The organism is Pseudomonas petrae, assembly GCF_021728295.1.
Lineage (GTDB): Bacteria > Pseudomonadota > Gammaproteobacteria > Pseudomonadales > Pseudomonadaceae > Aquipseudomonas > Aquipseudomonas petrae.
In genome coordinates this window covers 172,381-227,452 of sequence record NZ_JAKJXE010000007.1, presented here as the reverse complement: position 1 = coordinate 227,452, position 55,072 = coordinate 172,381, and the positions used below count along the sequence as shown (strand labels likewise).

Here is a 55,072-nt window from a genome sequence, read left to right as displayed (position 1 = left end):
ACAGGTCCCTTCGCTAGAAGACCTTCCGCGTCCGCTCTATGCCCGCGCCGAAAGCCTTGGCGCGGGTTCCTGGACACCGACTCACCGCCACGACTGGGTGCAGTTTTCATACGCCATCAGTGGCGTGCTCGGCGTGCACACACCCCATGGCAGCTTCTTCGCACCGCCGCAGTGGGGCGTGTGGATTCCGGCCGGGCTGGAGCATGAAGTCGTCACCTCAACCCGCGCCGAGATGCGCAGCTTGTACGTGCGCAAAGAAGACTGCACATGGGCAGAGAACCGCTGCCGTGTATTGGAGGTCACGCCGTTGGCCAGAGAGCTGATCAAGGCGTTCTGTCAGCTGCCCGCGGAGTATCACGAGGGTGAGAGCGCGGAGTCTCGGCTCGTTCAGGTACTGCTTGACCAACTGGCGACCCTGCCGGAAGTCGGGTTCTCTTTGCCGCTGCCTCGTCATGCGCGCCTGCTGTTGCTGTGCGCGGAGCTCGTCGAAACGCCGGATCAAGCGGTCACCCTGAATGATTGGGCAGCGCGTTTGAATATGTCGGAAAAGACCCTGACGCGATTGTTTCAGCGCGAAACCGGCTTGAGCTTTCGGGGCTGGCGGCAGAGGGCACGCCTGCTGTCGTCACTCAATGCGTTGGAGGAAGGCGTGAGCGTTACGAGCACGGCGCTCAACTGCGGTTACGATTCGACGTCGGCTTTTATTGCTGCTTTCAAAGGGCTGTTCGGGAAGACACCCGGCGAACTGTTTCGCGGATGATGAGTGAAGATTGTCCAGTCGCGTTGTCGCCGCCTGTCGATAAGCGCTGCAGTACAGGCGATCGAGCGCTGCAATTATGCGTCGGCACGAATGCTGCTTGGCCAAGTGTCAGGGATATCGTGAGACAGCTGGCATACAGTCAATCGACCTGACCCCCTACTCGCTGGCAGAAGATTGCCGTATAACGAGCAACAATCGCGTGTTTGGCAACGAAGGACCCCCAATAAAAGCTGATGAAGACTCCTAAACGCATTGAACCCCTGATCGAAGACGGTCTGGTGGACGAGGTGCTGCGCCCGCTTATGAGCGGTAAAGAGGCAGCTGTTTATGTGGTGCGCTGTGGCAATGAGCTGCGGTGTGCCAAGGTTTACAAGGAGGCCAACAAACGTAGTTTCCGTCAGGCAGCGGAATATCAGGAAGGCCGCAAGGTCCGCAACAGCCGCCAGGCCCGCGCCATGGCCAAGGGGTCGAAGTTCGGCCGCAAGGAAACCGAAGACGCGTGGCAGAACGCCGAAGTCGCGGCTCTGTTCCGTCTGGCAGGCGCCGGCGTGCGAGTGCCCAAGCCTTTCGACTTCCTTGAGGGCGTACTGCTCATGGAACTGATCGCTGATGAGTACGGTGATGCCGCGCCGCGTCTGAATGACGTGACGCTTGAGCCAGATCAGGCGCGCGAGTACCACGCGTTCCTGATTCAGCAGATCGTGCTGATGTTGTGTACCGGTCTGGTGCATGGTGACCTGTCCGAGTTCAATGTGCTTCTCACGCCCACTGGCCCGGTCATTATTGACTTGCCGCAAGCGGTGGATGCTGCGGGCAACAACCATGCGTTCACGATGCTGGAGCGCGACGTCGGCAACATGGCGTCTTACTTCGGCCGCTTCGCGCCTGAGCTTAAAGAAACGCGCTACGCCCGTGAGATGTGGTCCCACTTCGAAGCGGGCACGCTGTCCCCAGCGACCGTGCTGACGGGCGAATTCGCTGATCCAGACGAGATTGCCGACGTCGGCAGTGTGTTGCGCGAGATTGAAGCGGCGCGACTGGATGATGCAAGGCGCCAGGCCGCGCGGACCGCGGACGATGCACCGCCGAACAAGTCCGAAGAACCGCCTCCGCCCTGGATGCAGTAATCGCTTGATGAGAACCCGGCCTCGGCCGGGTTTTTGCGTTCATACCGAAGCTACTCTCAGCAGTTGCGAGAACAAGTAATGAGGATCTGCCGGATTTACCCTTACGCTGCAATTGAAAATCGCCGGCTTCCCCTTGTTTCGCATTAGCCACGAAGGATCGATGGTGAAGTTGAGATACGGATTACTGCCAAACACGGGCATATCGTCCGCCGACCACTCGTCACCTTCGGCGCCAACGGCCCGAACGCCCACGGTGCTGCTGTTATTGAACTGAGTTTGTTTTTGCACCCTGAGATTATCGTGCCCAGCGTTGAGGGTAGGGGCATTTACTTGAAATGAATGCCCATCTACCGTGAGAAGGAGTGTTAACGAGGTAAAAGTTTCTGTGCTGGGAGGGCGTTTCACTGTGTAGTAGATGGATGCGTTATGGCCTATGACATCAATGACTTCGTATTTGGATATCGGAAACGGTTGCAGCGACAGTGAGCTTCCCACCGTTTGTAGGGTAGAGCCAATAGTAATGGTCCGGCCCACCCAATACATTTTCACGGTATCGCCGATTTTCATGTTGTAGTCAGGAACAATACAGTGGATATCATCGTTCACCTGATAATAATCCAGGCGCTCCCTGTTATCCGCAACCGAGGTTGCCTCCCTTACATGAGGTACCACCAGATTCATCGCTTCTTCGGTCACCGTAATACGCCACTCGTTGGAGCGCCCCGTAGTGGAGCGTGCGGTAAACGTGTGCAGGCCAAGCGGAAGATTTTGTGCGGTGAATGACCAAGTATTGCCAGTACTTGTAGCCGTGCCCAGCAGGGCTTCGCCGTCGTAAATATTAATCATGTCCATGTCTCGTGACGATTGGGCATTAGAAGGCGTGGGCAGTTTCATGAATAGCTCCTCGGCGGGTTTAAAACGATAAGATGAGAAGTTAATGCTAGGAAGGGGGTTTTAAATCGTCAAGTTTTCGCATCGTTTTTATTCTTTATGAATATTCGAAATTAGAGTCTCATGATTTATTGCCATTCGGTTTAATGTACTGTCAATTCTGACAGTTGCTGGCTGCGTGTCTTGAGCGAAATATGATGGCGCAGCGTCGACTGTTGAATTTTAAGTCTCCTTTTTTGTGGGGGATTCTTGCGGCTCGGTGGTTTGCATACGTCAGGAGACAATCGACCGGGAGGTCTGAGCCATGTTGAGACTAAGAGCACTGTTTTTTTCTTTTTTTGTTGTGGCGATCACGTCATGCACAACCGTTGACAGAGGCACGACTTCTGTCGCAATACAGCAAGCATCGGTTATTCGGGAAGACATTGGGCAGCAAGTTGCCCGGCACTTGACGGCACGCTACGCCGATGTTCGAACAAATTGCGGTACGGACTCGCAGCCCGCTTTTTTATGCAGTGGCGTCACGATCAGGGGCACGTCTAGCAATCCAAGTTACCATGTATGGAATAATAGTCCGGCCTCTATTGCCAAAGGTGGGGTCTCATTTTCTTATCTACGGGCCGATTCGACGTATAGCCGACTGGCCTATGGGTATACCAACGGGTTTATTTTTAATGCCTATTTTTACGCTGATAATCAACTTCATCCGGAAGTCTTGTGCTTTTTTCCAATTGACGCAGGGACGGCCAACAGACCCAATAAAGGGTGCGGGGCTTATCCCGGTTTTGCCGGAAGCGGGCCTTGTCATTTGGAGGGGGTTGCGACTGCGGCGCAATTTTGGACCCACTACAACGCCCATGCATCTAGCCGACACTCTTACCAGTGTGGCTTTGACGTCACTGATGGTCGCAATGCATTAGCAGGACCAGCCTTCGCCGCGGGACTCGGCGCGATGCACTTGATGGGCGTGGAATCCTTTAATGAACAAAACGAATTCATTATTGCCGCCTGGGTGGACGGCCTGGGGAAGACGCTGCCGCTGGAGGCGTTTTTTTACCTCTCTGGCACAAACGGCCTGGCGGATGCGCAGCGTAACCAGCGGGACTTGAAGGCTACGGATGGTAGATTGATTCCGATTATCAGCGTCAGGTTGTCACGCACTACAACTGACCCAGCGACCTTCTCTTACCTGCCTGCGGATCAAACCGAACTTATGCCACCACCAACGTAGTCACTATCGTCACCGTGTTCTGTGACTGGATCATGAGCGCATGGCCCGGCTGACGACGTCGTTCTGGATTGTTATCAGTAATTCAAATCCGCTTTCTTCAGGTACATACCGTTTGGGCCGGACGCAATGCGGTATTTCAGAACGTCGCCCGCATTGATGTGCAGACGCGTGCTGTTCTGCGCCTCAATGCCGGGCGAGCAACCCGGCGTCTGGCCCGGCAGTACACGCAAGCGTACCGACACATCGCCGGCGGGCAAGTTGAAGGAGCGAGATTCTTCCTGATACAGGCGGCCGACCAGTTGGTCCTGCATGAAAATCCCGATTTCGCAGGAAGTAGAGACCTCCAGGCGCTCTCGGGAAATGATCAGCACGCCATAGTCCTGATCGGCGTGCGCCCAGGATGCGCAAGCCAACAGGCCGGCGAAACCTGCAATACGAAAGGCTGACCAGCGCATGGCCGATTCTCCTGATATGACGGTTGTAGGCGCACTCTGGCTGAGAGTGCGGATATATGCCAGCCCGGCAGATCTATCGGAAACTTGACCTTGCCCCGACGGGAAGGTCTTAGATGGCGTCATCAGGTTTTTCAATGAGACGAGGAGTCAGCACATGCAGGTATTCAACGTTCAAGGCATGACCTGCGCACACTGCGTGCGGGCCGTCACTAACGCCATCCAGGAGCAAGACCCGACGGCGCAGGTGCAGGTTGATCTGGCGAAGGGAGAGGTGAAAGTGCAAAGCCAGCTTGAGGCTGAGCAGGTCATGGGACTTATCCAGGAAGAGGGCTACACCGCAACGCGCGCTCAGTAGGACCGGCTTCAGCCGGGAAAGCGTCAGAGGTTACTCCGCAAAAGTTGATGCTGACCCGACCGGCCTCTTCCCGGCTAAAGCCGGTCCTACTAAAACACCGCGTACACCTGTGGGATCGGTTGGGCAGGTCCCACTCCAACGCCGCGAACATCTGTAGGACCGGCTTCAGCCGGGAAGGCGTCAGGCATCACACTGAAAAAATCAGGAACGCATCACTCAGTAGTGATACCACTTCAGCTCCAGCATCACTTCATTCACCGGAGAGGTCAGCTGGCTGAAATCCCGCTGTGCGCTGAGCCGCAGCCCGAGGTTGCGCGACAGCTCCCATTGTTGATTGAGGCTGATGTTGCGCCGCACTTCGCCATTGGTGAAGTAATCGCCCTTGGTTTCCAGGCTGAAATTACCCAGCGGATTGCGCCATAGCACACCGGTATTGAAACCCGCCGCTGGCGAAATCAGCGCCGAGAAATCGTTGTTGTGCTCGACTCGCACCGTTCCCATCGCAAAGCCCAGCACGTCATCCCCCAGCGTCCAGGTGCCACCTGCGCCACCGTTGACGTGACTCACCAGATTCTCGTCGCCATGCTTGCCCAGTACACGCTCAAGGCCGCCCGCCACTTGCCAGGACCAAGGCTGCAACAGCTCGTTGCGCGGTGTTAGCGAACGGATGGTCGCCAGATCGAGCCGCTGTACCTGCCAATGGCTGTCTTCGTATTGGCGCAGCTTGAGCTGCAGAATCTCGATCTGGGCGCCCAGCGGGAAGCCATACGCGTTGTCATTCAAATCGTGATATGCCATGCGCAGGCCGTATTCGGCGAACGCCTTGTCATCCCGCGTGCCCGCACCCAGTTGCCATGTGCGCGACTCATGCCCGTCTTCCGGCAGCCCCGGGCGCTCAATCTCAAGCGCCGGCGGCGGATTGGTGCTGATCGCGCGCAGCAGGTCATAGCTGCGTTGGGCGCTGGTGGGATCACGCTCCTGGCCGTTGGCGCGATACCGCTCCAGCCTGTAGGCCGCATCCTGAATCAGCGCGCGACGCTCCTTCGGCAGCGCGGTGTAATCGGCACTCTGCATTTGCTTCTGGTCCGCGCTGACCTTCAGAACCCATTGCTGCTCGTCGTGATTCAACGGCTCGGCACGGCTCAGCAGCTCGCGCTCTCTGGACGGGCGATAGTCGATCTTCTCCACCAGCCCCGCGTCCTTCACCGCGCGCACGGTGTCAGTGGGAATGGCCGTCAGGCGAAACTGTGGTGTCAGGTCCAGGCTAGGGCGCGCCACTTGAAGCAGCTCAAGCAAACGGTAGGAGCAGTTTTCGTCGAAGAAGAAATATCCGAAGCGGATCTGTTTGAGTTCCCACACGTGCTCGACCATGCGGCGGGTTTCTTCCGGCGTCAGATTGAGGCGGTATTCCCACAGATCGCGGTTCTCAAGGCTACGGTACTCGGAGAGTTTTTCCTGGTATGGCACCAGCGCGAACAAGCCCGGGTAGCCTCCCATCAGGCCTTTCCACGCATACAAAATGCTGTTGTCGGCGCCTTCGATGTATGCACCGAAATTGATTGCGTAGCTGAGCAAAGCGGTCTTGTTCGCCTGCACGTCAGCCTGATCAATGCGCAGCAGCGTGTGGCCGAACATGGACGAAGGACTGTTGAGGTACGCCGCCGGGAAAATCAGCACTGTGCTGTCCGGGGCCACATCGGAAAACCATTTGTTGAATTCTTTGCAGTCAACCGCAGGCAGATCGGTCAGCTTCAATTCGTCACGCAAAAATCGCGTGCGGGAGGGGTAAACGCATTGCGGATGGGCGTTTTCCTGGCCTTGGGTGACGGGGCGATAGATCGCCTCAAGCGTCGCCGCCAGCTCGGCTTCGGGGTCATGGGCGCCGTTCTGGGCGAGGAAGAACTTCGGGTCATCGACATAGCTGCGCCAGCCACCCAGCTTGCCGGCTTCGTAGTGACCGATGGAGATCCAGAACCTGGAATTGGCCAGTTGCTGCAAACGATCATTGTCGACGTGAGGCGCGGCGTACAGCGGGGCACAGACACAGAGCACCAGCCAGGCAAGGCGTTTGAGCATAGATTGGCAACTAGTCAGAAGTGGGCAGGGCGGAGAACCTGCCTTCCGGGGAGGAAGGCAGGCGGCACGACTTTAAGCTTGGGTCGCGTATTTAGCCAGAGTCGGATCGTTCTTCAGGACGTCGATGGTGTTGGTGTGAACATCTTCAGCAGTGGCGTCGGCCTTGGTGAAGATCTGCTGATAGTGCTCGTGGGTGACTGCGGCGAAATGCGCACGGTCTTCCGGTGCAACGCCCAACACGACCGCGTACGTGGTCAGTGCTTCGCCTTGGCCCATGGCCATGTCTTTGGAGAGCTCATCCATCATGCCGTTCATGGCAATCCAGGATTTGCCGCCGTAGGTCAGCGCGCTGTTGGTGGAGCAACCGTTGGTGCCCGAGGTCATGCCGAAGGTGGCGTTGCCCGAAGTACCGTTGGTGGTGGAAGCGAGGAAGTGAGCTGGAGTGCCGCGTTGACCTTCAAACAGCATGTTGCCCCAGCCGCAGTCCGGACCGCCAGGAGCTTGAGCCATGGCGTTGATGGACACAGCGGCGAAGAGAGTACCAAGAAGAATCCGTTTCATAGCTTTAGTCTCTGTTGTTTCAACCAAGGGTCGGATTCCTGGCCGGTAGGGCGCCAGGGCGGACCGGTTATTTAAATTGTTACCGGTCGCGCAAGTTGGAGTTTAGGCACGATATGAACGTTCCGTGAGTAATTACAGATTGTTGGGTGTAATCCACCTCCGCCGGGTGTGTAGGCCGGTTCGTCACGAGGAAAAAAGCTCACGTGGTTCTTGCCTTGCCAGTGCGGTGCGACGAGCGCCAGAATGCGCCCATCTGCCCTGCCTGATGTAAGGATGTCCGATGCCCGATTCTGTTGCTGCCAGCTTGCGACTTGCGCCCGAAGCGCTGACCCGTCCCTTTTCCGCTGAACAGTTCAGCTTCACGACAACCAACGATCTGGAACCCTTTCGCGGCGTGCTCGGCCAGGAACGAGCGGTCGAAGCCTTGCAATTCGGGGTCGCGATGCCGCGCCCTGGCTATAACGTATTCGTCATGGGCGAGCCCGGCACCGGCCGCTTCTCCTTCGTCAAGCGCTACCTCAAGGCCGAAGCCAAGCGCATGCAGACGCCGTCGGACTGGGTGTACGTCAACAATTTTGATGACGCCCGTGAGCCCCGCGCGCTGGAACTGCCGCCGGGTAGCGCCAGCGCGTTCATCGCCGACATCAACGGACTGATCGACAACCTGCTGTCGACGTTTCCTGCGGTGTTCGAGCATCCGTCCTACCAGCAGAAGAAGAGCTCGATCGACCGCGCCTTCAATCAGCGCTACGACCGCGCCCTCGATGTCATCGAGCGTCTTGCGCTGGAAAAGGACATCGCGCTGTACCGCGACAACACCAACATTGCATTCACGCCAATGCTCGAAGGCAAGGCTCTGGACGAGGCCGAGTTTTCGCAGTTGCCAGAAGCTGAGCGCGAGCGTTTTCACACCGATATTTCGACGCTGGAAGAGCGGTTGAATGAAGAACTCGCCAGCCTGCCGCAGTGGAAACGCGAGTCCAACAACCAGATGCGTGAGCTCAATGAAGAGACCATCATCCTTGCGCTTCAGCCGCTGCTGGCACCGTTGTCCGAGCAGTACGCCGAGAACGCCGCAGTGTGCGCCTACCTTCAGGCGGTGCAGGTCAATCTGCTTAAAACCGTGGTCGAGCAACTGGTTGACGACAGCAAAACCGATGCCCAGGCGCGCAAGCTGCTCGAAGAGCAATACTGCCCAAGCCTGATGGTCGGCCACTCCGCCAGCGGTGGCGCGCCGGTGGTGTTCGAGCCGCACCCGACCTACGACAATCTCTTCGGCCGCATCGAATACAGCACCGATCAGGGCGCGCTTTACACCACCTATCGTCAGCTGCGGCCCGGGGCGTTTCACCGCGCCAACGGCGGTTTTCTGGTGCTCGAAGCCGAGAAAATGCTCAGCGAGCCGTTCGTGTGGGACGCCCTCAAGCGCTCCCTGCAATCGCGCAAGCTGAAAATGGAAGCGCCACTGGGTGAGCTGGGTCGTCTTGCCACCGTGACTTTGACCCCGCAAACCATTCCGCTGCAGGTCAAAGTCATCATCATTGGCGCGCGGTCGCTGTATTACACGCTGCAGGACCTCGATCCGGACTTCCAGGAGATGTTCCGGGTGCTGGTGGATTTCGACGAAGACATTCCCATGGTCGACGAGAGCCTGGAGCAGTTCGCCCAGTTGCTCAAAACCCGGACCTCGGAAGAGGGCATGGCGCCCCTGACGGCGGATGCGGTTGCGCGTCTTGCCACGTACAGTGCACGTCTCGCCGAGCACCAGGGGCGCTTGTCGGCGCGCATTGGCGACTTGTTTCAACTGGTCAGCGAAGCAGACTTCATCCGCAGCGTGGCCGGTGACGAACGTACTGACGCCGGGCACATCGAGCGCGCGCTGAAGGCCAAGGCCACCCGCACCGGTCGGGTGTCGGCCCGAATTCTCGATGACATGCTCGCGGGCATCATCCTGATCGACACCGATGGTGCGGCGGTTGGCAAGTGCAACGGGCTGACGGTGCTGGAAGTGGGCGATTCGGCGTTCGGTGTGCCGGCGCGCATCTCGGCGACGGTCTACCCGGGCGGCAGCGGCATCGTCGACATCGAGCGGGAAGTCAACCTGGGCCAGCCGATTCACTCCAAAGGCGTGATGATCCTCACCGGTTATCTGGGCAGCCGTTATGCCCAGGAATTCCCGCTGGCCATTTCCGCGAGCATCGCGCTGGAACAGTCCTACGGTTATGTCGATGGCGACAGCGCTTCCCTCGGCGAGGTCTGCACGCTGATTTCCGCACTGTCGAAAACCCCGCTCAAGCAGTGCTTCGCCATCACCGGCTCGATCAACCAGTTCGGCGAAGTCCAGGCGGTCGGCGGCGTCAACGAGAAGATTGAAGGCTTCTTCCGACTCTGCGAAGCCCGAGGTCTTACGGGCGATCAAGGCGCGATCATTCCTCATGCCAACGTCGCCACGCTGATGCTCGACGAGCGCGTGCTGCAAGCCGTGCGCGCCGGGCAGTTCCACGTATACGCCGTGCGTCAGGTGGATGAGGCGCTGAGCCTGCTGGTGGGCATGCCGGTCGGTGAAGCGGACGAAGACGGTCAATTCCCCGACGATTCGGTCAACGGCAGGGTGGTGGACCGCCTGCGCGACATCGCTGAAATGCTCAGCGACGACGACCTCAAAGAGCTCGAAAAGGAGGCGCCACAATTACAGCCTGAGCTGAAAAGCTAGGCCTTTGACGTCAATGAAACAGGGCGCTTGATGGCAAAATGACCATTCGGCGCCCTTTTCGTTTTCGCGCTTTTCCAACGGGGTATTTGTTCGATATTGTCGGGTTGCAGCAGTTGTCAAAGGGACTGACGCGTTCCCTCGTTATGCGAGGAGATGAATACTGCAATCAATGAGGAGCTCGCCATGCCGCGCAGCCTCTGTCTTACTCGCCAATGCCTGGGTCTGGTGACCCGAATCGAATGTGTCGTTCGCCCGCTGTCAGGCGATAAAGGAATGTGGACCTTATTGTTCGCTGCCGGAATGTCTGGCGAACAGCCCTCCGCACTCAAGGCTCAAGGGCCTTTTCATGGACCGATTGCTGCCGAATCGGTGCTTGATGCCATTGCCGAAAGCCTTGTGTTGCATGGCTATCAAACGGCAGAGGAAATCCCGATCTGGGGTCTTCACCTTCAGGGGGAGCTGCGAAGAATCAACAGCGACGCTGCCCAGGGGCAGCGGACGTCTCCCGCCAACTGACCCCAGCGCTTCGACGAGTCCTGCGTTTGCCTTCTGCGGTCTGCAGATGCGGATTTGTCGAGCGTCCCCTACGCCTGATCTGGCGTTATTGTTTCAACTCTTTTCGCGGTGGGTTGTGCTCCGGCCTTCGCCCTATACTCGCGAGCTTTTAAATTATCTGTGAGCTTCAATGGAACGTTTTATCGAAAATGCCATGTACGCATCGCGCTGGTTGCTGGCGCCGATCTACTTTGGTTTGTCTCTGGGGCTGTTGGCGCTGGCGCTGAAGTTCTTTCAGGAAATTTTCCACATCATCCCCAACGTGTTTGCGCTGGCTGAATCGGACCTGATTCTGGTGCTGCTGTCGTTGATCGACATGGCGCTGGTCGGTGGTTTGCTGGTCATGGTGATGATCTCCGGCTACGAGAACTTCGTGTCCCAGCTGGATATCGACGAAGGCAAGGAGAAGCTCAACTGGCTGGGCAAGATGGATTCTTCGTCGCTGAAGATGAAAGTCGCCGCGTCCATCGTCGCGATCTCGTCCATTCACCTGTTGCGGGTGTTCATGGATGCCAAGAATATCGAGCCGCAATACCTGATGTGGTACGTGATCATTCACATGACCTTCGTGGTCTCGGCCTTCGCGATGGGCTACCTGGACAAGCTGACCAAGCACTGATTGCCTGCGCTTGTGGCCGTGCGGTGATAGCAGCTTTCGAAGCAAATATGACCAGCGGCACTGCTGGTCCCTTGCGCTCAGGCCAGCGTCAGCGAGACTTGGGGTTCGCTCATTCAGCCAGTGACCACGAGGCTTTGCCATGAACTTGCAGGAACTCAACTCACACGCCGGCGCCGGCCGCATCGACGAACTCAACCTCATTTCCATCGAAGGCGGCATCTACCTGCTGGAAGCACGGATGCAGGGCGTCGCACATCGTCTGGTCGACGCGCAGAACAGAGCATTGCACCTGCGTTCAGTCGAGCACGCACGCCAACTCCTGCAGTCGGTCCCACCGCTGTCATTCAGCCTGGTCCACGCCGTGGTTCACGATGAGATGTGCGGTGTGGAAGACGGCCTGGATCAGAACGTCAAGATTCCCCTGTCCATCCGGTCGGCTTGGTAGGCTGTTACTCGATATTGTGCTTTGTGCTAGTCTGCCCGGCCTTTAAATGTGAGCGCCCACGGGTGCTCTTCAGCGGAGCAGTGTCATGTCCGAAGTCAATCTGTCCACCGACGAAACCCGCGTCAGCTACGGTATTGGTCGTCAGCTGGGCGACCAACTGCGTGACAACCCGCCACCGGGTGTCGACCTCGACGCTATTCTGGTCGGCCTGACCGACGCCTTCGACGGCAAGCCGAGCCGCGTTGGCCAGGAAGAAATGGGCGCGAGCTTTAAAGTCATCCGCGAAATCATGCAAGCCGAAGCAGCTTCCAAAGCTGAAGCAGCGGCTGGCGCCGGCAAGGAATACCTGACCGAGAACGCCAAGCGTGATGGCGTGACCACTCTGGCCTCCGGTCTGCAATATGAAGTGATCACTGCGGGCGAAGGCGCTCAGCCGACCCGCGAAAGCAACGTGCGCACCCATTACCACGGCATGCTGATCGACGGTACTGTGTTTGACAGCTCCTACGATCGTGGTGAGCCGGCTGAATTCCCGGTTGGCGGCGTGATTCCAGGCTGGACCGAAGCCCTTCAACTGATGAAGGCCGGCAGCAAATGGCGTCTGTACGTTCCTAGCGAATTGGCCTACGGCGCTCAAGGCGTTGGCAGCATTCCGCCGCACAGCGTTCTGGTCTTCGACGTCGAGCTGCTCGACGTTCTGTAAGGTTCTGTAGCGACCGCTTCACGCTCGACAGATGCCGAGTCAGCCCCGCGCTGGCTCGGCATTGTCGTTTTATCTGTTCTCATCAATGCAGTTCACTGGTCGGACGCAATGCCCGTGCATAACAGAACAGAAACAGACTTCGTACCATCTCTTTCTGAACGCAGGGTTCGCTCGAACTCAGGCTGCTGACATCCAGATCCCCCTGATCGCGCAATTCGTCGAGCGCCTCTTCCTCCAGCACCGCACACACTTTGCCCGTCTCGCGATCGAGGATGCGCAGGTAGGGCTGTGGCCGATCAAGCCAGGCATCAATCAGATACGTCATGTGATTCTCCTTGAGTGTTTCAATGAGAATAATTCTTATCTGAAGAATGGCAAGGATCTATTTGAGATTAATTCGCATTGGCTGCTTTGGGGGGGCTTTCAAGGGTGGCGTTGAATCGCGCACAACAAAAAGCCCGTCACGTGGACGGGCTTTCGGCGGGGCAGGGCAGCGGTCAGTGTGTGCGAGCGACCGCAAATTCACTCAACTCGACGAGGGCGTCGCGGTAGACGCTCGGCGGCAGCACATCCAGACAGGCAATGGCGCGAGCAATGTAGTCGCGTGCCAGTTGGGCGGTGTATTCAAGGGCGCCTGACTTTTCCACGGCATCGCGGATGCTTTCGAGATCTTCCAGACCGCCCTTCTGAATGGCCTGACGAACCAGCGCGGCTTGTTCAGGCGTGCCTTCGCGCATGGTGTAGATCAGCGGCAGGGTAGGCTTGCCTTCGGCGAGGTCGTCACCGACGTTCTTGCCAAGGGTTTCCGCATCGCCGCGATAGTCCAGCAGGTCGTCGACCAGTTGGAAAGCGACACCCAGATGATCACCGAAGGTGCGCAGCGCTTCGCTTTGCTCCGGGCCGGCGTTGGCCAGGGCTGCGGCGCTGTGGGTCGACGCTTCGAAGAGCATCGCGGTTTTGCCGCGGATGACTTCCATGTAGGTTTCTTCGGTGGTGCTGGCGTCGCGCACCTTGGACAGCTGCAGTACTTCACCTTCCGCGATGATCCGCGTGGCCTTCGACAGGATCTGCATGACCGGCATCGAGCCGAGTTCGACCATCATCTCGAACGAGCGCGAATACAGAAAGTCACCCACCAGTACGCTCGGCGCGTTGCCCCACATCGCATTGGCGGTCGAGCGGCCACGGCGCATGCCGGACATGTCGACGACGTCGTCGTGCAGCAGGGTAGCGGTGTGCAGGAACTCGATGGTCGCTGCCAGCAGGCGCAAATCATCACCGCCAGAGCCCAGCGCTTTGCCGCACAACAGAACGAGCAATGGGCGCAGGCGTTTACCGCCAGCAGAGGTGATGTAGTCGCCGATTTTGGAGACCAGCGGCACGCGCGATGTCAGCTGCTTCTTGATAATGTGGTCGACGGCTGTAAAGTCGTCCGCCACAGCGGTGTAGAAGGCTTGGGGTTGCATCAGCGAGACGTGCTCCAGAAGGGTTGCGCGGCATGCTAGGTTGCAGGCCCCACCCTGTCAAGGCGTGACATAACGCAGCTTGCAAGGCGTTGATCGCTTGCGTACAATCGCGCACCCTAACTTCCTGGGCAGCACCTGCCTTACGCAATTGCATGTCGGCCTTCCAGCCTTGTGCAGCCATGCCAGCCAATACCTCTTCCTATAAAGAGCTGGGTGAGCAGGATTATCGGAGATACACCATGTCTTATGCAGTAATCGTTACTGGCGGCAAGCAATACAAGGTCGCCCCAGGTGAATACCTGAAGATTGAAAAACTGGAAATCGCTACCGGCGAATCCGTTACTTTTGATCGCGTTCTGTTGGTTGCCAATGGCGACGACGTGAATATCGGCGCTCCAGTTGTTGCAGGCGCTACCGTTGTGGCTGAAGTGATCTCCCAGGGTCGTCACGATAAAGTCCGCATCATCAAGTTCCGTCGTCGTAAGCACCACATGAAGCGTATGGGCCACCGCCAGTGGTACACCGAGATCAAAATCACCGGTATTCAGGCTTAATTTCAGCCTAATCCTCACTAGGAGAATTGACTCATGGCACACAAAAAAGCTGGTGGTAGTACCCGTAACGGTCGCGACTCAGAAGCCAAACGCCTTGGCGTGAAGATGTACGGCGGCCAGGTTATCGTTCCGGGCAACATCATCGTGCGTCAGCGCGGCACCCAATTCCACGCTGGCTACGGCGTTGGTATGGGCAAAGATCACACCCTGTTCGCCAAAGTCGAAGGCGTGATCAAGTTCCAGGTTAAAGGCGCCTTCGGTCGTCGCTATGTAAGCATCGTGCCAAAGACTGAAGTCGCGGCATAATCTTGCGTTCAGGGGGTGTGAGGGCTTGACCTTCACACCTCCTGAGCTGAAAAGCCCTGTCGATGACAGGGCTTTTTCGTTTGTAGAAGGTCCTGTTTCTGGTGAGTCTCTTGCAAAGCTGTTTGTGTGGGCCGTTGTGGTGTGAAGTCGCTGGTTTTTGATCGGTATCGCAACGCTCATCTTTGCAAGAGCCTTATGAATCTATGTTGTTTGCTCGTCTTTGTGACGGGAGGCGTGCGCTATGAAATTTGTTGATGAAGTATCCATTCGAGTAAAGGCCGGTGATGGCGGTAACGGTTGCATGAGCTTCCGCCGCGAAAAATTCATCGAGAACGGTGGGCCCAACGGTGGTGATGGCGGTGACGGCGGCTCGATCTACATGATCGCCGACGAAAACCTCAACACCCTGGTCGACTATCGCTACACCCGCCATTTCGACGCCGAGCGCGGTTCGAACGGCGGCAGCACCGACTGCACCGGTCGCAAGGGTGAAGAGCTGGTATTGCGCGTGCCGGTCGGCACCACCGTGATCGACGCCGGTACCCAGGAAGTGATCGGCGACCTGACCAAAGCCGGCCAGCGTCTGCTGGTGGCTCATGGCGGCTGGCACGGTCTGGGTAACACGCGTTTCAAATCCAGTACCAACCGTGCACCGCGTCAGACCACGCCGGGCAAGCCGGGTGAGCAGCGTGATCTCAAGCTTGAGCTGAAAGTGCTGGCTGACGTTGGTCTGCTCGGTTTGCCGAACGCTGGCAAGAGCACGTTCATTCGTTCGGTATCGGCAGCCAAGCCAAAGGTCGCTGATTACCCGTTCACCACCCTGGTGCCAAACCTGGGTGTCGTCAGTGTCGATCGCTGGAAAAGCTTTGTTGTGGCCGATATTCCCGGCCTGATCGAAGGTGCTTCCCACGGTGCCGGTCTGGGGATTCGTTTCCTCAAACACCTGGCGCGTACGCGTCTGTTGCTGCACCTCGTCGACATGGCGCCGCTTGATGAAAGCAGCGCGCCGGATGCCGCTGAAGTCATCGTCACCGAGCTGTTCAAGTTCAGCCCTGCGCTGGCCGACCGTGATCGCTGGCTGGTGCTGAACAAGTGCGACCAGATCCTCGAAGAAGAGCATGAGGCCCGCAAGCAGGAGATCATCGATCGTCTGGAGTGGACCGGCCCTGTCTACGTGATCTCGGCCATCGCCAAAGAAGGCACTGATCGCCTGACCCACGACATCATGCGCTATCTCGAAGATCGCGCTGATCGTCTGGCCAATGACCCGTCGTACGCCGCCGAGCTGGCTGAGCTGGATCAACGCATCGAAGACGAAGCCCGCGCCCAGTTGCAGGCGCTGGATGATCAGCGTGCCTTGCGCCGTAGCGGCGTGAAGAGCGTGCATGACATCGGCGATGATGATTGGGATGAGGAAGACGTGGAAGACGAAGATGGTCCGGAAATCATTTACGTCCGCGACTGATCGACTGAAGTAAACTACGACGCCGCTCTTGAAGCGGCGTTTTAGTATCTAGAATTCGGACTCTCTGGCTTAAGGTTGAAAGATCATGCGGAGCAAGGTGACAGGTGCCCAGCGTTGGGTGGTAAAGATCGGAAGTGCGCTGCTGACAGCGGACGGCAAGGGTCTGGATCGCAACGCGATGGGTGTTTGGGTCGAGCAGATGGTGGCCCTGCATGAGGCGGGTGTCGAACTGGTCCTGGTGTCGTCCGGCGCGGTAGCGGCCGGCATGAGCCGTTTGGGCTGGACTGCGCGACCGAGTGCCATGCATGAGCTTCAGGCCGCTGCAGCAATCGGTCAGATGGGTCTGGTGCAGGCGTGGGAATCCAGCTTCGCCGAGCATCAGCGGCACACCGCGCAGATTCTGCTCACCCACGACGATCTGTCCGATCGCAAGCGCTACCTGAACGCCCGAAGCACGCTGCGCACCCTGGTTGAGCTGGGTGTTATTCCTGTCATCAATGAAAACGACACGGTCGTCACCGACGAGATCCGTTTCGGCGACAACGATACGCTGGCGGCGCTGGTGGCCAACCTGGTGGAAGCCGACCTGTTGGTCATCCTGACCGACCGTGACGGCATGTTCGATGCCGACCCTCGCAACAATCCTGAAGCGCAGCTCATTTATGAGGCGCGTGCCGATGATCCCGCCCTTGATGCAGTCGCTGGCGGCACCGGCGGGGCGCTGGGTCGTGGCGGCATGCAGACCAAATTGCGTGCTGCGCGACTCGCCGCCCGTTCTGGCGCGCACACCGTGATTGTGGGTGGCCGCATCGAGCGCGTGCTGGCGCGGCTGAAAGCCGGTGAGCGCTTGGGCACGTTGCTGTCTCCTGAGCGCGAAATGCTCGCGGCTCGCAAGCAATGGCTGGCCGGGCATCTGCAAACCCGTGGCACGCTGGTGCTGGACGAGGGTGCGGTGAAAGCGCTGACCCACAGCCACAAGAGCCTGTTGCCGGTCGGCGTCAAGCTGGTGCAGGGCAGCTTTCGTCGCGGCGAGATGGTGGTATGCGTGGCGGCCGACGGTCGCGAGATCGCCCGCGGTCTCAGCAATTACAGCGCGCTCGAAGCGCAGAAGATCATTGGTCTGCCCTCTGATGCAATCGTCAAAGAGCTGGGTTACATGGCCGAGCCTGAGCTCGTGCACCGTGACAACCTGATTCTGGTCTGAACTGCATCATCAAAAAAGGAAGCATAAATGCGAGTCATGAAAGGGCTGGTAGGCGCGTTGCTGATGTTGCCGTTGCTGGCATCGGCTGAAGAGATCGGCCAGGTATCCACCGTGTTCAAGATGGTGGGTCCGAACGACCGGATCGTGGTCGAGGCATTCGACGACCCCAAGGTCGACGGCGTGACGTGCTATCTGTCCCGCGCGAAAACCGGTGGGGTGAAGGGTGGGCTGGGCCTTGCTGAAGATCGTGCCGAAGCGTCCATCGCTTGCCGGCAGGTCGGTCCCATTCATTTCAAGGAGCAATTGAAGGACGGTGACGAGGTGTTCAAGGAGCGGACCTCGCTGGTGTTCAAGACCATGCAGGTCGTGCGATTCCTCGACAAGAAGCGCAACACGCTGGTGTATCTCGTCTACAGCGACAGGGTGATCGAGGGCAGTCCGCAGAACGCCGTGACCGCGATCCCGATTCTGCCGTGGGCGCCTGCTCCTGCGCCTTGATGCTGAAGCGTCAAATCGAAGGCAATAAAAAACCGACCCTGGGGTCGGTTTTTTAACAAGCGAATCGCTTAGGCTGCAGCAGCAAGGTTCAGAGCCTTGATGTGGCCATTCAAGCGACCTTTATGGCGAGCAGCTTTGTTCTTGTGGATGATGCCTTTATCGGCCATACGGTCGATAACTGGCACGGCCAGAACATAAGCAGCTTGCGCTTTTTCAGCGTCTTTAGCGTCGATGGCTTTAACTACATTCTTGATGTAGGTACGAACCATGGAACGCATGCTGGCGTTGTGGCTGCGACGCTTCTCAGCCTGTTTTGCACGTTTTTTGGCGGAAGGTGTGTTGGCCACCGTCGAGCTCCTCGAAAGACTTGGGAAATAGCTAACAAAATAGGCCGCGAATCATGCCGATGAGTTTGACACTTGTCAAGGGCAGTTGATGCGTTCCGCTGAGTGGTCGCAGTGTGGTGCCGAGGTGATTTCTTTCCGGCGTGCGACCTGTAAACTCGCGGGCTTTGGCTCTGAGCTGTTTTGCGGCGCGGAGTATCGCATATATGGAACGCGCTTTGGCGCTTCCTTTGGTCAGGCGTACAAACCTTTCGATGAATCTACTCAAATCGCTTGCCGCCGTTAGCTCTATTACGATGCTTTCGCGGGTGCTGGGCTTTGTCCGCGATACCATCATCGCACGCGCGTTTGGCGCCGGCATGGCCACTGACGCCTTCTTTATCGCGTTCAAACTGCCCAACCTGCTGCGCCGAATTTTTGCCGAGGGCGCTTTCTCACAGGCATTCGTGCCGATCCTGGCGGAATACAAAAGCCAGCAGGGCGAAGAGGCAACCCGCACATTTGTCGCGTATGTCACCGGCCTCCTGACCCTCGCCCTGGCGATCGTCACTGTGTTGGGCGTCGTGTTCGCCCCCTGGGTCATCTGGGCGACTGCGCCGGGGTTTGCCGACACGCCTGAGAAATTCCAGCTCACGTCGGACCTGTTGCGGGTGACCTTTCCTTATATATTGCTCATCTCGCTGTCGTCGCTGGCCGGTGCGATCCTTAACACGTGGAATCGCTTCTCCGTTCCGGCGTTCGTGCCAACGCTGCTCAATCTGGCGATGATCTTCTTCGCCCTGTTCCTTACGCCGTATTTCCACCCGCCCGTGATGGCGCTGGGCTGGGCGGTGCTGGCGGGCGGGCTGCTGCAGCTTCTTTACCAACTGCCGCACCTGAAAAAGATCGGCATGCTGGTGCTGCCGCGCCTCAACCTGCGCGACACCGGTGTCTGGCGAGTGATGAAGCAGATGCTGCCGGCCATGCTCGGGGTTTCCGTCAGTCAGATTTCACTGATTATCAACACGATATTTGCCTCGTTCCTTGTCGCCGGATCGGTGTCGTGGATGTACTACGCCGACCGCCTGATGGAGTTGCCTTCCGGTGTGCTGGGCGTGGCGTTGGGGACGATTCTTCTGCCGATTCTCTCGAAAACCTACGCCAGCCGGGATCGCCACGAATATTCGCGCATCCTCGACTGGGGCCTGCGCTTGTGTTTCCTGCTGGTGCTGCCGTGCACGCTGGCGCTCGGACTGCTCGCCGAGCCGCTGACAGTTTCGCTGTTCCAGTACGGCAAGTTCGACGGCGAAGATGCCGCGATGACCCAGCGCGCGCTGGTCGCGTACTCAGTGGGGCTGCTGGGCATCATTGTGATCAAGGTGCTCGCACCGGGCTTTTACGCGCAACAAAATATCCGCACGCCGGTGAAAATAGCGATCTTCACCCTCATAGTGACTCAACTGTTCAACCTGCTTTTCGTCTACGTCATCCATCTGGCGCACGCCGGTCTGGCGCTGGCGATCAGCGTGGGGGCGTGCCTCAACGCGTTGCTGCTGTTCTGGCAATTGCGCAAGCAGGACCTGTTTCAGCCGCAGCCGGGTTGGCCGGTGTTTTTGGGCAAGCTGATTATCGCTGTGGCGGTGATGTCCGCCGTACTGCTTGGCCTGATGCATGTGATGCCCGCCTGGTCAGACGGTGAAATGCTGCAGCGATTCCTGCGCCTGGGCGCGTTGGTGGTGGCGGGGGTCGTGGCGTATTTCGGCACCCTGCTGGTGTTGGGTTTCCGGGTCAGGCATTTCGCTCGCAAGGCGATCCTGTAGGATCAGTCGTCGTTTTCTGCCGGTTAACGTCGATTGTTGTGGTTTGCCCGGATGTGTCGCCTGTCGTTGACGGCGGTGTGTGGTTATAATCGGCCACTTTATGAGCAAGAAGCGCGTTATGCAGCTGGTTCGAGGCCTTCACAATCTGCGCCCGCAGCACCGGGGCTGCGTCGCCACCATTGGCAATTTCGACGGTGTTCACCGGGGTCACCAGGCTATCCTGGCGCGGCTGCGTGAGCGTGCCGTCGAGCTGGGCTTGCCCAGTTGTGTGGTGATCTTCGAACCGCAACCACGCGAGTTCTTCGCTCCCGAGACGGCGCCGGCCCGTCTGGCCCGGCTGCGCGACAAGCTTGATCTGCTTGCTGGCGAGGGCGTTGATCTGGTGTTGTGTCTGGCCTTCAATCAGCGCTTCAGCAAGCTCAGTGCATCCGAGTTTGTCGACACCGTGCTGATCGATGGCCTGGGCGTGAAGCACCTGGAGGTCGGAGACGACTTCCGTTTTGGTTGTGACCGAGTGGGCGATTTCGATTTTCTGCAAAAAGTCGGCGCCGAAAAGGGCTTCACCGTCGAAGCGGCGCAGACCGTCGAAATCGATGGCGTCCGTGTAAGCAGCACCAAGGTGCGCACTGCGCTGGCTGCGGCAGACTTTGCCCTCGCCGAGCATTTGCTGGGCCGTCCTTTCGAGATATCCGGCCGCGTGCTGCATGGCCAGAAGCTGGCGCGTCAGTTGGGTACGCCTACGGCCAACGTGCAACTCAAACGTCGTCGCGTGCCATTGACCGGTGTCTATCTGGTCAGCGCGCTGATCGACGGCAAGGTGTGGCCGGGCGTCGCCAACATTGGCGTGCGTCCCAGCGTGGCAGGCGATGGACGTCCCCACCTGGAGATTCACCTTCTGGATTTTACCGGCGATATCTATGGCCGGCGTTTGACGGTGGTATTCCACCAGAAGCTGCGTGATGAGCAGCGCTTTGCCTCCCTTGAGGCGCTCAAGACGGCGATCGATGCGGATGTCGCTGCCGCTCGTGCCCACTGGCACGACCAACCGCTAAACTTTAGAGCCTGAAATGACCGACTACAAAGCCACGCTTAATCTTCCGGACACCGCCTTCCCTATGAAGGCCGGCCTGCCCCAGCGCGAGCCGCAAACTCTGCAGCGCTGGGACAGCATTGGCCTGTACCAGAAGCTGCGCGAAATTGGCAAGGATCGGCCCAAGTTCGTGCTGCACGACGGGCCTCCATACGCCAACGGCAATATCCACATCGGTCATGCGGTCAACAAGATTCTCAAGGACATGATCGTTCGCTCGAAGACCCTTTCGGGCTTCGACGCGCCCTATATTCCGGGCTGGGATTGCCACGGTCTGCCGATCGAGCACAAGGTCGAAGTCACCCACGGCAAAAATCTGCCAGCGGACAAGACCCGTGAGCTGTGCCGTGCCTACGCGGCCGAGCAGATCGAAGGGCAGAAAGCCGAATTCATTCGTCTGGGCGTGCTCGGCGATTGGGCCAACCCCTACCGCACCATGGACTTCGCCAACGAAGCCGGGGAAATCCGCGCGCTGGCTGAAATGGTCAAGAACGGCTTCGTCTTCAAGGGCCTCAAGCCGGTCAACTGGTGTTTCGATTGCGGTTCGGCGCTGGCTGAAGCGGAAGTCGAATACCAGGACAAGAAATCGTCCACCATCGACGTGGCCTTCCCGGTTGCCGATGCCGACAAGCTTGCTGCCGCCTTCGGTCTGCCAAGCCTGGGCAAACCTGCTGCCATCGTGATCTGGACCACCACCCCGTGGACCATTCCGGCAAACCAGGCGCTCAACGTTCATCCGGAATTCACCTACGCGCTGGTCGATACCGGCGAGCGACTTCTGGTGCTGGCCGAGGAATTGGTCGAGTCCTGCCTCAAGCGCTGGAACCTCGAAGGTTCGGTGCTGGCGACGGCCGAAGGTTCGGCGCTCGAGCTGATCAATTTCCGTCATCCGTTCTACGATCGTCTGTCGCCCATCTATCTGGCCGACTACGTCGAGTTGGGTGCTGGCACGGGTGTCGTTCACAACTCGCCCGCCTATGGCGTCGATGACTTCGTGATTTACAAAAGCTACGGCCTGACCAACGACGACATCATCAGCCCGGTGCAGAGCAACGGCGTGTTCAGCCCGTCGCTGGAGTTCTTTGGTGGCCAGTTCATCTTCAAGGCCAACCAGCCCATCATCGACAAGCTGACCGAAGTCGGCGCGTTGCTGCACACCGAAACCATCACTCACAGCTACATGCACTGCTGGCGCCACAAGACGCCGCTGATCTACCGCGCCACCGCGCAGTGGTTCGTCGGCATGGACAAGCAGCCGACGTCGGGCGACACCCTGCGCAATCGGGCTATGAAAGCCATCGAAGAAACCAAATTCGTGCCGGCATGGGGGCAGGCGCGCTTGCACTCAATGATCGCCAACCGCCCTGACTGGTGCATTTCCCGTCAGCGTAACTGGGGCGTGCCGATCCCGTTTTTCCTGAACAAGGAAAGCGGCGAGCTGCACCCGCGCACCGTCGAACTGATGGAAGAGGTCGCTCAGCGCGTCGAGCAGGAAGGCATCGAAGCCTGGTTCAAGATGGACGCAGCCGAGTTGCTAGGTGACGAAGCGCCGCACTACGACAAGATTTCCGACACTCTGGACGTCTGGTTTGATTCCGGCACCACCCACTGGCACGTCCTGCGCGGCTCGCACCCGATGGGCCACGAGACCGGTCCACGCGCCGACCTGTACCTGGAAGGCTCCGACCAGCACCGCGGCTGGTTCCACTCCTCGCTGCTGACCGGTTGCGCCATCGACAATCACGCGCCGTACCGTGAATTGCTCACCCATGGTTTCACCGTGGACGAGAACGGCCGCAAGATGTCCAAGTCGCTGGGCAACGTCATCGCGCCGCAGACGGTCAACGACACCCTGGGCGCCGACATCATGCGTCTGTGGGTTTCGGCGACCGACTATTCCAGCGAAATGGCCGTCTCCAACACCATCCTGCAGCGCAGCGCCGATGCTTACCGTCGCATCCGCAACACCGCGCGCTTCCTGCTCTCGAACCTGACCGGCTTCAATCCGGCCACCGACTTGCTGCCAGCCGAAGACATGCTGGCACTGGATCGCTGGGCCGTGGACCGCGCGCTGCTGCTGCAGCGTGAGCTGGAAGAGCACTACGGCGAGTACCGGTTCTGGAACGTCTATTCCAAAGTGCACAACTTCTGCGTGCAGGAGTTGGGTGGTTTCTACCTCGACATCATCAAGGATCGCCAATACACCACCGGCGCCAACAGCAAGGCGCGTCGTTCTTGCCAGACCGCGCTGTTCCACATCTCCGAAGCGCTGGTTCGCTGGGTCGCACCGATCCTGGCGTTTACCGCCGATGAACTGTGGCAGTACCTGCCGGGCGAGCGTAACGAGTCGGTCATGCTCAACACCTGGTACCGGGATCTGAGCGAGCTGCCGGAAGGCTTCGAGCTGGACCGCGCCTACTGGGAGCGGATCATGGCGGTGAAGGTGGCAGTCAACAAGGAAATGGAAAACCTGCGCGCGGCCAAGGCCATTGGCGGCAACTTGCAGGCCGAGGTCACGCTGTACGCCGAGGACGCGCTGGTGGCGGATCTGTCCAAGCTGAGCAATGAGCTGCGCTTTGTGCTGATCACATCAACGGCCAGCGTCGCGCCTTTCGTCAGTGCGCCCGCCGATGCCGTGGTCACCGAAGTCGCCGGTCTGAAGCTCAAGGTCGTCAAATCCGGCCACGCCAAGTGCGCGCGCTGCTGGCATCACCGCGAGGACGTCGGGGTCAATCCCGAGCATCCGGAAATCTGCGGCCGTTGCGTCGACAACATCAGCGGCGCAGGCGAGGTTCGTCACTATGCCTAATGCATCGGCTGGCCGTATGGGCCGACTGGGTTGGCTGTGGTTGAGCGTGCTGGTGGTGGTCATTGACCAGGCCAGCAAGTTCTACTTCGAAAACCGTCTGGAGTTGTACGAGCAGATCGTCATCCTTCCTGACTACTTCAGCTGGATGCTGGCCTACAACACCGGGGCTGCGTTCAGCTTCCTGGCCGACAGTTCCGGCTGGCAGCGCTGGTTGTTTGCGTTGATTGCGGTCGTGGTGAGTGGGGTGCTGGTGGTCTGGCTCAAGCGGCTCGGGCGCGACGAGACCTGGCTGGCGATTGCCCTTGCCCTGATATTGGGCGGGGCGCTTGGCAATCTGTATGACCGAATCTTCATTGGCCATGTGATAGATTTCATTTTCGTGCATTGGAAAGAACACGGCTTCCCGGCCTTCAATGTCGCGGACAGCGCCATTACCGTTGGCGCGATCATGCTGGCTCTGGACATGTTCAAGAGCAAGAAAACCGGAGAAACCGTCAATGACTGATCAGTTGATGACCGAACAGGCTACACAGGAAACACGCATCGGTCAGAACACGGAAGTCACCCTGCATTTCGCACTGCACCTGGAAAACGGCGACACTGTCGACAGCACCTTCGACAAGGCGCCGGCGACCTTCAAGGTCGGCGATGGCAGCCTGCTTCCTGGTTTTGAAGCGCTGATTTTTGGCTTCAAAGCAGGTGACAAACGCACGCTTCAGGTGCCACCGGAAAACGCTTTCGGTCAGCCGAACCCGCAAAACTTGCAGATCATGCCGCGCTCGCAGTTCCAGAACATGGAGCTGTCCGAAGGCCTGCTAGTGATCTTCAACGATGCGGCGAATACCGAACTGCCGGGCGTGGTGAAAGCGATGGACGATGATCAGGTCACCGTCGATTTCAATCACCCGCTGGCGGGCAAGACGTTGACCTTCGAAGTGGAAATTTTCGAGGTGAAGGCACTCTGAGCATCGCCAGAGCGCCTGGCCCCGGCACTGCTCGGGGCCTTTTCGTTTTTATGTTTCATAGCGCGTAGACACGAGGCACATCATGCAAATCAAGCTCGCCAACCCACGTGGATTCTGCGCCGGGGTGGACCGTGCGATCGAAATCGTCAATCGCGCGCTGGAAGTGTTTGGCCCGCCGATCTACGTGCGCCATGAAGTGGTTCATAACAAATTCGTCGTCGAAGACTTGCGCAGCCGTGGCGCTATCTTCGTCGAAGAGCTCGATCAGGTGCCGGACGACGTCATCGTGATCTTCAGTGCCCACGGTGTGTCACAGGCGGTGCGCACCGAGGCGGCAGGTCGCGGCCTGAAAGTGTTCGACGCCACGTGTCCGCTGGTGACCAAGGTGCATATCGAGGTGGCGCGCTACAGCCGTGACGGCCGCGAGTGCATCCTGATCGGTCACGCCGGCCATCCTGAAGTCGAGGGTACGATGGGCCAGTACGACGCCAGTAATGGCGGCGCGATCTATCTGGTCGAAGACGAAGCAGACGTCGCCAATCTTCAGGTGAGCAACCCTGAGAACCTTGCCTTCGTCACCCAGACGACACTGTCGATGGACGACACCAGCCGAGTAATCGACGCCCTGCGCACACGATTCCCGGCCATTGGCGGTCCGCGCAAGGACGACATCTGCTACGCCACGCAAAACCGCCAGGATGCGGTCAAGGTTCTGGCCGATGAGTGTGACGTGGTGCTGGTGGTCGGCAGCCCGAACAGCTCCAACTCCAATCGCCTGCGTGAGCTGGCTGATCGCATGTCGACCCCGGCCTATCTGATCGACGGCGCCGAAGACATGCAGCGCAGCTGGTTCGACGGCGTTGGACGCATCGGTATCACCGCCGGTGCTTCGGCGCCTGAAGTCCTGGTGCGTGGCGTGATCCAGCAGCTGCACGCCTGGGGCGCGACCGGCGCGGACGAACTGGCCGGGCGCGAGGAAAACATCACCTTCTCGATGCCGAAGGAATTGCGCGTCAAGTCGCTGCTGTAATCCGGTCATTCTGTAACCGCTTCATGCGCAGGGCTCGCTGCCGAATCCCTCGGATCGCAGCGTGACCCTGCCGGTCACCGCAATCGCCAACTGATAGCGACTGGCGGGTGGGTCTTTGAGACAGACCGCCAGTGTCCCGTTGGCGTTGTTCAGCAGCCGCCCCGTGTTATCAAAACCAATGCGCACGGCCACCTTGCTGTTGCCCACCACCCTGACATTGGGGTGGGTGGCGAACTCGGCCAGTAACAGCTCGCCCTCGTCCCTGAACTGGTTGCGGTTGCTGTCGACGAACACATTCCAGCCTCGGCTCCAGTCATCTTCCAGCGCCTGCATCACCACCGGCTGACTGCGCAGAATCGCTTCGGTCCGCGCCATTCGCAGCCCGCTGGCCAGTTGCTGAGCCGTGTCCTGACGTCGTTGTGAGTCGATCAGTTGCCCGAAGGCGGGAATCGCCAGCGTGGCGACGATACCGACAATCACCAACCCTGCCAGCAGTTCAATCAGCGTTAATCCTTGCTGTTTCACGAGCGTCTTCCGTTGAGTGCGACGCTCAAGGAAACACCTGCCTAGCCGCCCTGACAACCGGGCCGATTGTCAGCCGATATGTCCGCAAGCCGCCGTTACACATCCTCCGGGCAAACCGCCGCGCATCGGCTTCACTGGTGGCTGCATGGCAATGGCAGAGGTGGGTGATGGGAGCGAAGACGATGCAATCAGGGATGACATTGATTGAAGTGCTGGTCGCGTTGCTGATCTTCAGCGTTGGCATATTGGGCGTGGCGATGTTGCAGCTCAGCGCGCTGAAATACACCGACAGTTCGATGCGCAGCATGCACGTCAGCTTCATCGCCCATGATCTGTTCGAGCGCATCCGCGCCAATCCGGACGCCAGTTACGCGCTGGCGTCGCTGAGTCAGGCGCCGACGTCCGGCAGTCTCGCCGTCCCTCGACAGCAAGACCTGTATGACTTCGCGACGCAATTGAAACGCGCGGTCGGTGACGACGCCGAGGCATCGATTGCGGTGGCGGGATCGAGCGTGACCCTCACCTTGAAATGGGACGATTCCCGCGCCAGCCAAGAGGCCGCGCATCAGCAAACGCTCACGCTGACCGCCGATGTCTCTGCCGAGCGGAGCGCACGGCCATGAAAGTTGTGCAGAAGGGATTTGGCCTCGTCGAAGTTCTGCTGGCGCTGATGCTGGGATTGGTGATGTCGCTGGCTTTGATGCAGATATTCATCAGCTCAAAAAGCAGCTATGCCAGTCAGACATCGTCCGCCAGCCTGCAGGAAGACGCGCGATTTGTGCTCAGCAAAATGGTCCAGGAAGTGCGGCTGGTGGGCATGTTCGGCTGCTTGGGAAAAGTCGACGACGCCAGCGTCGGCAATGGCTTCTCCAAGGCGTTTGAAGAGCCGATCCACTGGGACGCCAGCTCTCAGACACTGACCCTCGCCACGGCCGGAACAGGAGAGGGTGGCGGCTGGTCGACCTGGGTCATTCACACCGACTGCGTGTCATCCGCCACCGCGTACTCCAATGGCCGGGCGCCCCGACTTGCTGCGGATGAGGCCGCAATGCCGTTGCACCGGCAGGTGTATCGCTTCAACAAAGCGCGCAATGAACTGTCACTGAACGGCCAGCCTCTGGTCAGCAACGTGCGCGCGTTCAGCGTGCTGTTTGGCGTCGCCGGCTCGATCAACGAGCGCTCCATTGCGCGTTACGCCGCCGCTGCCGACCCCTCTCTGGTCCGCAGCGTGCGACTGACCCTGACCTTGTTCGACCCTGCGGCCCGGGTGCAGGAACAAACCATTGACGTTGTCGCTGCCCTCCGTAATCGGCTGGGGTGAGGGCATGAGCGTGAATGCACAACGTGGTGCGGTGTTGATCGTCAGTTTGGTGTTCCTCTTGTTGCTGACCCTGTTGGCGACATCGTCGATGCAGAACGCCACGCTCCAGGAAAAAGTGGCCGGCACCTTCACGCGGCGCGATGCATCGTTTCAGTCCGCCGAGACAGCGCTGCGCATCGCGGAAGCGAAACTCATGGCGCCCGTATTCTCCCTGCCGGCTTGTTCGTCGCCAGCGAGGTGTCTGCCGCCGCCTGAAGCGCTGACCCTGTCCAGCAGCGGACCGGGCGGGGTCTCGGGTATGGATTGGGTCGCGACGAAGGGTGGTTTTTACGGCATTCAGCATGTCGGCCAAACCGACCAACCGGCCGGTGGCGCAGACGATCAACTCTGGACCCTGTATCGCGTGACGGCCATCGGCATCGCGGGCGACTCACGCACCGTGCTCGAAAGCATTCACACCCAGGAGCGTCGCGTCATGTGGCGGCAGCGGCAATGAACAGAGCAACCGCAGGCTTCACCCTGATCGAACTGCTGATTGCCATCGCCATCGTCGCGATACTCGCCGCCGTCGCGTACCCGCAATACAGCGAATACACCCGGAAAGCCCGCCGCTCCGAGATCGCTGGGGTGCTGGTTGAAGAGGCGCAGAAGCTGGAGCGGTTTCATTCGCGGGCAGGGCAATACTCGGACGTCAGCGGGCCGCCGGCGTTTAGTCATGAGGTGTCGGTCGGGAATGCGTTTTATCGGATAGGGGCTGAGCGGAAGGAGCGGGCGTTTACGCTGACCGCGTCTCCGATGGGCGGGGGGATGATGGGAGGTGATGCCTGCGGCAGCTTTGTGCTGGAACACACCGGCAGGCGCGACAACCTCGGGATGTCGGGGGCTGCCAGTGTGTCGGGGTGTTGGGGGCGCTGAGATGACATATGAGGGCTGCGGCACAGGGCGTCAGGGCGTTCGTCCGTCGAAAACAGCCACACATCCCCCCGGCAAATATTGAAACAACCGGTTGCTATATAGTTTCTCCATTAAGGAGAGATTAAATGCCCAAACGGTGTCGGGGTTTTACGCTGGTCGAGTTGCTGGTGACCATCACGTTGGTCGGCATCCTCGCGGCGATCGCCATTCCAAGCTTCAGTACTACCATCCAGAACACCAAGGCCGACACGGAAGTAAGCGATTTTCAGCGTTTCCTTAACTATGCGCGCCAGCAAGCGATAAACAGTGGAACTGTCATTCGTATAACACCAGCCGTGGCGGGTGGTGCCTGGAATACTCAGTTGACTGCCATTGATCCTGCGGCACCGATTCCGATTCTGCGAGTCCTGTCGGCGATGGACTCTGGATCAGTCCTCGCAGTAAGTGGTAATCCCAGCGCGATTGACTTCAACAACCTGGGCGGTTTGGCCGCCCCGGTGCCGACGCCTGCGGCTGCTTTGGTCATCACCTATAACCGCGGCACCATCACCAGAGTGATCAACATATGCCTCAGCGGTCGTATCGTATTAGGCGGCTGCTGATGAACGCGAAAATGACTTCCCGGCAAAAAGGCACGACGCTGATTGAAGTGTTGGTCTCCTTGCTTGTTCTGGCCATCGGACTGTTGGGTGCGGCAGCGCTCCAGTTGAATGCGCTGAAATACACCGACAGTTCAAGAACGAGCAGCCAGGCCAGCTTCATTGCCTACGACATGATGGACCGCATACGTGCCAATCCGGATGTTGATTATCAGCTGGCGTCCCTTTCGGCAGCACCGTCTGGTGGTGATCTGAATGTCCCGCGTACGCAGGATCTCTATGATTTCAAGACTAACATTCAGAACCTCGACCTCGCGACAGGTGATGGAAGCATTGTTGTCAACAAGAGGGAGGTCACCATTACTGTGAGCTGGAGTGATGCCCGGGCCGCAAACAAGGCAAATACTTTGCAGACATTTATGGTGAAGAGTCGTGTAGCGATAGATACGAAGGTGGCGCAATGATGCACCGCGCCAAAGGCTTCGGCCTGATCGAGATCATGATCTCGCTGCTGTTGGGTCTGCTAATAGTGGCGGGCGTCATCCAGATTTTCATTTCAGCCAAGAACACCTATCTGTCCCAGAATGCCTCGGCGGTCATGCAGGAGGACGCGCGTTTCATCCTTACTAAAATGGCCCAGGAAATACGCATGGTCGGGATGTTTGGCTGTCTTGCGACGATCACTGACGCCAGTGCCAAAAGCGACTTCAATGCTGCGCAGGTGACTCCGATCCAATGGGATAACGCTACAACGAAGCTCACGCTGGTGACAGCAGATGTGGGGAACAACGGCGGTGTTCCAACCTGGACCGTTACCTCTGACTGCAAGTCGGGAGCGACCGCTAGAAGCGGTACTGCCGTCCCTGCCGCCAATGAGTTGGCGTTTCCGATACGTCAGCTCGTCTACCAGTTTGCGAATAAGCAGATACTTCTAGGGGGGGCTGCCATCGTCAATAACGTGAACAAGTTCACGGTAGTGTTCGGCACTGCCAACACGGCTTCCGACACAGTCATTACGGGTTACACCGCGACGCCTGCCAACACGAATCTGGTGCGTAGCGTGCGGCTGACACTGGAGATGACAGACGCAACAGGTCGAGTTAAAAACCAGACGTTCAGCGTGTTGACCGCTCTACGCAACCGTCTCTATTAGGTGTTGCCATCGTGAAAGTAGCTAGACTCAGAACTGTTCAACGTACCCGGGACCGTGAGCGTGGAATGGCGCTGATTGTCAGTCTGGTGTTTCTCCTGCTGCTGACGTTGATCGGGATTTCGTCAATGCAGAATGCGACGCTTCAGGAGAAGATGTCGGGCAGCGTCAAGCTACGCAATGAGTCGTTTCAGTTCGCAGAGGCGGCTGTGCGTCTGGGGGAGTCTGCGGTTCAGGCCACCAGTTACAAACTGGCGACCTGCACTAAATGTACTCCACCGGCGGAGGCCGCGAGCGTACAAGTCGCAGGTGCCAATGCTGCCTCGGGAGTGACATGGACCGCGATTCCGGGAGGTTTTTGGGCTGTCCAGAAAATCGCGACAACGAAAGACCCGGTCAACGTTAATCTCGTCGGGTGGGATGAAAGCGAGTCGTGGACGCTGTATCGCATCACCGGTGTTGGCGTGTCCGGTAACTCGCGAACTGTAGTGGAAAGTATCTATGCCAAACGTTGAGTGGTGCCGCAGAGCAAGACTTTATCTGGGCAAGCTGATGATGGGCGCACTGCTTGGTCTTTATGGCTCGGCCACCGCGTTCGCCGCGTTTGTGCCGTCTGACTCCCCCTTGTTAACAGTGGGGTCGGTGACGCCGAACGTCATGCTGTTGGTAGATGACTCCGGGAGTATGAACAGTATCATCTGGGCCTCAGGGTTTGATCCCAACGCGGATCCGGTGCCGGTGTACAGCTGCAGTTCGGATTTCAACTGCAACAACGTCACTGCCATGGACATGACTGACACCAACTTTTTTGTAGGAAACCTGCGTACTGGCGGGTGCGATCCTGGGTATGACGGTTTCTACAAGTTCACCACACGTGCCCGAGTCTGTCTCAAACTCCCCGACCCTGTGGGCAGCGGTAATACTCGGTACACCACTGCTTACATCAGCTACTTGCTTTACGGCACGTCGTTGTCCAAAAAAGACTACACGGATGATTCGATTCCCGACGATTACCGTATCAACGTTGCTCGGACAGTGTCAGCGGCGCTGGTCGCCAGCAACCGAAATCTGCGCATCGGCCTGGCGACGTTCAACCCACCTACGAGCCGCGATTCCGGACCTGGCGGCAACATTGCGAGGGCAATCAGCGATTTGTCCCTGACAACCTCCACCACCGCCAACCAGGCGACGGCCAACTACAATGCGCTGATTTCCTCCATCAACGGGTTGGCAGCAATCGCGAACACGCCACTGGCTGAAACGTATTACGAAGTGACCCGATACTTTCGTGGGATGACGCCGTATTACAACTCTACCCCTACCACCTACACCAGCCCGATTCAGTACCGGTGTCAGCGCAACTATGGTGTCGTAATTACCGACGGTCTGCCGACCTACGATCGAACTTTCCCCACTAACGATCCTCTGGGCGGCGCAAGCTTGCCCAACTGGGATCCCAATGATAACGACGGTGACAACCTCAGTGGCGATGGTGAGGGTGACACGTTGTACCTGGACGATATTGCCAAATTCGCCTATGACATTGATATGCGGATTGGCGGCACCGATGCCGCCGGCAAGAGTTGGGATGCGACCGACTTCATAAAGCAAAACATGTTTACGTATACCGTTGGCTTCACAGCGGCCAATGCCATGCTTTCGAACGCGGCCGTTAACGGTAAGGGTACCTATTATCAGGCGACGGACAGCGCCGGTCTGAACACCGCATTATCCGCCGCTCTAAACGACATCACTTCCCGCGCAGGAACCGGGGGAGGTGTAGCGTCTAACTCGTCCTCATTGTTGAGCACATCTGTTTTTTTCCAGACTCAATACGATCCGACTGACTGGCGCGGTACGATCAAGGCCTTGGCCATTTCGGCTGATGGGACAATCAATGCCGCAGCCCCGCTCTGGTCCACTGACAAACAGATCATTCCAGGTATTACCGCTACTTATGAGTCCTGGAACTCTTTGACCAGTGCGGTTATTCCGTTGTCCTTTCTCAGCTTTTCACTGCCGCAGCAGCTCGTGCTTAGCGCCAATCTGCCACTCGGAATTTCTGGGCTGGATTTGGTGCAATGGAGTAAAGGGATAAACAAGACAGGATTGAAAACGCGTTCGGTGCTGCTCGGTGATGTAATCAACTCGCCCCTGGCGTACGCCTCACCTACCGACAATCCGGCGTCTGACCCTGCTTCTGACAATAGCTACTCCACGTATCTGGATATCAAATCAAACTCAATGACTCCCAGCCTCGTGGTGAATGCCAACGATGGCTTGGTAAACGTGATCAATCCCTCAACGGGCGACAGGCGTTATGCCTATATGCCGTCCACGGTCCTCGCGAACCTGCATTACGTTGCTGATCCAAACTATATCAATGGGGTTTCGCACAAATTTTTAGTGGATGGGCAAATCTCGATCGTAGACGTTCAGTTTGCGTCATCCTGGAAAACGCTAGCCATTGGGGGGGCAGGCTCGGGTGGCAAGGGCTTTTATGCACTGCAACTCTTTAACGCTGGCGCCTTGAATACGGTGAAAGCGCTTTGGGACATCAGCAGCGTTAGTACAGGATTTGCCAACATGGGCTACGCCTATGCCAAACCGGAAGTGGCGCAGTTGCCGGATGGCAGATGGGCAGCCTTCATTTCGAACGGCTATGGCAGTACCACTGGCATAGCGTCGCTCTTTGTCGTCGATGTCAGCAACGGGGCGCTGATAAAGGAGATCCCCGTTGATACGTCAGGCAACAACGGACTGTCTTCAGTTAAGTTGCGCGTCAATGCCCAGAGTGTCGTTCAGTACGCTTATGGCGGTGACCTGAAAGGGCAGATGTGGAAGTTTGATTTCACAGGGCAGACCGCCTCCACCTGGAAAGTCGGCTTGGGTGGGAGTCCGTTGTTTACTGCTTCAGGCGGGGCGAATCAGCCGATTACGGCTCAGCCGGTCGTGGGGAATAACCCTAACGGCGGCAAGATGGTGTATTTCGGCACTGGTAAATTGCTCGAAGCCTCGGACAAAACGACGACCGCGACCCAGGCGTTTTATGCGGTCTGGGACAATGACGGGACGAGTGCCAACTACCGCGAAAGCGATCTCGTGGCGCAGGCGATCAATGGGGTCTCCACCGCAGCGTCGGGGCCGATTTTTACCACCACTCAGAACGACGTCAACTACGCCGCCAAAAAGGGTTTCTATCTGCCGCTGATCTACAACAGCGTCGCGACAGGGGAGCGGGTTATATATCCTGCTGTCCTTGCGTTTGGCCGCGTTCAGTTCACCACGGCGATTGTCGACACCGGGGATCCTTGCTCAAGTTCCGGATCTGGCAGGTTCGTGGATCTTGATGCGTTGAGCGGGAGAATGCTCAGTTATCCGGTTCTGGATACAAACGGTGATGGGCAGGTTAACAGCGGTGACGCTACTTCAAGCGGCTTCCTGGTGAGCGGCGGCGTGCCTTCGGTTGTCAGGCTTGATAAAGCTAATGGTAATCAGGCTATCGCTGTGGGCGGTCTGGCTGTCCCTCTAACAGTTACCGAGTTAGGTGGCGTGTCAGATCGGCGCATCATGTGGAGACAGATCAGATGAGGAATGAAAAATGATGGGCAGTAAAACGAAGGGATTCACCCTCATAGAGCTAATGATCGTGGTGGCCATTGTGGGTATTCTCGCGGCGATTGCGTACCCCAGTTACACCGAGTACGTACGGCGCACTCATCGGACCGAGATTGCCGGAGTCCTAATGGAGCAGAGCCAGGTTCTGGAGCGCTACTTTACTAAGAATGGCAAATACACCCTTGCGACGGTGACGGGCTCGAATGCCTGGTACACCGTTGCGGTGGTGCCCACCGCTACGGACTTCACCTTGACGGCAACACCTATCCCCGACTCCATGATGAACGGCGACAAGTGCGGCAATTTTCAGATCACCAACACCGGCGTGCGCCGTAACTCTACGGGGCTGTCGAACAAAGACTGTTGGGGCCGTTGAATGCATGGGGGTGAACAGGCCGTGGCCGACGTGCTAAATCATGATTCAGTCATCATCATCGGCGGCGGCGTCATCGGTCTCCTGACCGCCTTCAACCTCGCCTCAAAGGTCAGAAGCGTCACGCTGCTCGATCGCTCGGAAGTCGGCCAGGAATCATCATGGGCCGGGGGTGGCATCGTGTCGCCGCTTTACCCGTGGCGTTACAGCCCGGCCGTAACGGCGCTCTCACACTGGTCGCAGGATTTTTATCCGCAGCTCGCCGAGCGCTTGCTGGCGATGACCGGCATCGATCCGCAAGTGCACAAGACCGGCCTTTACTGGCTGGACCTGGATGACGAGGCCGAGGCGCTCGAGTGGGCCGCGCGTATGAATCGTCCGCTGACATCGGTGGATATTTCTGCCGTGTACGATGCCGTCCCCGTCATGGGCGGCGGGTATTCACGTGCGGTGCACATGGCCGACGTCGCCAACGTCCGCAACCCGCGTCTGGTCAAGTCGCTCAAGGCGGCACTGCTGGCGCTTCCCAACGTGGTGATTCGTGAGCACTGCCATGTCATCGACTTTGTGCGCGACGGTGATCGCGTTTTGGGTGTCACGACGCAAGACGGCGATGTGCTCGGCGACAGCGTGGTGCTGGCGGCGGGCGCATGGAGCGGCGATATGCTCGGCAAACTGGGGCTGGCACTGCCCGTCGAACCGGTTAAAGGGCAGATGATCCTCTACAAGTGCGCCGCCGACTTTCTGCCGAGCATGATCCTCGCCAAGGGCCGTTACGCCATCCCTCGGCGTGACGGGCATATCCTCATCGGCAGTACGCTCGAACACGAAAGGTTTGATAAGACACCCACCGAAAATGCCCTGGAAAGCCTGAAAGCCTCGGCGATCGAACTGATCCCCGCGCTGGCGGACGCGCAGGTGGTCGGGCATTGGGCAGGTTTGCGACCGGGCTCGCCTGATGGCATTCCTTTCATCGGACCTGTGCCGAATCATCAAGGCTTATGGCTGAACTGCGGGCACTACCGAAACGGCCTGGTGCTGGCGCCGGCGTCGTGTCAGTTGCTGACGGATTTGCTGTTGGGGGATGAGCCTATTATTGATGAGGCGCCGTATGCGCCTGCGGGAAGGCTTAACGCTTGAGTGGTTCAGCCAGATAACAGGTCCCATAAAGGGAACGATCAGTCCCTATTTGGGACCTGTCCGGCGTCGTCGAATCCATCACTCCAGCCCTAGCTTCTTCAACCGATAACGCATCGACCTAAACGTCAAATTCAAACGCTGCGCCGCCGCCGTGCGATTCCAGCGGGTTTCCTCCAGCGCTTGCAGGATGAGTTTGCGCTCGATGCTTTCCAGATAGTCTTCCAGATTATCGATGTCGGCCAGGCTTGGGCCGTCCTGCTCGGTGGGACGTGACGGCTCGGCCAGGCGCAGGTCTGCGGTGTTGATCTGATCGTCTTCGCACAACGTGTACGCCCGCTCTAGCATGTTTTCCAGCTCGCGCACATTGCCGGGGAAGCGGTAGCCCTTAAGCGCCGCCAGCGCGTGGGGCGGGAGGAGGGTGGCAGGCTCGCCGGCTGACTCGGTCAGGCGGCGAAGCACGCTGTTGGCGATCTCTTCGATGTCTTCGCGGCGTTCGCGCAGGGGCGGGACGCGTAGCTCGATGACGTTCAGCCGGTAATACAAATCCTGCCTGAAACGCCCGGCGGCCACTTCCTCATTGAGGTCCTTGTGAGTCGCGCACAGCACGCGAACGTCCACGACTTGCTCCTGCTGGCCGCCAATCGCGCGAACGGATTTTTCCTGGATAGCGCGGAGCAGTTTTACCTGCATCGCCAGCGGCAGGTCAGCCACTTCATCGAGAAACAGGGTGCCGCCATTCGCAACCTGAAACAGCCCGGGCTTGTCTTCGTGGGCGCCGGTGAAGCTGCCTTTGCGGTGCCCGAAGAATTCGCTTTCCATGAGCTCTGACGGAATCGCGCCACAGTTGACCGGCACAAACGGATGCTCGGCGCGCGGGCCTTGCTCATGAATCAACCGGGCCACCAGTTCTTTGCCGCTGCCCGATTCGCCGCTGATGTAGATCGGCGCCTGACTGCGGGCCAGCTTGCCGATCTGCTTGCGCAGCGACTGCATCGGCGGGGAGCTGCCGAGGAGGCGATGGTCGATGCGGTTGTCCTCGGCAGGCGCGATGCGCAGGCGCAAGGCGCTGGCGACCAGTTCACGCAACCGCGTCAAGTCGACCGGCTTGGTGAGGAAGTCGAACGCGCCGGCTTTTAGTGCATGGATCGCTGTGTCGAGGCTGCCGTGGGCGGTGATCATCGCCACCGGCACCTGGTTGTGGCGCTTCTGAATGTGCTGCACCAGTTCCAGGCCATTGCCATCCGGCAGGCGCATGTCGGTCAGGCACAGGTCGAACGCCTCGCGCGCCAGCCACTCCTGGGCTTCCTTGACGTTGCGCGCGCTGCGGGTGTCCAGCTTCATCCGTCCGAGCGTGATTTCCAGCAACTCACGAATGTCCGGCTCATCGTCGACGATCAGGATCTTTTGCCGTTGGCTCATGTTCAGCTCAGCTTGAACGGATGGGCGAAGGTAATTCGCATGCAGCTTCCGCCACCTTCCCGTGGAGTGTAATTGAGGCTCGCCTGATTGCTTTCGCACAGCTCGCGCGACAGGTACAGGCCCAGCCCGGTTCCTTTGCTTTCGGTGGTGAAGAAGGGTTCGAAGATTTTGGCTAGGTGCTCTTCGGCAACGCCCGGCCCGTCATCAAGGACTTCCAGCGTCGGCAGCTCACTGAATGGGGCTTGAAACAACCTTAGCCAGACTTGCGCGTGTTCGTGCAGCTGACCGCTGTAGCGCAATCCGTTTTGCAGCAGATTGCTCATCACTTGCTGCAACTGTTCGGCGTCCATCTGCGTACTGAGGACGCCCGGGCCAATGTCCAGGTGCACGGCCTGATTAGCCGTCAGCTCATCGCGAAGGTTACGGACGAACTCCTCGAGCCACTGCTTGAGATCGAGCAGATGGGGTTCGGTCTGACGTCGACGAGACAACTGCAGAACGTTCTCGATCACCAGATTCATCCGCCGCGATTGATCGTGAATGATCTGACTGAGACGCCGGTCCGGCGCCGTCAGTTCCGCGGATTCCAGCAGCAGTTGGGCGGCATGACTGATGGCGCCCAGCGGGTTGCGGATCTCGTGGGCGATACCGGCAGTCAGTCTGCCCAGCGCGGCAAGTTTGAGCTGCTGGGCCTGTTGGGATATCTGAGAAAGGTCATCGAGAAACACCAGGGTGTGGCGATCACTGCCGCGCGCCAGTGCGATGAAACCCGGGCGCAGCACCGGACCAATGGCCGAGGTGGTAATGCTGCGTGGCGCCATGGACGGATTGGTTATCCACTGACCCAGGCGCTCGACCAGTTGCGGCGAGTAAGCGTCGACAATTTCGCCCAGCAGGCGCTCGTGGCCCAGCAGATTCAGCGCGCTCTGGTTGGCGAGCAGTACTTTGTGATCCTCATCGAGCACCAGAATGCCGGTTCTCATGCGCTGCAGGATCAGCGCGTTGAGCTCTTCAAGGTTGTCGACGTCAGCGGCGCGACGTTCGGCGATGTCTTCGCTGAGCTGAAGTCGCCGTGCGAGGGCCTGAACCAGCAGTGCCGCCGCGAAGCACAGGGCGCCCAGCGAGCCGGCCTGCACAAAATGATTGGCGGCGGAGGGCTTGTGATAGCTGATGTAAAAAGTCAGATAAATGATGCCGATGGCCGAGAGCGCGGCAATCAGCAGTCCGGTCCGCTTGCGCAGCAGGACATTACTGATCGCCACCGAGGCAATGATCAGGTTGCCAATGCCGCTCGGTGCGCCTCCTCCGGCATAAAAAAGCGCGGCCAGCATCAGCGTGTCGGCCATGGCCAGGGAGAACAGTTGCCCCTGGCGGCTCGGTCGTTCGAGCAGCACCACCACGAGGATATTGAACACCAGGTACAGCCAGCAGCCGATGCGGAACAGCTCGATGTCGGCCAGCTCCAGCAGTTCGGCATCCAGGCTGGTGGAAATCAGCAGCACCAGCAGCACGCCGATGCTCAGACGATACAAGTGATACAGCCGCAGGATGCGTTGGGCCTGGGGCGTCTTCAGCGACAGGCTGTCAGCGGTCACGTGCGGCGGGGCCCTGCAAACGGTGTGTTTCGGTGCAATACCATTGCTGGTCCTGGCTCAGCGCGCGATCGCGAGGGACATGCACGCCGCATTGCGCGCATCGCACCATGGGCGCAGCGTCGATTTCCGGCGTCGCGGGCTTCGGGCGAGGGGCAGGGCCTTTGGTCAAGCGTTTGAAAAACCAGATGGCCGCCACGATCAGGGCGATCCACATAATCAAGCGAATCATGTCTGTCAGCTTATGAAGTGAAGAGCGCGCAGTGTAGCCAAGCGGGTGTCGGGCGCACAGTCATCTCCATCACCGGATGCTGTCGGAAAACGGCCGGGCATTAAAAAAGGCCCCGAAGGGCCTCTTTTAACTGACGTTTGGCAGGGACTGAATCAGTCGAACAGGCCAAAGGTCATGTAGCTGAAGATCGAGCGGCTTTTCGGCGTGCCGTCGTCGTCATTGTTTTTCTTCTCTTCGTCAGCTGACTGGTTCTCAGGCAACAGGTCGGCAGGGATGGCTTCCTTGGCGTCCTGGTACTGCTTGATCACGTCCTGGTTGGCGCGGGTTTGTCCTGGCGGCAGCGGCGGACGGCTTTCGATCAGGCCCAGCGTCGCCTTGGACAGCCACGAGCGGTTGTCGGCTTCTGCCGTGCGCGCTTCGAACTTGCCGTCTACCAGTTGCGGGTGATCCGGGTAGTTGGTCTTCAGGACTTGCAGGCTGGTGTCGGCCAGGTCGTCCAGGTGCAGACGCTGATAGGCCTCGACCATGACCGCCAGGCCGTCACCGACCGATGGGGTTTCCTGGAAGTTTTCAACCACGTAGCGACCACGGTTGGCCGCTGCCACGTAGGCCTGACGGGTCAGATAGTAGTCGGCAACGTGAATCTCGTAGGCCGCCAGCAGGTTGCGCAGGTAAATCATGCGCTGCTTGGCGTCAGGGGCGTAGCGGCTGTTCGGGTAGCGGCTGGTCAGCTGGGCGAACTCGTTATACGAATCGCGAGCAGCGCCCGGGTCGCGCTTGGTCTGATCCAGCGGCAGGAAGCGGGCGATGATGCCGACGTCCTGGTCGAACGAGGTCAGGCCCTTGAGGTAATAGGCGTAGTCGACGTTCGGGTGTTGCGGGTGCAGACGAATGAAACGCTCGGCCGCCGACTTGGCAGCTTCCGGCTCGCCATTTTTGTAGTTGGCGTAGATCAGCTCAAGTTGGGCCTGGTCAGCGTAGCGACCGAACGGATAACGCGACTCCAGCGCCTTGAGCTTCTCGGTGGCGCTGTTATAGCTGTTGTTGTCCAGATCGGCCTGCGCCTGCTGGTACAGCTCGACTTCACTGAGGTTTTCGTCGATGACTTCTTTCTTCGAAGAACAGGCAACAGTAAGTCCGAGGATGGCTATCAGCAGCAGGTGTTTCACTTGCATGGCGGCTTGCGTCCCTATAACGGCCTGCTGTCTTGCGCAGGACCGTCCTGTTATGATGGGCGCCCCGTGGAACCCCCGGGACAAAAGACGCCGTATTTAACCACAAGCGCACAGCCGAAACCAAAGGCCAGTGCCACCTCCTAGTTTGAGCATGTCTGAGATCATAGAACTCCGCGCAGAGGTGCCGTCCGAATTGGGCGGTCAACGCCTCGACCAAGTCGCCGCCCAACTATTCGCAGAGCACTCGCGCTCGCGCCTTTCCGCCTGGATCAAAGACGGCCGCCTGACTGTTGACGGAGGCGTCTTGCGCCCGCGTGACATCGTGCATGGCGGCGCCGTTCTGCTCCTCAAAGCCGAGCAGGAAGCCCAGGGCGAGTGGATCGCGCAGGACATCGAGCTCGACATCGTCTACGAAGACGACCAGATTCTGGTGATCAACAAGCCGTCCGGTCTGGTTGTGCATCCGGCAGCGGGTCACGCCGACGGCACCCTGCTCAATGCCTTGCTGCACCACGTGCCGGACATCATCAATGTCCCGCGTGCCGGCATCGTGCACCGCCTGGACAAGGACACTACCGGCCTGATGGTGGTCGCCAAGACCATTCAGGCGCAGACCCAACTGGTTACCCAGCTGCAGAACCGCAGCGTGAGCCGTATCTATGAGTGCATCGTCATCGGCGTGGTGACTGCCGGCGGCAAGATCAACGCACCGATCGGTCGTCATGGCCAGCAGCGTCAGCGCATGGCGGTCATGGAAGGCGGCAAGCCTGCGGTCAGCCATTACCGGGTTCTGGAGCGTTTCCGTTCCCACACCCACGTGCGGGTCAAGCTGGAAACCGGACGTACCCACCAGATTCGTGTGCACATGGCCCACATCAATTTTCCGCTTGTAGGCGATCCTGCCTACGGCGGTCGATTCCGGATTCCACCTGCTGCCAACGTCAACATGGTCGAATCCCTGAAACATTTCCCGCGTCAGGCGCTGCATGCGCGTTTCCTTGAACTGGATCATCCGACGACCGGTAAGCGCATGAGCTGGGAATCGCCGCTGCCGGACGACTTTGTCTGGCTGCTGACCCTGCTCAAGCAAGACCGCGAAGCGTTCATCGGATGACTGAACCCGTGACGGACTGGCTGATTCCCGACTGGCCTGCGCCGGCGGGTGTCAAAGCGTGCGTCACGACGCGATCGGGCGGTGTCAGTGTGGCGCCGTTCGACAGCTTCAATCTCGGCGATCACGTTGACGATGATCCAGCAGCCGTTGCTCATAACCGTTCGGCACTGACCACACGCCTGAACGTTCAGCCTGCATGGCTGACGCAGGTTCACGGTATTGACGTTGTCGAGGCGGCGCCGGCAGAAGTGCTTCAGGCTGATGCCAGCTGGAGCAAGACGGCGGGCGTGGCCTGCACCATCATGACGGCCGATTGCCTGCCGGCGCTTTTTTGCAATAAAGCGGGTACTCAGGTCGCTGCTGCCCATGCCGGCTGGCGCGGTCTTGCGGCGGGTGTGCTTGAGGCGGCGGTGGACAGTTTTGCCGATGCGCCCTCCGACATCCTTGTCTGGCTCGGCCCTGCTATCGGGCCGCAGGCATTTGAAGTCGGTCCGGAAGTGCGCGAGGCCTTTATGGCTATGCACCCCGAGACAGCCGATGCATTCGTGCCGGGCGCCAACGCCGGCAAATTCATGGCCGACATTTACCAATTGGCGCGTCTGCGTCTCGCCGCCCACGGTGTCGCAGCGGTCTACGGCGGAGGTTTTTCGACCTACAACGATGAGCGATTCTTCTCTTATCGCCGTGGCGCACGCACCGGACGGTTCGCTTCGCTTGTCTGGATCGAAGCCCGGTAGCCTCAGCCGCGCTCCAGCACTAAATCCTTCCGAATCCCTTCGTTCAAGCTAATGTTGATCCATGTCAACCCGTCAGCGCTTGAATCCTGCCTAATCGACCGCATCTAAAGAACCATCTGGCAGGTTTTCTTTATTAGGTGTGTTCATTGCTCCGGCCTGCCCATATAGGAAGGTGACGAATGCGTATTGACCGTTTAACCAGCAAATTACAACTCGCTCTCTCAGATTCTCAATCACTGGCGGTGGGCCTGGACCATCCGGCCATTGAGCCCGCGCACTTGATGCAGGCACTGCTTGAACAGCAGGGCGGTTCGATCAAGCCTCTGCTGCTGCAAGTGGGCTTCGACATCAACAGCCTGCGCACCGCGCTGAGCAAAGAGCTCGACCAATTGCCGAAGATCCAGAACCCCACCGGCGACGTCAACATGTCGCAGGATCTGGCGCGCCTGTTGAACCAGGCCGATCGCCTGGCTCAGCAGAAAGGCGATCAGTTCATTTCCAGCGAACTGGTATTGCTCGCCGCAATGGACGAAAACAGCAAACTCGGCAAGCTGCTGCTTGGTCAGGGCGTCAGCAAGAAAGCGCTGGAAAACGCCATCAGCAACCTGCGTGGCGGCGATGCGGTCAACGACCCGAACGCAGAGGAATCCCGTCAGGCGCTGGACAAGTACACCGTTGACCTGACCAAGCGCGCCGAGGAAGGCAAGCTCGACCCGGTGATTGGCCGCGACGACGAGATCCGTCGGACCATTCAGGTACTGCAGCGTCGGACCAAGAACAACCCGGTGCTGATCGGTGAGCCTGGCGTGGGTAAAACCGCCATCGCCGAAGGCCTTGCCCAGCGCATCATCAACGGCGAAGTGCCGGACGGCCTGCGTGGCAAGCGTCTGCTGTCGCTGGACATGGGGGCGCTGATTGCGGGCGCCAAGTTCCGTGGCGAGTTCGAAGAACGCCTGAAAGGCCTGCTCAACGAACTGTCGAAGCAGGAAGGGCAGATCATTCTGTTCATCGACGAGCTGCACACCATGGTGGGCGCCGGCAAGGCCGAAGGCTCGATGGATGCCGGCAACATGCTGAAACCGGCGCTGGCCCGTGGTGAGCTGCATTGCGTGGGCGCCACGACGCTCAACGAGTATCGCCAATATATAGAGAAGGATGCCGCTCTCGAGCGTCGCTTCCAGAAAGTGCTGGTGGATGAGCCGAGCGAAGAAGACACCATTGCCATTCTGCGTGGCCTGAAGGAACGCTATGAGGTTCACCACAAGGTGGCAATCACCGACGGCGCGATCATCGCGGCGGCCAAGCTCAGCCATCGCTACATCACTGATCGGCAGCTGCCGGACAAAGCGATCGACCTGATCGACGAAGCGGCCAGCCGCATTCGCATGGAGATCGACTCCAAGCCGGAAGTGCTCGACCGTCTTGAACGTCGCCTGATCCAGCTGAAGGTAGAAGCGCAGGCGCTGAAGAAGGAAGACGACGAGGCCGCGATCAAGCGCCTGGAAAAACTCCAGGAAGAGATTCAGCGCCTTGAGCGGGAATACGCCGACCTCGAAGAAATCTGGACCTCCGAAAAAGCTGAAGTGACCGGTTCTGCGCAGATCCAGCAGAAGATCGAGCAATCGCGCCAGGAGCTGGAAGCGGCGCGGCGTAAGGGCGACCTCAACCGCATGGCTGAATTGCAGTACGGGGTCATCCCTGATCTGGAACGCAGCCTGCAGATGGTCGATCAGCACGGCAAGCCCGAGAATCAGTTGCTGCGCAGCAAGGTGACTGAGGAAGAAATCGCCGAAGTCGTGTCCAAGTGGACCGGCATTCCGGTCTCGAAGATGCTCGAAGGCGAGCGGGACAAGCTGCTGAAAATGGAAGAGCTGCTGCACCAGCGCGTGATCGGCCAGAACGAAGCGGTCGTCGCGGTGGCCAACGCTGTGCGCCGGTCGCGTGCCGGGTTGTCGGACCCGAATCGTCCGAGCGGGTCGTTCATGTTCCTCGGCCCAACCGGCGTGGGTAAGACCGAGCTGTGCAAGGCGCTGGCCGAATTCCTGTTCGACACCGAAGAGGCGATGGTGCGGATCGACATGTCCGAGTTCATGGAGAAACATTCCGTGGCCCGACTGATCGGCGCGCCACCAGGCTACGTCGGTTACGAAGAGGGTGGTTATCTGACCGAAGCGGTACGCCGCAAGCCTTACTCGGTCATCCTGCTGGACGAAGTCGAGAAAGCGCACCCGGACGTGTTCAACGTCTTGCTCCAAGTGCTTGAGGACGGGCGTCTGACTGACAGTCACGGGCGTACGGTCGATTTCCGTAATACTGTGATCGTCATGACCTCCAACCTGGGCTCGGCTCGCATTCAGGAGCTGGTTGGCGATCGCGAAGGGCAGCGCGCGGCGGTCATGGATGCGCTCACCACGCATTTCCGTCCGGAGTTCATCAACCGGGTGGACGAAGTGGTGATCTTCGAACCGCTGGCCCGCGACCAGATCGCAGGCATCACCGAAATCCAGCTGGGCCGTCTGCGCCAGCGTCTGGCGGAGCGCGATCTGCGTCTGGAGCTGTCCAGCGAGGCGATGGACAAGCTGATCGCCGTCGGCTACGACCCTGTGTACGGCGCACGACCGCTCAAACGAGCGATCCAGCGCTGGATCGAAAACCCGCTGGCTCAGTTGATCCTGTCGGGTGGCTTCATGCCAGGCACCGGCATCAGAGGCACGGTGCAGGACGACGAGATCGTCTTCGGCTGATCTGCGCCTCTATATAGCGGCGCAGAAGGGCTCTCTTTGCGAGGGCCCTTTTTTATGCGCGGTGATTTATTCCCTGAACCGCAGGATTTTCGGGGGCTTGAGGGCTATCCGCAGAAAAGTCGCAAATCATTGTCTTAAAAGCAATTTAGAGGGTTGACAGGTGTTTCTGGAAATGTAGAATAGCGCGCCTCAGAGACGTGAACGCAGCGATGCAAACAGGTTGAAGAGGCTGAAAATGCGGTAGATTCAGTGAGGTAAGCGCCAGATTCGTCTGGTGAAGATTTACTGAATTTGTTGTATTGGAGCGCGTCAAACGCTGCATCTGAAATTGATAGATTTGAAAAGATCGTTCCGTGATAGCTCAGTCGGTAGAGCAAATGACTGTTAATCATTGGGTCCCAGGTTCGAGTCCTGGTCACGGAGCCAATTTCAAGAGGTAGTACCGTCGGGGTATAGCGCAGTCCGGTAGCGCGCCTGCTTTGGGAGCAGGATGTCAGGAGTTCGAATCCCCTTACCCCGACCATTATTTGGGTCGTTAGCTCAGTTGGTAGAGCAGTTGGCTTTTAACCAATTGGTCGTAGGTTCGAATCCCACACGACCCACCATTTTTGACCTGGCTTCATCGGGTTGGATCTTAGGGAGTGACGCAAATCGCGTCACCCGCTCTGGAAATGCTGTAAGGTGTTTCTTTGTTTCACCGGGGTATAGCGCAGTCCGGTAGCGCGCCTGCTTTGGGAGCAGGATGTCAGGAGTTCGAATCCCCTTACCCCGACCATTTTCGCCTGAGCAGGATCCAGGTAGAAAATACCGCTTCAGCGACATTCTCTCTGAAGCTACAAAAAAGCGTCCTTCGGGACGCTTTTTTCGTTTCTGGCATTCACTGAGCCTTGGGCGGGTTAGCCCAGTACGCCTCGATCTGATTTTTCAGATCGTCAGGGATCGGTGCGAAGTCCAGCGAGCGTGCGTGTTCCTGCCCGCTCTCCAGCGTCCAGCGAAAAAAATCCTGAACGGTCTTCTGCCGGTCGGCGTCTTTGGGCTGCTTGTACATCACGATGAACGTCGCGGCGGTAATCGGGTAGGCGTTTTCCCCCGGTGCGTCGAGCATCGACAGATCAAAATCCTTCGCGTTTTTCCAGTCGGCCGTAGCGGCTGCCGCCTGAAAGCTCTCGGTGCTCGGCGTCACGAAGGTGCCAGCAGCGTTCTGCAACATCCCATAATTCAACTTCTGCTGTTTGACGTAGGCGTACTCGACGTAGCCGATCGAGTTCGGCACCTGCTTCACGTACGTCGCCACGCCTTCGCTGCCTTTGCTGCCCATGCCCACCGGCCAGTGGACCGAAGTGCCCGCGCCGAGCTGGTTCTTCCATTGCGGGCTGACCTTCGCCAGATAACTGACCCAATTGAACGTGGTGCCGGAATCATCCGAGCGATACACCACGCTGATATTCGCGTCAGGCAATTTCACGCCCGGGTTCAGGGCGGCGAGGGCCGGGTCATTCCATTTGCTGATTTTGCCCAGGTAGATGTCGGCCAGCACCGGGCCTGTGAATTTCAGGGTGCCCGGTTTGACCGAGGCGACGTTGATGACAGGAACAATGCCGCCGATCACCGACGGGAACTGCTGCAGGCCGAAAGTTTGAAGGTCTGCCGAGCTCATCGGGCGGTCAGTCGCGCCGAAATCCACGGCACCTTCCTTGATCAGGGCAATGCCCGCGCCAGAGCCGATGTACTGATAATTAACCTTGATCTGGGTCTTCTGGTTGTAATCGGTGGCCCATTTGTACAGCACCGGATAAATGAACGTGGAGCCGGCGCCGGTGACCTCGGACGCTGCGCCTGCCGTGGCGGCCATGGATAGATTGAGCGCGATGCCAAGGCCTGCGGCCAGCATCAGTCGGGAGAGCTGCAACATGGATGACTTCCTGTAATCGAGCGACATCGGGGTGAGTTGCGTTGATGGGATCACAGCAAACAGCACGTTTTTATGACAAGGCATGACAGATTTTCTTCATCGGCAGGTTGATCAATCGCGACGGCCAGGCCGGTTATTTACACGTCGCTCCGGGTGCGGATTCATGAGGCCCGGTATAGACTTCAGGCAGTCTTTTCAGGATCGGCCGTTATATGAAGTCGCCAACTCCTTCATTCGAGCAACAGCGACTTGAAGCGCTGCATTTTCTCGAAGTACTCGACACACCACCCGAGGTCGCGCTGGACCGCATCACCCGTCTGGTAGCGCAAGTGCTGAACGTGCCGATCGCTCTGATATCGCTGGTGGATCAGGACCGCCAGTGGTTCAAGTCCCGAGTGGGGCTTGAAGCGGCGGAGTTGCCGCGTGAGGTCGCATTCTGTGCGCACGCCATCCTTGAAGCCACCGAGCTTGTGGTGCCCGATGCCTTCGAAGACGCACGGTTCTGCGACAACCAGCTGGTCACAGGCGATCCCCATATCCGTTTTTATGCTGGCGTACCCATTCGCACCAGTCAGGGCTTCGCCGTGGGCACGCTTTGCGCCATTGACGCGCAGCCCAGAATCCTCACCCCAGACGAGCTGTCCATCCTCCACGACCTGGCCGAAATCGTCAGCCGCGAAATGCAACTGCGGGAAAACCTCATGCTGGCGCAGGTTCAGAAGAGTCGCTCCGAGGCCTTGTTCAAAGCCAGTGAGGCGGGCTACCGCTCAATGTTCGAGCTGGCGTCGGTGGGCATTGCGCTGATCGCGCCGGGCGGTGGCTGGATCAGCGTCAATGCCGCGCTGTGCGATGTCCTTGGCTACGCACCCGATGAGCTCAAGCACCTGACGTTTCAGGACATCACTCACCCCGACGATCTGGACAGTGATCTTGAGATGCTGCATCAGCTGAGTGTCGGTCAAATCAACAGCTACCAGATGGAGAAGCGCTACCTGCGCAAAAACGGCAGCGCGGTCTGGGTCAATCTGAGCGTGACCAAGAAGCTGTCCGAAGCAGGAGAGCTGGAATATTTCATTTCGATCATCCAGAACATTCAAGCGCGCAAGGAGCTTGAGCAAGAGGCCCGACATGACTCCCTGACCGGTCTGCACAATCGCCGCGCGCTGGACTCGCTATTGCCCATCGCTCAGGCGCGTGCGGATCGCTCCAGATTGCAGCTGGCGTTGATGTTCATCGATCTGGATGGGTTCAAATTCATCAATGACAATTACGGACACGATGCCGGAGATGATCTTCTTCGCGCTATTTCCACACGTTTGCAGAACTGCATTCGCAGGACCGACAGCCTGGTTCGGCTCGCCGGTGATGAATTCATCGTGATTCTGGAGGGCATCACGCCGGGGGTGGACGAAGCGCGGGAAGTGGCTCAGAAACTCCTGTTCGCGATTGCACAGCCCCTCACGATCAAAGGCGATGTCATTCGCAGCAACGCCAGCATCGGCTTTTCCATGTACGAACCCGGTTCCGGCAAAGCCCCTGACGAACTCATGCGCGAAGCCGACCGCTGGATGTACAAGGCCAAGCATCTGGGCAAAGGACAGGTGATGCCATAGCGTGCTGTGGCTCAAGCAAGGCTCCCGGACTTTGGGCCAGACGCGTATCCCGCAGCACCACCATCATTGTAGGAGCGCGCTTGCCCGCGAAGACGTAGGAACAGTCGATACAAATATGTCCGATGTACCGGCCATTCGCGGGAAAGCGCGGTCCTACGCCTGCGGCAGAAGCGGGGCGAGGTATGCCTGAGAAGGTTGGGGTTTTGATTCTGGACGGAGGGTGTAGGAGCGCGGCTTGTCCCGCGATCTGCCGGGAACCGGTAGTCAACCAGACGACCCTGTTTTATCAGGCACACCGCATTGGCGGGTTTGCTGCCGCTGCGCGCCAGATCGCGGGACAAGCCACGCTCCTACGCCTTAAGCCAAGCGCGTATCCCGGTAGCATCTTGTCATTGTAGGAGCGCGCTTGCCCGCGAAGACGTAGGAAGAGTCGATACAAATATGTCCGATGTACCGGCCCTTTCGCGGCAAGCGCGGTCCTGCGCCTTCGGCAGAAGCGGAAGCGGAAGCGAGGTATGCCTGAGAAGGTTGATTTTCAAGCCAGGTCCGCCGCACTTTGCGCGGCAGACCTGCAGGACTCGGCCTTAGTGGAGCTTCATCCGTGGCTCGGTGCCGCGACCGATTCGGCTGCCCAGCATGAGCATCAGCGTGCGGAACATGCCGTAGAGCGCCATCTGGTGCATGCGGTACAGCGAAACGTAGAACATCCGCGCCAGCCAGCCTTCAAGCATGACACTGCCGGTCAGGTTGCCCATCAGATTGCCGACCGCCGAGAATTTCGACAACGAAATCAGCGAGCCGTAATCCTGGTAGCGATACTCCGGCAGCGTGCCGCCCTCGATGCGCAGCTTCAGTGATTTCACCAGCAACGACGCCTGTTGATGCGCCGCTTGCGCGCGGGGCGGGACGTTGCGGTCGGTGCCTTTTTGCGGGCAGGCCGCGCAGTCACCGAAGGCGAAAATATTGTCGTCGCGGGTGGTCTGCAACGTCGGCCGCACTTGCAGCTGGTTGATGCGGTTGGTCTCAAGGCCGGCGATGCCTTCCAGAAATGCCGGAGCGCGGATGCCCGCCGCCCAGACCTTCAGCGTTGCAGGAATCACTTGACCGGTCGCAGTCACCAGGCTGTCAGCCGTCACTTCGCTGACCGCCGAATTGGTCAGCACCGTGACGCCGAGTTTCTCCAGCGTCTTGTGCACCGGGCCGCCAATACGTTCCGGCAGTGCCGGCAGGACGCGCGGCCCCGCCTCGATCACCGTGATGCGCAGGTTTTCCGGCTTGATCTGACCCAGTCCGTAAGCCGCCAGTTCGTGCGCCGCGTTGTGCAGTTCCGCGGCCAGCTCGACACCGGTAGCACCGGCACCGACGATGGCGACGTTGATCTCTTCGGCCACATCATTCTGGCTGGCGTGGGCCCGCAGGTAGCGATTGAGCAATTGCTGATGAAAGCGCTCGGCCTGCTTGCGCGTGTCGAGGAACAGGCAGTGTTCAGCGGCGCCTTTGGTGCCGAAATCATTGGTCGTGCTGCCGACGGCAATCACCAGCGAGTCGTAATCCAGGCTGCGCGCCGGGACCAGCTCATGGCCGTTTTCGTCGAGGGTCTCGGCCAGATGGATCTGCTTGTTCTCCCGATCCAGCCCGGTCATGCGACCCATCTGAAACTGAAAGTGGTTCCACTTGGCTTGCGCCACGTAGTTCAGCTCGTCCTCATAGGAGTTGAGCGAACCGGCGGCCACCTCGTGCAGCAGCGGTTTCCAGATGTGGGTCAGGTTGGCGTCGACCAGCGTGACGCTGGCGGTGCCTTTCTTGCCCAGGGTTTTACCCAGACGGGTAGCCAGCTCCAGACCGCCAGCGCCTCCGCCGACAATCACAATACGATGGGTCATGGGGATATCTCATAAGGCTTAAGGAATTCTGTGTCAGCGCAATCCGCGCGAGCGCAAGGCAGCTCATAGCGTCAGATCGCTGAGTAAACGGCTCAACGGGCCCAGTCCGATCATCACGACCAGCACAACAACGAGGAGCAGCCAAGGCCGAAAAGGCCGGCGCTCGAAGGTACTCTTCGACACGCGCTGGGTCGTCAGGTTTCAGGCGGCTGGTCATTTGAGGCTCTTTATCAATATTGACCCGGATCAGGAAACGGCGCTGTTGGCTGCGTCAAAGTCCTGGACGCTCGGTTCGATTGGCTCGATACACAAAACGTCGTCCAGACGCACGATGCCGCTTTGTATCACCCGCGCGGTGATTCCGCCATGGCCGCGAACGGCCTGAAAAATGCCGTGGCCCAGGCGTTGCTCAAGGCGCGCGCAGGGCTGACACCAGCCAGTGGTTTCGAAGATCGCCTGGCCGATGCGGAAGCGCCGATTTTTCAGGCTGAACAGGTTGATGCCGCTGACCACGATGTTGCGTCGCAAATCCTGGGGCAACACCGGATTGTCCTCGACTCGCCCCATCAGCGAGCTGACCACCGCAAAATGCTCCCACTGGATGAGCGTGACCTGTCGGGCGTTGCGCGGCCCCGGCCGTGCGTGATCGCCCGTCAGGCCGGCTTCGCGACGAGCTTCCACGGCGTCAAGTTCAACCATCTCGCCACGGGACTCCGGGCGCACACCGATCCAGCGCACACGCCCGCGCTGGGGTACATCGGCGATCAATTCGTGCAACGGACTCATAAACTGATTCCTACATCAAACACCACGCTGCGGCCCAGATTGGTCCGCAGGAAATCCGGAGCATCCGGATGGGCGAACAATACCCGGGCGAAGGTCGGCCCGACCAGCGAGAGAGATCGCCAGCCCTGACGCAAATATTCGGTGGGCGGCGGAAAATGGCTGTTCAGGTCGAGCACTTCGCGCTTGAGGCTGGCGAAGGCAATGATGTCCAGCTCGCTCAAATCCAGCCCACGCTCTTTGTAGTTGTGGGCCTTTTTACGAAGCGTGGGTGCCAGGCGCCGGAGCAACTCGGCAGCGGGAATGCGTTTGGGTTTGGCTTCGCGCCGCACCAGCTGGCTGAGGGAAAACGCGCTGCGCCGACGTTGCAGTTCTTCGCGCCACTCATCGTTGAGCCGACGACCTTCGTCCAGAACAAAGAACACTTCAAAACACGCATCGCGAAACAGTACGTCCGGCGGCTCTTGCCCGGCAGGCAGGAAGTCTTCGGTGCGATGGGGAATGTTCAGGCCTTGCAGCAACCGTTCGCACACCCAACGTTCGCGCTCCCACTTGCGCGCATTGGACAGAAACGCATTGGCTTGCTCGGCCTGGCTCGTCAAAAGACGCAGATAATCGGAGTCATCCATGGCGCCAAGCTTAACGCTCCGGAGGGGAGAAGAAACATAGGGTTAGATTTAAAGTTGCATTGGCCTGCCCGTATTACCCCGTAGGAGCCGGCTTGCTGGCGAATACGGTTTATCACCCACTGCCGCAGTGTCTGACCCATTGCCTTCGCCAGCAAGCCGGATTCTACAGTTTGAGGTACAACGCAGAGCCCGCGCCGCCGCACGTCAAGCGTAGGAGCGCGCTTGCCCGCGATGACGTACGTACAAACGATAGAAATCTGTCGGATGTACGACCGATTCGCGGGCAAGCGCGCTCCTACATGGGCGCGCATGGTTTGCAGGTTTCTTGGCGAACCAGATTTCGTGGGCGTTGGCTCGTGAGCATCTCCCAGACTTCCTCTTAAAACGCCCCGGATTCAATCGACAGCTCAGCCACCAGAAAGTCAATAAACGCCCGGGTCTTCATCGGCACGCGTCGGGCCGAGGGATACACGGCGTTCACCGTAATCGCCGGCGCTTCCCAATCGCACAGCACCGGCACCAAGCGCCCATCCGCCACCGCGCGCTCGACGATGAAATTGGGCAGCAGCGCGATGCCCATTCCCGCCACCGCAGCCTGCGCCAGAATGTCACCGTTGTTGGCGTGCAACGGTCCGCTCACCGTCACCCGCTGGGTCTCCTTGCCGTTGCACAACTGCAGACTCACGCCGCTCTGCAGATAGCCGTAGCTCAGGCACTTGTGGTTTGCCAGATCCTTGGGCGTTTGCGGCGTGCCTTCGCGCGCCAGGTAATCGGGCGAGGCCACCATGATCCTCGGCGCCGGGGCCAGTGAGCGCGCGATCATCGACGAATCCGGCAGGCTGGCGATACGAATCGTCACGTCGAAACCGCCCTTGACCGGATCCACTTGCTGATCGCTCAACACCACTTGCAGCTCGACGTTCGGATGCAGCTTATTGAAACGCGGAATCAGCGGGCCCAGACGACTCAGCCCAAACGACATCGGCGCGTTGACCCGCAACACACCGCGTATTTCACCCATCCCGGTCCGGGCCCGTTGTTCGGCTTCGTCCAACGACGCGATGACATCCCGACACGCGTCGTAGTACTCGGCGCCCGCTTCGGTCAGATGCAGGCTGCGCGTGGTGCGCTGCAACAACTGCACACCGATGGCTTCTTCCAGCGCCTGAATCTGCTTGCTGACTTTCGAGCGCGGTACGTCCAGCGCGCGGGCCGCAGCCGCGAAGCCGTTGGCGCCCACCGTGGCGACGAAAGCGCGCATGCATTCGATACGATCCATGAGCGTTCCTTATTTGGAAACAATGAGTCCCGATTTTATGGGATTGTTCCTTTAGCAGCCAGTCCGTAAATTCACTCCCAAGCCAGCCAACACGCTTAACCAGCACAGCGGCTAACCCATAACGAACTCACTGCTGACCCTCTAAAGGAACCTACCCATGTCCATTCGCGAACTGCTGAACCCATCCAACGCTGCCCTGATCCTGATCGACCACCAGCCGCAAATGGCCTTCGGCGTCCAGTCGATCGACCGCCAGACGCTGAAGAACAACACGGTTGGCTTGGCCAAAGCCGCCAAGATCTTCAACGTGCCGACCATCTACACCTCGGTCGAAACCAAAAGCTTCAGCGGTTTCATCTGGCCTGAACTACTGGCGGTGTTCCCTGATCAGCAGCCGATCGAGCGCACGTCGATGAACTCATGGGAAGACAAAAAACTGGTGGAAGCGGTCAAGGCGACCGGTCGCAAGAAGCTGATCATTGCCGCGCTGTGGACCGAGGTCTGCCTGAACTTCCCGACGCTGGACGCACTGGCTGAAGGCTACGAGGTGTACATCGTCACTGACGCTTCCGGCGGCACGACCAAGGAAGCCCACGACATGTCGGTGCAGCGAATGATTCAGGCAGGCGCCGTGCCGGTGACTTGGCAGCAGGTGCTGCTTGAGTTCCAGCGCGACTGGGCACACAAGGACACCTACGAAGCGGTGATGGAACTGGTCCTGGAACACAGCGGTGCCTACGGCATGGGCGTCGACTACGCGTATACCATGGTTCACGGCGCGCCGCAGCGTAAGTTGGGCTAAAACGCTCGGCTACAAAAAGCTTCGCGATCAAGGTCGCGAAGCTTTTTTCGTTTATGGGTTTGTAACGGCAGAGCAGACTGATGTTGATCACATGCTTATCGAACACCGCAAACCCTTGTAGGAGCGCGCTTGCCCGCGAATGCTTCAGCACAGCCAACATCTAACTACCTGACCCACCGCCATCGCGGGCAAGCGCGCTCCTGCAATTCGATCTCCATCTGGAACGAGGGGAATGTAGCGGCGCGAGTGATGTTCGGTTCGGAGTGGCTGAAGAAGGTCAACCGCCCCCGTTACCTGTCGGCGCTCTTGAACGACTAAGCCTTCGAGCGCTGCGTTTGATCAATGCTGACGAGGGTCGAAATCACCTGAAAACAGCTCGTCTTCAGCATCCGGCGCGACGGGAATCGCGTGTTCTTCCGACGCCCAGGCGCCCAGGTCGATCAGCTTGCAACGGTCCGAACAGAACGGCCGGAATTTACTCTCCGGCGTCCATTCCACGGGCGCTCCGCAGGTTGGGCAATCGACGGTCATTGGTTGGCTCATCACTGGCCTCCACGCAAAGTTAAATAAAAGTGATGCAGACGCTCGACTTCTCTTTTCAGCCAGGCCGGGTCACGGTCATTGACGATCACATCATCGGCCCGGCTCAAGCGCTCCTCGCGACTGGCCTGCGCCTTGAGAATCGCCCGCACCTGTTCCTCGTTGGTCTTGTCGCGCAACACCGTGCGCTCAATCTGCACCGATTCCGGCACATCAATGACCAATACCCGCTGCACCATCTGGTGCTGAGAAGTCTCCAGCAACAGCGGCGACACCAGAATCGCGTAAGCCGATTCAGCGCGCGCCAGGTGCTGACGGATTTCCTCGCGGATCAGCGGATGCAGCAGACCTTCGAGCCAGAACCGCTGTTGCGGGTCCTTGAAAATCAGCTCGCGCAACGCCGAGCGGTTCAGCGTGCCATCGGCCTGCAGCACGCTCGCGCCGAAGTGCTCGGCAATCTGCGCCAGGGCAGGGCGCCCGAGTTCGACGACCCAGCGTGCAGCGTTATCGGCGTCTACCAAGTGCACGCCCAGATCGACGAAGCACTGAGCCGCCGCACTCTTGCCGCTGCCGATGCCACCGGTGAGGCCCAGAATCCAGGGTTTTGACGCAGGAGAAGTCATCTGAAACCGGCGATCTGCAAATACGAAGTCGTTATTTGATCACCCCAGAGCAAAGCGATCCACCCCGCGAGCGCCAGATAAGGACCGAAGGGGATCGGCGTGCTGGTTTCAACATTGCGCAAGCGCAACAAGATCAGGCCCAACACTGCGCCGACAATCGAAGACAGCAGAATCGCCAGCGGCAGAATCTGCCACCCGCCCCACGCGCCGAGCATCGCCAGCAACTTGAAATCGCCATAACCCATGCCTTCCTTGCCGGTGATCAGCTTGAACAGCCAGAACACACACCACAACACCAGATACCCCGCGACCGCGCCCCACAGCGCATCGGTC

General features: G+C 58.9%; 56 protein-coding genes, 4 tRNA genes and 1 pseudogene (2 of these 61 running past the window's edge). 40 read left to right on the top strand and 21 right to left on the bottom strand.

Annotation, left to right across the window (positions count from 1 at the left end; all coding sequences use genetic code 11):
* A protein-coding gene (locus L4G42_RS14420; RefSeq protein ID WP_237251961.1) for an AraC family transcriptional regulator crosses the window boundary here: on the top strand, positions 1-760 show its 3' portion. The gene continues 47 nt to the left of window position 1, outside the view; 760 of the gene's 807 nt are visible here — the last part of the coding sequence; its start codon lies beyond the left edge, outside the window; its stop codon occupies positions 758-760.
* 233 nt (positions 761-993) lie between these two features.
* Positions 994-1,887, top strand: a complete 894-nt coding sequence (locus tag L4G42_RS14415; RefSeq protein ID WP_237251962.1) for a PA4780 family RIO1-like protein kinase — start codon at positions 994-996, stop codon at positions 1,885-1,887.
* A 39-nt stretch (positions 1,888-1,926) separates the two neighbouring features.
* Here L4G42_RS14415 and L4G42_RS14410 read toward each other — a convergent pair whose 3' ends face one another.
* Positions 1,927-2,781 carry a hypothetical protein gene (locus tag L4G42_RS14410; RefSeq protein WP_237251963.1) on the bottom strand — a complete coding sequence of 285 codons (855 nt, stop codon included), beginning with the start codon at positions 2,779-2,781 and terminating at the stop codon, positions 1,927-1,929.
* A gap of 301 nt (positions 2,782-3,082) precedes the next feature.
* On the opposite strand from L4G42_RS14410, the gene L4G42_RS14405 reads away from it, so the two are divergent.
* Positions 3,083-4,009, top strand: a complete 927-nt coding sequence (locus L4G42_RS14405; protein WP_237251964.1) for a hypothetical protein — start codon at positions 3,083-3,085, stop codon at positions 4,007-4,009.
* A 74-nt stretch (positions 4,010-4,083) separates the two neighbouring features.
* Here L4G42_RS14405 and L4G42_RS14400 read toward each other — a convergent pair whose 3' ends face one another.
* Positions 4,084-4,464, bottom strand: coding sequence for a hypothetical protein (locus L4G42_RS14400; RefSeq protein ID WP_237251965.1), 381 nt, complete (start codon positions 4,462-4,464; stop codon positions 4,084-4,086).
* Between the two features lie 154 nt (positions 4,465-4,618).
* Between L4G42_RS14400 and L4G42_RS14395 the strand changes: the two genes are divergently transcribed.
* Positions 4,619-4,819 (top strand): heavy-metal-associated domain-containing protein, encoded by a 201-nt coding sequence (locus tag L4G42_RS14395; protein ID WP_237251966.1) that lies wholly within the window; start codon positions 4,619-4,621, stop codon positions 4,817-4,819.
* Positions 4,820-5,035: 216 nt separating this feature from the next.
* Here the strand turns inward: L4G42_RS14395 and L4G42_RS14390 are convergent, their stop codons facing one another.
* A complete protein-coding gene (locus L4G42_RS14390) occupies positions 5,036-6,895 on the bottom strand; it encodes an Lnb N-terminal periplasmic domain-containing protein (RefSeq protein WP_237251967.1) in 1,860 nt (619 codons plus the stop codon).
* Between the two features lie 72 nt (positions 6,896-6,967).
* The gene (locus L4G42_RS14385) at positions 6,968-7,456 is read right to left on the bottom strand and encodes a DUF3015 domain-containing protein (protein ID WP_122535346.1); all 489 of its coding nucleotides are present in this window, start codon (positions 7,454-7,456) and stop codon (positions 6,968-6,970) included.
* 280 nt (positions 7,457-7,736) lie between these two features.
* Here L4G42_RS14385 and L4G42_RS14380 point away from each other — a divergent pair, with 280 nt between their 5' ends.
* The 5 genes from L4G42_RS14380 (at position 7,737) to L4G42_RS14360 (ending at position 12,491) form a co-directional block, all read left to right on the top strand.
* Entirely contained in the window at positions 7,737-10,169 is a 2,433-nt protein-coding gene (locus L4G42_RS14380) for a Lon protease family protein (protein ID WP_237251968.1), read from the top strand.
* Positions 10,170-10,352: 183 nt separating this feature from the next.
* Complete coding sequence (locus L4G42_RS14375; protein WP_237252000.1) at positions 10,353-10,685, top strand: PA4575 family protein; 333 nt, start codon at positions 10,353-10,355, stop codon at positions 10,683-10,685.
* 169 nt (positions 10,686-10,854) lie between these two features.
* Positions 10,855-11,343 (top strand): TIGR00645 family protein, encoded by a 489-nt coding sequence (locus L4G42_RS14370; protein ID WP_065987683.1) that lies wholly within the window; start codon positions 10,855-10,857, stop codon positions 11,341-11,343.
* Positions 11,344-11,482: 139 nt separating this feature from the next.
* Positions 11,483-11,788: a DUF6482 family protein gene (locus L4G42_RS14365; RefSeq protein ID WP_237251969.1), complete on the top strand. Its 306-nt coding sequence runs from the start codon at positions 11,483-11,485 to the stop codon at positions 11,786-11,788.
* A gap of 85 nt (positions 11,789-11,873) precedes the next feature.
* The gene (locus L4G42_RS14360; protein ID WP_237259283.1) at positions 11,874-12,491 is read left to right on the top strand and encodes a BamJ family beta-barrel-assembly machinery protein; all 618 of its coding nucleotides are present in this window, start codon (positions 11,874-11,876) and stop codon (positions 12,489-12,491) included.
* Positions 12,492-12,573: 82 nt separating this feature from the next.
* On the opposite strand, the gene L4G42_RS14355 is transcribed toward L4G42_RS14360, so the two are convergent.
* A complete protein-coding gene (locus L4G42_RS14355; protein ID WP_237251971.1) occupies positions 12,574-12,816 on the bottom strand; it encodes a PA4570 family protein in 243 nt (80 codons plus the stop codon).
* Between the two features lie 172 nt (positions 12,817-12,988).
* Positions 12,989-13,957, bottom strand: coding sequence for a polyprenyl synthetase family protein (locus tag L4G42_RS14350; RefSeq protein WP_237251972.1), 969 nt, complete (start codon positions 13,955-13,957; stop codon positions 12,989-12,991).
* A 239-nt stretch (positions 13,958-14,196) separates the two neighbouring features.
* Between L4G42_RS14350 and rplU the strand changes: the two genes are divergently transcribed.
* The 5 genes from rplU to L4G42_RS14325 all read left to right on the top strand — a co-directional run bounded on the left by rplU (position 14,197) and on the right by L4G42_RS14325 (position 17,984).
* Positions 14,197-14,511 carry a 50S ribosomal protein L21 gene (gene rplU / locus L4G42_RS14345; RefSeq protein WP_003176051.1) on the top strand — a complete coding sequence of 105 codons (315 nt, stop codon included), beginning with the start codon at positions 14,197-14,199 and terminating at the stop codon, positions 14,509-14,511.
* Between the two features lie 33 nt (positions 14,512-14,544).
* On the top strand, positions 14,545-14,817 hold the full coding sequence (rpmA, locus tag L4G42_RS14340) for a 50S ribosomal protein L27 (protein ID WP_037015434.1): 273 nt from the start codon (positions 14,545-14,547) through the stop codon (positions 14,815-14,817).
* 241 nt (positions 14,818-15,058) lie between these two features.
* Positions 15,059-16,282 (top strand): Obg family GTPase CgtA, encoded by a 1,224-nt coding sequence (gene cgtA, locus L4G42_RS14335; RefSeq protein ID WP_237251973.1) that lies wholly within the window; start codon positions 15,059-15,061, stop codon positions 16,280-16,282.
* Positions 16,283-16,367: 85 nt separating this feature from the next.
* Positions 16,368-17,486, top strand: coding sequence for a glutamate 5-kinase (gene proB, locus L4G42_RS14330; protein ID WP_237251974.1), 1,119 nt, complete (start codon positions 16,368-16,370; stop codon positions 17,484-17,486).
* Positions 17,487-17,513: 27 nt separating this feature from the next.
* The gene (locus tag L4G42_RS14325) at positions 17,514-17,984 is read left to right on the top strand and encodes a CreA family protein (RefSeq protein WP_237251975.1); all 471 of its coding nucleotides are present in this window, start codon (positions 17,514-17,516) and stop codon (positions 17,982-17,984) included.
* Positions 17,985-18,052: 68 nt separating this feature from the next.
* On the opposite strand, the gene rpsT is transcribed toward L4G42_RS14325, so the two are convergent.
* Positions 18,053-18,331 (bottom strand): 30S ribosomal protein S20, encoded by a 279-nt coding sequence (gene rpsT / locus L4G42_RS14320; protein ID WP_037015424.1) that lies wholly within the window; start codon positions 18,329-18,331, stop codon positions 18,053-18,055.
* A 251-nt stretch (positions 18,332-18,582) separates the two neighbouring features.
* On the opposite strand from rpsT, the gene murJ reads away from it, so the two are divergent.
* From murJ to ispH, 6 genes are all read left to right on the top strand, one after another.
* Positions 18,583-20,127, top strand: coding sequence for a murein biosynthesis integral membrane protein MurJ (gene murJ / locus L4G42_RS14315; RefSeq protein WP_237251976.1), 1,545 nt, complete (start codon positions 18,583-18,585; stop codon positions 20,125-20,127).
* Positions 20,128-20,245: 118 nt separating this feature from the next.
* Positions 20,246-21,193 (top strand): bifunctional riboflavin kinase/FAD synthetase, encoded by a 948-nt coding sequence (ribF, locus tag L4G42_RS14310; protein WP_237251977.1) that lies wholly within the window; start codon positions 20,246-20,248, stop codon positions 21,191-21,193.
* A 1-nt stretch (position 21,194) separates the two neighbouring features.
* Positions 21,195-24,026, top strand: a complete 2,832-nt coding sequence (gene ileS, locus L4G42_RS14305; RefSeq protein WP_237251978.1) for an isoleucine--tRNA ligase — start codon at positions 21,195-21,197, stop codon at positions 24,024-24,026.
* Positions 24,019-24,531 carry a signal peptidase II gene (gene lspA / locus L4G42_RS14300; RefSeq protein ID WP_065987672.1) on the top strand — a complete coding sequence of 171 codons (513 nt, stop codon included), beginning with the start codon at positions 24,019-24,021 and terminating at the stop codon, positions 24,529-24,531. Before ileS ends, lspA begins: the two co-directional genes overlap by 8 nt.
* Before the next feature lie 7 nt (positions 24,532-24,538).
* Positions 24,539-24,991 (top strand): FKBP-type peptidyl-prolyl cis-trans isomerase, encoded by a 453-nt coding sequence (gene fkpB / locus L4G42_RS14295; RefSeq protein WP_237252001.1) that lies wholly within the window; start codon positions 24,539-24,541, stop codon positions 24,989-24,991.
* Positions 24,992-25,073: 82 nt separating this feature from the next.
* Positions 25,074-26,021, top strand: a complete 948-nt coding sequence (ispH, locus tag L4G42_RS14290) for a 4-hydroxy-3-methylbut-2-enyl diphosphate reductase (protein WP_237251979.1) — start codon at positions 25,074-25,076, stop codon at positions 26,019-26,021.
* A 21-nt stretch (positions 26,022-26,042) separates the two neighbouring features.
* On the opposite strand, the gene L4G42_RS14285 is transcribed toward ispH, so the two are convergent.
* Entirely contained in the window at positions 26,043-26,546 is a 504-nt protein-coding gene (locus L4G42_RS14285) for a GspH/FimT family pseudopilin (protein WP_237259286.1), read from the bottom strand.
* Positions 26,547-26,713: 167 nt separating this feature from the next.
* On the opposite strand from L4G42_RS14285, the gene pilV (L4G42_RS14280) reads away from it, so the two are divergent.
* The 11 genes from pilV (L4G42_RS14280) (at position 26,714) to thiO (ending at position 35,662) form a co-directional block, all read left to right on the top strand.
* Positions 26,714-27,169 carry a type IV pilus modification protein PilV gene (gene pilV / locus L4G42_RS14280; protein ID WP_272905114.1) on the top strand — a complete coding sequence of 152 codons (456 nt, stop codon included), beginning with the start codon at positions 26,714-26,716 and terminating at the stop codon, positions 27,167-27,169.
* Positions 27,166-27,867, top strand: a complete 702-nt coding sequence (locus L4G42_RS14275; protein WP_237259288.1) for a PilW family protein — start codon at positions 27,166-27,168, stop codon at positions 27,865-27,867. Before pilV (L4G42_RS14280) ends, L4G42_RS14275 begins: the two co-directional genes overlap by 4 nt.
* Before the next feature lie 4 nt (positions 27,868-27,871).
* Positions 27,872-28,363: a pilus assembly PilX family protein gene (locus L4G42_RS14270; protein WP_237255006.1), complete on the top strand. Its 492-nt coding sequence runs from the start codon at positions 27,872-27,874 to the stop codon at positions 28,361-28,363.
* Entirely contained in the window at positions 28,360-28,782 is a 423-nt protein-coding gene (locus tag L4G42_RS14265; protein ID WP_237255003.1) for a type IV pilin protein, read from the top strand. Before L4G42_RS14270 ends, L4G42_RS14265 begins: the two co-directional genes overlap by 4 nt.
* Positions 28,783-28,907: 125 nt before the next feature.
* Complete coding sequence (locus tag L4G42_RS14260) at positions 28,908-29,384, top strand: GspH/FimT family pseudopilin (protein ID WP_237259289.1); 477 nt, start codon at positions 28,908-28,910, stop codon at positions 29,382-29,384.
* Entirely contained in the window at positions 29,384-29,845 is a 462-nt protein-coding gene (gene pilV, locus L4G42_RS14255; protein WP_237255001.1) for a type IV pilus modification protein PilV, read from the top strand. Before L4G42_RS14260 ends, pilV (L4G42_RS14255) begins: the two co-directional genes overlap by 1 nt.
* Complete coding sequence (locus L4G42_RS14250) at positions 29,842-30,534, top strand: PilW family protein (RefSeq protein ID WP_237255000.1); 693 nt, start codon at positions 29,842-29,844, stop codon at positions 30,532-30,534. Before pilV (L4G42_RS14255) ends, L4G42_RS14250 begins: the two co-directional genes overlap by 4 nt.
* A 65-nt stretch (positions 30,535-30,599) precedes the next feature.
* Entirely contained in the window at positions 30,600-31,046 is a 447-nt protein-coding gene (locus L4G42_RS14245; protein WP_237254999.1) for a pilus assembly PilX family protein, read from the top strand.
* Complete coding sequence (locus tag L4G42_RS14240; protein ID WP_237254998.1) at positions 31,033-34,122, top strand: pilus assembly protein; 3,090 nt, start codon at positions 31,033-31,035, stop codon at positions 34,120-34,122. The genes L4G42_RS14245 and L4G42_RS14240 overlap by 14 nt, the downstream gene beginning before the upstream one ends.
* Before the next feature lie 13 nt (positions 34,123-34,135).
* Positions 34,136-34,525, top strand: coding sequence for a type IV pilin protein (locus tag L4G42_RS14235; protein WP_237255005.1), 390 nt, complete (start codon positions 34,136-34,138; stop codon positions 34,523-34,525).
* A gap of 30 nt (positions 34,526-34,555) precedes the next feature.
* The gene (thiO, locus tag L4G42_RS14230) at positions 34,556-35,662 is read left to right on the top strand and encodes a glycine oxidase ThiO (RefSeq protein WP_237260910.1); all 1,107 of its coding nucleotides are present in this window, start codon (positions 34,556-34,558) and stop codon (positions 35,660-35,662) included.
* A gap of 78 nt (positions 35,663-35,740) precedes the next feature.
* Here the strand turns inward: thiO and L4G42_RS14225 are convergent, their stop codons facing one another.
* From L4G42_RS14225 to L4G42_RS14210, 4 genes are all read right to left on the bottom strand, one after another.
* Entirely contained in the window at positions 35,741-37,081 is a 1,341-nt protein-coding gene (locus tag L4G42_RS14225; RefSeq protein WP_237259290.1) for a sigma-54-dependent transcriptional regulator, read from the bottom strand.
* Positions 37,082-37,083: 2 nt separating this feature from the next.
* Positions 37,084-38,676 (bottom strand): sensor histidine kinase, encoded by a 1,593-nt coding sequence (locus L4G42_RS14220; protein WP_237259291.1) that lies wholly within the window; start codon positions 38,674-38,676, stop codon positions 37,084-37,086.
* Entirely contained in the window at positions 38,666-38,905 is a 240-nt protein-coding gene (locus L4G42_RS14215) for a PP0621 family protein (protein WP_272905113.1), read from the bottom strand. Before L4G42_RS14215 ends, L4G42_RS14220 begins: the two co-directional genes overlap by 11 nt.
* Before the next feature lie 152 nt (positions 38,906-39,057).
* Positions 39,058-40,080 (bottom strand): outer membrane protein assembly factor BamD, encoded by a 1,023-nt coding sequence (locus L4G42_RS14210; protein ID WP_192173378.1) that lies wholly within the window; start codon positions 40,078-40,080, stop codon positions 39,058-39,060.
* 151 nt (positions 40,081-40,231) lie between these two features.
* On the opposite strand from L4G42_RS14210, the gene rluD reads away from it, so the two are divergent.
* The 7 genes from rluD to L4G42_RS14175 all read left to right on the top strand — a co-directional run bounded on the left by rluD (position 40,232) and on the right by L4G42_RS14175 (position 45,450).
* The gene (gene rluD, locus L4G42_RS14205) at positions 40,232-41,194 is read left to right on the top strand and encodes a 23S rRNA pseudouridine(1911/1915/1917) synthase RluD (protein ID WP_074890541.1); all 963 of its coding nucleotides are present in this window, start codon (positions 40,232-40,234) and stop codon (positions 41,192-41,194) included.
* Between the two features lie 8 nt (positions 41,195-41,202).
* Positions 41,203-41,931, top strand: coding sequence for a peptidoglycan editing factor PgeF (gene pgeF, locus L4G42_RS14200; RefSeq protein WP_237259391.1), 729 nt, complete (start codon positions 41,203-41,205; stop codon positions 41,929-41,931).
* Between the two features lie 179 nt (positions 41,932-42,110).
* Entirely contained in the window at positions 42,111-44,675 is a 2,565-nt protein-coding gene (gene clpB, locus L4G42_RS14195; RefSeq protein ID WP_237254906.1) for an ATP-dependent chaperone ClpB, read from the top strand.
* A gap of 350 nt (positions 44,676-45,025) precedes the next feature.
* A tRNA-Asn gene (locus tag L4G42_RS14190) sits at positions 45,026-45,101 on the top strand.
* 20 nt (positions 45,102-45,121) lie between these two features.
* A tRNA-Pro gene (locus L4G42_RS14185) sits at positions 45,122-45,198 on the top strand.
* Positions 45,199-45,204: 6 nt separating this feature from the next.
* Positions 45,205-45,280 (top strand) — tRNA-Lys (locus L4G42_RS14180).
* Between the two features lie 93 nt (positions 45,281-45,373).
* A tRNA-Pro gene (locus L4G42_RS14175) sits at positions 45,374-45,450 on the top strand.
* A gap of 102 nt (positions 45,451-45,552) precedes the next feature.
* Here L4G42_RS14175 and pstS read toward each other — a convergent pair.
* Positions 45,553-46,587 (bottom strand): phosphate ABC transporter substrate-binding protein PstS, encoded by a 1,035-nt coding sequence (gene pstS / locus L4G42_RS14170; RefSeq protein ID WP_237259293.1) that lies wholly within the window; start codon positions 46,585-46,587, stop codon positions 45,553-45,555.
* A 212-nt stretch (positions 46,588-46,799) separates the two neighbouring features.
* On the opposite strand from pstS, the gene L4G42_RS14165 reads away from it, so the two are divergent.
* The gene (locus L4G42_RS14165) at positions 46,800-48,200 is read left to right on the top strand and encodes a diguanylate cyclase domain-containing protein (protein ID WP_237259294.1); all 1,401 of its coding nucleotides are present in this window, start codon (positions 46,800-46,802) and stop codon (positions 48,198-48,200) included.
* Between the two features lie 584 nt (positions 48,201-48,784).
* Here the strand turns inward: L4G42_RS14165 and L4G42_RS14160 are convergent.
* The 5 genes and pseudogenes from L4G42_RS14160 to L4G42_RS14140 all read right to left on the bottom strand — a co-directional run bounded on the left by L4G42_RS14160 (position 48,785) and on the right by L4G42_RS14140 (position 52,774).
* Positions 48,785-50,083, bottom strand: coding sequence for an NAD(P)/FAD-dependent oxidoreductase (locus tag L4G42_RS14160; protein ID WP_237259295.1), 1,299 nt, complete (start codon positions 50,081-50,083; stop codon positions 48,785-48,787).
* 63 nt (positions 50,084-50,146) lie between these two features.
* Positions 50,147-50,300 (bottom strand): annotated as a pseudogene (locus L4G42_RS14155) (DUF3094 family protein).
* A 29-nt stretch (positions 50,301-50,329) separates the two neighbouring features.
* On the bottom strand, positions 50,330-50,869 hold the full coding sequence (locus L4G42_RS14150; RefSeq protein WP_237255115.1) for an MOSC domain-containing protein: 540 nt from the start codon (positions 50,867-50,869) through the stop codon (positions 50,330-50,332).
* The gene (locus L4G42_RS14145) at positions 50,866-51,495 is read right to left on the bottom strand and encodes a DUF1780 domain-containing protein (RefSeq protein WP_237259296.1); all 630 of its coding nucleotides are present in this window, start codon (positions 51,493-51,495) and stop codon (positions 50,866-50,868) included. Before L4G42_RS14145 ends, L4G42_RS14150 begins: the two co-directional genes overlap by 4 nt.
* A 379-nt stretch (positions 51,496-51,874) precedes the next feature.
* A complete protein-coding gene (locus tag L4G42_RS14140) occupies positions 51,875-52,774 on the bottom strand; it encodes a LysR family transcriptional regulator (protein WP_237259297.1) in 900 nt (299 codons plus the stop codon).
* Positions 52,775-52,931: 157 nt separating this feature from the next.
* Between L4G42_RS14140 and L4G42_RS14135 the strand changes: the two genes are divergently transcribed.
* Positions 52,932-53,576, top strand: a complete 645-nt coding sequence (locus tag L4G42_RS14135) for a hydrolase (RefSeq protein WP_237259298.1) — start codon at positions 52,932-52,934, stop codon at positions 53,574-53,576.
* Between the two features lie 339 nt (positions 53,577-53,915).
* On the opposite strand, the gene yacG is transcribed toward L4G42_RS14135, so the two are convergent.
* The 3 genes in view from yacG to L4G42_RS14120 are tightly spaced (each overlapping or abutting the next) and all read right to left on the bottom strand, a layout consistent with a single transcriptional unit that may run on beyond the window.
* Entirely contained in the window at positions 53,916-54,119 is a 204-nt protein-coding gene (gene yacG, locus L4G42_RS14130) for a DNA gyrase inhibitor YacG (protein ID WP_062378727.1), read from the bottom strand.
* Positions 54,119-54,739, bottom strand: coding sequence for a dephospho-CoA kinase (gene coaE, locus L4G42_RS14125; protein ID WP_237259299.1), 621 nt, complete (start codon positions 54,737-54,739; stop codon positions 54,119-54,121). The genes yacG and coaE overlap by 1 nt, the downstream gene beginning before the upstream one ends.
* Positions 54,736-55,072, bottom strand: partial view of a prepilin peptidase gene (locus L4G42_RS14120; protein ID WP_237259300.1) — the final stretch only. 536 nt of this gene lie beyond the right edge of the window; only the last 337 of its 873 coding nucleotides appear in the window; its start codon lies beyond the right edge, outside the window; the stop codon is at positions 54,736-54,738. The genes coaE and L4G42_RS14120 overlap by 4 nt, the downstream gene beginning before the upstream one ends.

Excerpts from the sequence above, each read along its gene's own strand:
- L4G42_RS14415 (WP_237251962.1), top strand. The coding sequence starts at position 994 with ATGAAGACTCCTAAACGCATTGAACCCCTGATCGAAGACGGTCTGGTG.
- L4G42_RS14410 (WP_237251963.1), bottom strand. The coding sequence starts at position 2,781 with ATGAAACTGCCCACGCCTTCTAATGCCCAATCGTCACGAGACATGGAC.
- L4G42_RS14405 (WP_237251964.1), top strand. The coding sequence starts at position 3,083 with ATGTTGAGACTAAGAGCACTGTTTTTTTCTTTTTTTGTTGTGGCGATC.
- L4G42_RS14400 (WP_237251965.1), bottom strand. The coding sequence starts at position 4,464 with ATGCGCTGGTCAGCCTTTCGTATTGCAGGTTTCGCCGGCCTGTTGGCT.
- L4G42_RS14395 (WP_237251966.1), top strand. The coding sequence starts at position 4,619 with ATGCAGGTATTCAACGTTCAAGGCATGACCTGCGCACACTGCGTGCGG.
- L4G42_RS14390 (WP_237251967.1), bottom strand. The coding sequence starts at position 6,895 with ATGCTCAAACGCCTTGCCTGGCTGGTGCTCTGTGTCTGTGCCCCGCTG.
- L4G42_RS14385 (WP_122535346.1), bottom strand. The coding sequence starts at position 7,456 with ATGAAACGGATTCTTCTTGGTACTCTCTTCGCCGCTGTGTCCATCAAC.
- L4G42_RS14380 (WP_237251968.1), top strand. The coding sequence starts at position 7,737 with ATGCCCGATTCTGTTGCTGCCAGCTTGCGACTTGCGCCCGAAGCGCTG.
- L4G42_RS14375 (WP_237252000.1), top strand. The coding sequence starts at position 10,353 with ATGCCGCGCAGCCTCTGTCTTACTCGCCAATGCCTGGGTCTGGTGACC.
- L4G42_RS14370 (WP_065987683.1), top strand. The coding sequence starts at position 10,855 with ATGGAACGTTTTATCGAAAATGCCATGTACGCATCGCGCTGGTTGCTG.
- L4G42_RS14365 (WP_237251969.1), top strand. The coding sequence starts at position 11,483 with ATGAACTTGCAGGAACTCAACTCACACGCCGGCGCCGGCCGCATCGAC.
- L4G42_RS14360 (WP_237259283.1), top strand. The coding sequence starts at position 11,874 with ATGTCCGAAGTCAATCTGTCCACCGACGAAACCCGCGTCAGCTACGGT.
- L4G42_RS14355 (WP_237251971.1), bottom strand. The coding sequence starts at position 12,816 with ATGACGTATCTGATTGATGCCTGGCTTGATCGGCCACAGCCCTACCTG.
- L4G42_RS14350 (WP_237251972.1), bottom strand. The coding sequence starts at position 13,957 with ATGCAACCCCAAGCCTTCTACACCGCTGTGGCGGACGACTTTACAGCC.
- rplU (WP_003176051.1), top strand. The coding sequence starts at position 14,197 with ATGTCTTATGCAGTAATCGTTACTGGCGGCAAGCAATACAAGGTCGCC.
- rpmA (WP_037015434.1), top strand. The coding sequence starts at position 14,545 with ATGGCACACAAAAAAGCTGGTGGTAGTACCCGTAACGGTCGCGACTCA.
- cgtA (WP_237251973.1), top strand. The coding sequence starts at position 15,059 with ATGAAATTTGTTGATGAAGTATCCATTCGAGTAAAGGCCGGTGATGGC.
- proB (WP_237251974.1), top strand. The coding sequence starts at position 16,368 with ATGCGGAGCAAGGTGACAGGTGCCCAGCGTTGGGTGGTAAAGATCGGA.
- L4G42_RS14325 (WP_237251975.1), top strand. The coding sequence starts at position 17,514 with ATGCGAGTCATGAAAGGGCTGGTAGGCGCGTTGCTGATGTTGCCGTTG.
- murJ (WP_237251976.1), top strand. The coding sequence starts at position 18,583 with ATGAATCTACTCAAATCGCTTGCCGCCGTTAGCTCTATTACGATGCTT.
- ribF (WP_237251977.1), top strand. The coding sequence starts at position 20,246 with ATGCAGCTGGTTCGAGGCCTTCACAATCTGCGCCCGCAGCACCGGGGC.
- ileS (WP_237251978.1), top strand. The coding sequence starts at position 21,195 with ATGACCGACTACAAAGCCACGCTTAATCTTCCGGACACCGCCTTCCCT.
- lspA (WP_065987672.1), top strand. The coding sequence starts at position 24,019 with ATGCCTAATGCATCGGCTGGCCGTATGGGCCGACTGGGTTGGCTGTGG.
- fkpB (WP_237252001.1), top strand. The coding sequence starts at position 24,539 with ATGACCGAACAGGCTACACAGGAAACACGCATCGGTCAGAACACGGAA.
- ispH (WP_237251979.1), top strand. The coding sequence starts at position 25,074 with ATGCAAATCAAGCTCGCCAACCCACGTGGATTCTGCGCCGGGGTGGAC.
- pilV (WP_272905114.1), top strand. The coding sequence starts at position 26,714 with ATGGGAGCGAAGACGATGCAATCAGGGATGACATTGATTGAAGTGCTG.
- L4G42_RS14275 (WP_237259288.1), top strand. The coding sequence starts at position 27,166 with ATGAAAGTTGTGCAGAAGGGATTTGGCCTCGTCGAAGTTCTGCTGGCG.
- L4G42_RS14270 (WP_237255006.1), top strand. The coding sequence starts at position 27,872 with ATGAGCGTGAATGCACAACGTGGTGCGGTGTTGATCGTCAGTTTGGTG.
- L4G42_RS14265 (WP_237255003.1), top strand. The coding sequence starts at position 28,360 with ATGAACAGAGCAACCGCAGGCTTCACCCTGATCGAACTGCTGATTGCC.
- L4G42_RS14260 (WP_237259289.1), top strand. The coding sequence starts at position 28,908 with ATGCCCAAACGGTGTCGGGGTTTTACGCTGGTCGAGTTGCTGGTGACC.
- pilV (WP_237255001.1), top strand. The coding sequence starts at position 29,384 with ATGAACGCGAAAATGACTTCCCGGCAAAAAGGCACGACGCTGATTGAA.
- L4G42_RS14250 (WP_237255000.1), top strand. The coding sequence starts at position 29,842 with ATGATGCACCGCGCCAAAGGCTTCGGCCTGATCGAGATCATGATCTCG.
- L4G42_RS14245 (WP_237254999.1), top strand. The coding sequence starts at position 30,600 with ATGGCGCTGATTGTCAGTCTGGTGTTTCTCCTGCTGCTGACGTTGATC.
- L4G42_RS14240 (WP_237254998.1), top strand. The coding sequence starts at position 31,033 with ATGCCAAACGTTGAGTGGTGCCGCAGAGCAAGACTTTATCTGGGCAAG.
- L4G42_RS14235 (WP_237255005.1), top strand. The coding sequence starts at position 34,136 with ATGGGCAGTAAAACGAAGGGATTCACCCTCATAGAGCTAATGATCGTG.
- L4G42_RS14225 (WP_237259290.1), bottom strand. The coding sequence starts at position 37,081 with ATGAGCCAACGGCAAAAGATCCTGATCGTCGACGATGAGCCGGACATT.
- L4G42_RS14215 (WP_272905113.1), bottom strand. The coding sequence starts at position 38,905 with ATGATTCGCTTGATTATGTGGATCGCCCTGATCGTGGCGGCCATCTGG.
- L4G42_RS14210 (WP_192173378.1), bottom strand. The coding sequence starts at position 40,080 with ATGCAAGTGAAACACCTGCTGCTGATAGCCATCCTCGGACTTACTGTT.
- rluD (WP_074890541.1), top strand. The coding sequence starts at position 40,232 with ATGTCTGAGATCATAGAACTCCGCGCAGAGGTGCCGTCCGAATTGGGC.
- clpB (WP_237254906.1), top strand. The coding sequence starts at position 42,111 with ATGCGTATTGACCGTTTAACCAGCAAATTACAACTCGCTCTCTCAGAT.
- pstS (WP_237259293.1), bottom strand. The coding sequence starts at position 46,587 with ATGTTGCAGCTCTCCCGACTGATGCTGGCCGCAGGCCTTGGCATCGCG.
- L4G42_RS14165 (WP_237259294.1), top strand. The coding sequence starts at position 46,800 with ATGAAGTCGCCAACTCCTTCATTCGAGCAACAGCGACTTGAAGCGCTG.
- L4G42_RS14160 (WP_237259295.1), bottom strand. The coding sequence starts at position 50,083 with ATGACCCATCGTATTGTGATTGTCGGCGGAGGCGCTGGCGGTCTGGAG.
- L4G42_RS14150 (WP_237255115.1), bottom strand. The coding sequence starts at position 50,869 with ATGAGTCCGTTGCACGAATTGATCGCCGATGTACCCCAGCGCGGGCGT.
- L4G42_RS14145 (WP_237259296.1), bottom strand. The coding sequence starts at position 51,495 with ATGGATGACTCCGATTATCTGCGTCTTTTGACGAGCCAGGCCGAGCAA.
- L4G42_RS14140 (WP_237259297.1), bottom strand. The coding sequence starts at position 52,774 with ATGGATCGTATCGAATGCATGCGCGCTTTCGTCGCCACGGTGGGCGCC.
- L4G42_RS14135 (WP_237259298.1), top strand. The coding sequence starts at position 52,932 with ATGTCCATTCGCGAACTGCTGAACCCATCCAACGCTGCCCTGATCCTG.
- yacG (WP_062378727.1), bottom strand. The coding sequence starts at position 54,119 with ATGAGCCAACCAATGACCGTCGATTGCCCAACCTGCGGAGCGCCCGTG.
- coaE (WP_237259299.1), bottom strand. The coding sequence starts at position 54,739 with ATGACTTCTCCTGCGTCAAAACCCTGGATTCTGGGCCTCACCGGTGGC.